Source organism: Deltaproteobacteria bacterium (assembly GCA_003696105.1).
Lineage (GTDB): Bacteria > Myxococcota_A > Polyangia > Haliangiales > J016 > J016.
Map to the genome: position 1 here is coordinate 1 of RFGE01000326.1, position 46620 is coordinate 46620.

35 protein-coding genes and 1 pseudogene are annotated in these 46620 nt (G+C 72.2%); 17 read left to right on the plus strand and 19 right to left on the minus strand.

Annotation, left to right across the window (positions count from 1 at the left end; all coding sequences use genetic code 11):
- From D6689_20230 to D6689_20240, 3 genes are all read left to right on the plus strand, one after another.
- Nucleotides 1-1413: hypothetical protein (locus tag D6689_20230; GenBank protein RMH38005.1), on the plus strand; the 1413-nt coding region annotated here is incomplete at its 5' end.
- Nucleotides 1414-1724: 311 nt separating this feature from the next.
- Nucleotides 1725-2717, plus strand: a complete 993-nt coding sequence (locus D6689_20235) for an NAD-dependent epimerase/dehydratase family protein (GenBank protein RMH38006.1) — start codon at nucleotides 1725-1727, stop codon at nucleotides 2715-2717.
- A 2-nt stretch (nucleotides 2718-2719) separates the two neighbouring features.
- Nucleotides 2720-3652: a hypothetical protein gene (locus tag D6689_20240; protein RMH38007.1), complete on the plus strand. Its 933-nt coding sequence runs from the start codon at nucleotides 2720-2722 to the stop codon at nucleotides 3650-3652.
- A 26-nt stretch (nucleotides 3653-3678) separates the two neighbouring features.
- Here D6689_20240 and D6689_20245 read toward each other — a convergent pair whose 3' ends face one another.
- On the minus strand, nucleotides 3679-4182 hold the full coding sequence (locus D6689_20245; protein ID RMH38008.1) for a PilZ domain-containing protein: 504 nt from the start codon (nucleotides 4180-4182) through the stop codon (nucleotides 3679-3681).
- Between D6689_20245 and rlmN the strand changes: the two genes are divergently transcribed.
- Nucleotides 4176-5225 (plus strand): 23S rRNA (adenine(2503)-C(2))-methyltransferase RlmN, encoded by a 1050-nt coding sequence (rlmN, locus tag D6689_20250; GenBank protein RMH38037.1) that lies wholly within the window; start codon nucleotides 4176-4178, stop codon nucleotides 5223-5225. The two genes, D6689_20245 and rlmN, sit on opposite strands and share 7 nt — an antisense overlap.
- A 7-nt stretch (nucleotides 5226-5232) precedes the next feature.
- On the opposite strand, the gene D6689_20255 is transcribed toward rlmN, so the two are convergent.
- Genes D6689_20255 through icd form a run of 9 tightly spaced genes read right to left on the minus strand, consistent with a single transcriptional unit; the run spans nucleotide 5233 to nucleotide 14544 of the window.
- A complete protein-coding gene (locus D6689_20255) occupies nucleotides 5233-6663 on the minus strand; it encodes an MFS transporter (protein ID RMH38038.1) in 1431 nt (476 codons plus the stop codon).
- Nucleotides 6660-7892 carry a hypothetical protein gene (locus D6689_20260; protein ID RMH38009.1) on the minus strand — a complete coding sequence of 411 codons (1233 nt, stop codon included), beginning with the start codon at nucleotides 7890-7892 and terminating at the stop codon, nucleotides 6660-6662. The genes D6689_20255 and D6689_20260 overlap by 4 nt, the downstream gene beginning before the upstream one ends.
- Nucleotides 7893-7912: 20 nt before the next feature.
- Entirely contained in the window at nucleotides 7913-9295 is a 1383-nt protein-coding gene (locus D6689_20265; protein RMH38010.1) for an NAD(P)(+) transhydrogenase (Re/Si-specific) subunit beta, read from the minus strand.
- Between the two features lie 30 nt (nucleotides 9296-9325).
- Nucleotides 9326-9604 carry an NAD(P) transhydrogenase subunit alpha gene (locus D6689_20270; protein ID RMH38011.1) on the minus strand — a complete coding sequence of 93 codons (279 nt, stop codon included), beginning with the start codon at nucleotides 9602-9604 and terminating at the stop codon, nucleotides 9326-9328.
- A complete protein-coding gene (locus D6689_20275) occupies nucleotides 9605-10726 on the minus strand; it encodes a Re/Si-specific NAD(P)(+) transhydrogenase subunit alpha (GenBank protein ID RMH38012.1) in 1122 nt (373 codons plus the stop codon).
- A gap of 15 nt (nucleotides 10727-10741) precedes the next feature.
- Entirely contained in the window at nucleotides 10742-11179 is a 438-nt protein-coding gene (locus D6689_20280; GenBank protein ID RMH38013.1) for a nucleoside-diphosphate kinase, read from the minus strand.
- A 17-nt stretch (nucleotides 11180-11196) separates the two neighbouring features.
- The gene (gene sucD, locus D6689_20285) at nucleotides 11197-12078 is read right to left on the minus strand and encodes a succinate--CoA ligase subunit alpha (GenBank protein RMH38014.1); all 882 of its coding nucleotides are present in this window, start codon (nucleotides 12076-12078) and stop codon (nucleotides 11197-11199) included.
- Nucleotides 12075-13247, minus strand: coding sequence for an ADP-forming succinate--CoA ligase subunit beta (locus tag D6689_20290; GenBank protein ID RMH38015.1), 1173 nt, complete (start codon nucleotides 13245-13247; stop codon nucleotides 12075-12077). Before D6689_20290 ends, sucD begins: the two co-directional genes overlap by 4 nt.
- Before the next feature lie 31 nt (nucleotides 13248-13278).
- Entirely contained in the window at nucleotides 13279-14544 is a 1266-nt protein-coding gene (gene icd / locus D6689_20295) for an isocitrate dehydrogenase (NADP(+)) (protein RMH38016.1), read from the minus strand.
- A gap of 227 nt (nucleotides 14545-14771) precedes the next feature.
- Here icd and D6689_20300 point away from each other — a divergent pair, with 227 nt between their 5' ends.
- From D6689_20300 to D6689_20315, 4 genes are all read left to right on the plus strand, one after another.
- Nucleotides 14772-15752 carry a malate dehydrogenase gene (locus D6689_20300; GenBank protein ID RMH38017.1) on the plus strand — a complete coding sequence of 327 codons (981 nt, stop codon included), beginning with the start codon at nucleotides 14772-14774 and terminating at the stop codon, nucleotides 15750-15752.
- A gap of 12 nt (nucleotides 15753-15764) precedes the next feature.
- On the plus strand, nucleotides 15765-16319 hold the full coding sequence (locus D6689_20305) for a DUF1232 domain-containing protein (GenBank protein ID RMH38018.1): 555 nt from the start codon (nucleotides 15765-15767) through the stop codon (nucleotides 16317-16319).
- Nucleotides 16316-17374 carry a hypothetical protein gene (locus tag D6689_20310; GenBank protein ID RMH38019.1) on the plus strand — a complete coding sequence of 353 codons (1059 nt, stop codon included), beginning with the start codon at nucleotides 16316-16318 and terminating at the stop codon, nucleotides 17372-17374. Before D6689_20305 ends, D6689_20310 begins: the two co-directional genes overlap by 4 nt.
- A 334-nt stretch (nucleotides 17375-17708) precedes the next feature.
- Complete coding sequence (locus D6689_20315) at nucleotides 17709-19037, plus strand: hypothetical protein (protein RMH38020.1); 1329 nt, start codon at nucleotides 17709-17711, stop codon at nucleotides 19035-19037.
- A gap of 163 nt (nucleotides 19038-19200) precedes the next feature.
- Here D6689_20315 and D6689_20320 read toward each other — a convergent pair whose 3' ends face one another.
- Genes D6689_20320 through D6689_20335 form a run of 4 tightly spaced genes read right to left on the minus strand, consistent with a single transcriptional unit; the run spans nucleotide 19201 to nucleotide 25481 of the window.
- Entirely contained in the window at nucleotides 19201-20652 is a 1452-nt protein-coding gene (locus D6689_20320) for an FHA domain-containing protein (protein ID RMH38021.1), read from the minus strand.
- A complete protein-coding gene (locus D6689_20325; protein RMH38022.1) occupies nucleotides 20559-21830 on the minus strand; it encodes a hypothetical protein in 1272 nt (423 codons plus the stop codon). Before D6689_20325 ends, D6689_20320 begins: the two co-directional genes overlap by 94 nt.
- A gap of 18 nt (nucleotides 21831-21848) precedes the next feature.
- On the minus strand, nucleotides 21849-24029 hold the full coding sequence (locus tag D6689_20330; protein ID RMH38023.1) for a PEGA domain-containing protein: 2181 nt from the start codon (nucleotides 24027-24029) through the stop codon (nucleotides 21849-21851).
- Nucleotides 24030-24086: 57 nt separating this feature from the next.
- Nucleotides 24087-25481, minus strand: coding sequence for a hypothetical protein (locus tag D6689_20335; protein ID RMH38024.1), 1395 nt, complete (start codon nucleotides 25479-25481; stop codon nucleotides 24087-24089).
- 69 nt (nucleotides 25482-25550) lie between these two features.
- Between D6689_20335 and D6689_20340 the strand changes: the two genes are divergently transcribed.
- Both D6689_20340 and D6689_20345 read left to right on the plus strand, forming a co-directional pair.
- On the plus strand, nucleotides 25551-26378 hold the full coding sequence (locus tag D6689_20340; GenBank protein ID RMH38025.1) for a hypothetical protein: 828 nt from the start codon (nucleotides 25551-25553) through the stop codon (nucleotides 26376-26378).
- Nucleotides 26351-28018: a phospholipid carrier-dependent glycosyltransferase gene (locus D6689_20345; GenBank protein ID RMH38026.1), complete on the plus strand. Its 1668-nt coding sequence runs from the start codon at nucleotides 26351-26353 to the stop codon at nucleotides 28016-28018. The genes D6689_20340 and D6689_20345 overlap by 28 nt, the downstream gene beginning before the upstream one ends.
- 21 nt (nucleotides 28019-28039) lie before the next feature.
- Here D6689_20345 and D6689_20350 read toward each other — a convergent pair whose 3' ends face one another.
- The 4 genes from D6689_20350 to D6689_20365 are packed head-to-tail and all read right to left on the minus strand — an operon-like array spanning nucleotide 28040 to nucleotide 35381.
- Nucleotides 28040-30076, minus strand: a complete 2037-nt coding sequence (locus D6689_20350; GenBank protein RMH38027.1) for a hypothetical protein — start codon at nucleotides 30074-30076, stop codon at nucleotides 28040-28042.
- A 35-nt stretch (nucleotides 30077-30111) separates the two neighbouring features.
- On the minus strand, nucleotides 30112-32769 hold the full coding sequence (locus D6689_20355; GenBank protein ID RMH38028.1) for a hypothetical protein: 2658 nt from the start codon (nucleotides 32767-32769) through the stop codon (nucleotides 30112-30114).
- A 57-nt stretch (nucleotides 32770-32826) separates the two neighbouring features.
- A complete protein-coding gene (locus tag D6689_20360) occupies nucleotides 32827-33711 on the minus strand; it encodes a hypothetical protein (GenBank protein ID RMH38029.1) in 885 nt (294 codons plus the stop codon).
- Nucleotides 33708-35381 (minus strand): response regulator, encoded by a 1674-nt coding sequence (locus D6689_20365; GenBank protein ID RMH38030.1) that lies wholly within the window; start codon nucleotides 35379-35381, stop codon nucleotides 33708-33710. The genes D6689_20360 and D6689_20365 overlap by 4 nt, the downstream gene beginning before the upstream one ends.
- Between D6689_20365 and D6689_20370 the strand changes: the two are divergent.
- From D6689_20370 to D6689_20390, 5 genes and pseudogenes are all read left to right on the plus strand, one after another.
- Nucleotides 35155-36408 (plus strand): annotated as a pseudogene (locus D6689_20370) (HAMP domain-containing protein). The gene D6689_20365 and the pseudogene D6689_20370 overlap by 227 nt on opposite strands.
- Nucleotides 36409-36642: 234 nt before the next feature.
- Complete coding sequence (locus D6689_20375; protein ID RMH38039.1) at nucleotides 36643-37194, plus strand: hypothetical protein; 552 nt, start codon at nucleotides 36643-36645, stop codon at nucleotides 37192-37194.
- Nucleotides 37195-37197: 3 nt separating this feature from the next.
- Entirely contained in the window at nucleotides 37198-37911 is a 714-nt protein-coding gene (locus D6689_20380; GenBank protein ID RMH38031.1) for a hypothetical protein, read from the plus strand.
- Nucleotides 37908-38843, plus strand: coding sequence for a hypothetical protein (locus D6689_20385; GenBank protein RMH38032.1), 936 nt, complete (start codon nucleotides 37908-37910; stop codon nucleotides 38841-38843). Before D6689_20380 ends, D6689_20385 begins: the two co-directional genes overlap by 4 nt.
- Entirely contained in the window at nucleotides 38828-41050 is a 2223-nt protein-coding gene (locus D6689_20390) for a hypothetical protein (GenBank protein RMH38033.1), read from the plus strand. Before D6689_20385 ends, D6689_20390 begins: the two co-directional genes overlap by 16 nt.
- On the opposite strand, the gene D6689_20395 is transcribed toward D6689_20390, so the two are convergent.
- A complete protein-coding gene (locus tag D6689_20395; GenBank protein RMH38034.1) occupies nucleotides 41051-42766 on the minus strand; it encodes an EAL domain-containing protein in 1716 nt (571 codons plus the stop codon). It lies immediately after the preceding gene.
- Nucleotides 42767-42891: 125 nt separating this feature from the next.
- On the opposite strand from D6689_20395, the gene D6689_20400 reads away from it, so the two are divergent.
- Nucleotides 42892-44496, plus strand: coding sequence for a hypothetical protein (locus D6689_20400; protein ID RMH38035.1), 1605 nt, complete (start codon nucleotides 42892-42894; stop codon nucleotides 44494-44496).
- A gap of 14 nt (nucleotides 44497-44510) precedes the next feature.
- Nucleotides 44511-46502, plus strand: coding sequence for a phospholipid carrier-dependent glycosyltransferase (locus D6689_20405; GenBank protein ID RMH38036.1), 1992 nt, complete (start codon nucleotides 44511-44513; stop codon nucleotides 46500-46502).
- Nucleotides 46503-46620: the final 118 nt, after the last annotated feature.

Below are 46620 nucleotides of genomic sequence, written 5' to 3' on the forward strand. Positions count from 1 at the left end.
CCCTTTTACCGCGGCAATTTGGTGCACCTGGGCCGGATGCTGCACGCGATGGGCGACATCGCGGTGCCCGGCCACGTGAGCGGACGGCTGCTGCACCCGGAGCATCTGGTCGTGGAGGGCACGGCCCACGCCGCCATGCAGCAGTTTTACACCTACGCCGACGGCGACGAGACGACGTCCGCGACCGGCGCGGTGCAGGCGCGCTACACGACGGTGGGCGACACGTCGTACGAACTCGAGGGGCTGATCGACGTCGAGGCGGCGCAGACCTTGATCGCAGAGCAGGTGACAGACTCCGAGTTCGCGAGCCGGTCGATCGAGGACATCGCGGAGGACGCGGCGAAGCGGGCCAGCACTGTAGCTCAGAATTATCGGAGGGCCGGCGCCTTCGACTCCAACAGCACCGAGTCGGGCATCGTGTCGCCGGCGATCCGCCGCGAGTTCCTGACCTACGCGTTCGCCAACAACGTCGTCGCGCTCACCCGCGCGGTGCAGATGTTCTACCAGGAGAAGTCGTCGCGGCCGTGGAGCGAGATGGTCGCCGAGGTCACGTGGACCGAGCGCGACGCCGAGCTCGCCGAGCAGCCGTCGATCGACCCGGACATGCCGCCGACCCGGCTCTGGTTTTCTCCCAACCTCACCGGGCCCTACGGCTACAACCTCAACGTCGACGCGTTCTACGAGGAGCGCCAGTGGATCGACCGGTGCTTCGTCGACCCGTCGAAGTCGTCGCCGGTGGGGCCGGCGCTGCCCAACTTCGTGCCGACCGACCAACTCGCGGTCGACCTGGTGCTCGCCGGCGCTCTGCCCGAGGAGGGCGGTGACAAGGCGCCGATCGGCGGCGACAGCAACCTGATCCACGTCACCGGCGCGTACTCGGCCGGCAAGATGCACGTCGAGTACTACCGCGGCAGCCTGAAGGACTCGGCCGGCGCGGTCGTGCGCCTGCCGGCCGGCGCGATCGCCGAGGGCGTGGCCGTGTGGTGCTCGGGCCCCGACGTGTGGAACACCGAGCGCCTCGACGAAGAGGGCAAGGCGGCCCCGGCGCTGCCCTGCGGGATCGCGGAGATCCGCCCGGTGAACGCGCGGGAGTGCACGCCGCGCGAGTCGATCCAGTTCCTCGGCGACGACCCGGTGCTGGTGGACGACGGCGGCACCGGCCATCAGCCGCCGCCGATCGGCGGCGTCGGCGTGGTGCCGATCCGAGACGTCGCGGTGTCGCTCGGCGCGCGGCCGGAGGCGGTGAACACGGCGCTCGCGCCGGTGTCCGGCGGGAAGGCGACGCTGGTCTACCCGGCGGCGACCGGGCGCGCGGCGATCGTGTGGAAGCGCAGCGGCGAGACCAACGTGGTGTCGATCGGCGACGACGGCGGCGTGTCGGTCATGCGCACGCGCAAGTTCGCGCCGCGCTGAGCGCGGGCGGCCGGCGGCGGACCGCCCGGTCGGGCCTCGAGGCTCGGCCGGGCGCCCGCCGCGCGGGCCGGCCTCGCGCACCGGGGTCGCGCGCCCCGCCCACCCGCCGGCGGACGCCGGCGGTTCGCGCGTCCGGAGGATGACGCCGCGGCGAGATCCGGCGCGTGGGCCGGCGCGGCGCGGGCGGCCGGCGACGGGGTTCGCGGGCCGGCCGAGGCGGCGAACCCCTCGGCCGAGGACGGCGCCGCGGGCACGGCATCGCCGCGGCAGCGGGCGCGCGAGCCGTCCGCCGCGCCGGGGATCGGGCTACGATGGCCGCCATGCGGGTGCTCGTGACGGGCGCGACCGGGTTCATCGGGCGTCGGCTGGTCGGCCGGCTGCGCGACGAGGGCGTGGACGTCCGCGCCCTCGCGCTGCCGGATGAGCCGGCCGGCGGGCTCGGTCCGGTCGAGGTCGTACGCGGCGACGTGGTGGATGCCGGCAGCGTGCGCGCCGCGGTCCGCGGCGTCGGCTGCGTGTACCATCTCGCGGCCGTCGTGACGGACTGGGGAGACGAGGATGTGTTTCGGCGCGTCAACGTCGACGGCACGCGCAACGTGATCGACGCGGCCGCCGACGCGGGGTGCGGCCGGGTCGTCGTCGCGTCGAGCATCGTGTGTTACGGCACCGGCCTGCTCGGCGACGTGTGCGACGAGGTCGCGACGCCGCGGGAGTACGGCATCGGCCCGTACAGCCGCACCAAGCGGGAGGCCGAAGAAGTGGCGCTCGACGCCCACGCGTTCGGCCGCGTGCCGGTCGCGGTGGTGCGCCCCGGCAACGTGTGGGGGCCGGGGTCGCGGCTGTGGGTCGGCGAGATCGTCTCGGCGCTGCGCCGCGGGCTCGCGCCGTTGATCGACGGCGGCGCCGGCGATGCGGCGCTGGCCTACGTGGACAACGTGGTGGACGTGCTCGTCCGCGCCGGCCGGGCGGACGACGCGCCCGGGCGCATCTACAATGCGGCCGACGGCGAGGGGATCACCTGGCGCCAGTATCTGGACGACCTCGCGCGCGCCGCCGGCGTGCCGCCGCCGCGCCGGTCGATCCCGGCGGCGGCGGCGACGGTGGCCGCGTCCGCGCTCGAGCGGCTGTGGCGGGTGCGCCGGCGCGCCGATCGGCCGCTGCTCACGCGCGAGGCGGCGCTGCTGCTGCGGTCGCGCGCCCGCGTGGCGATTGACCGCGCGCGGCGCGACCTGGGGTACGAACCGTTGGTACGCTACCGCGACGGGATGGCGCGCGTCGCGCGCGCCCTGCAGGACAATCAATGAGGATGCAACGGATTTTGTCGGTGTCTTGGCTGGCCGTCGCGGCGGCCGCGTGCGACCCCGCCGCCACGGCGACGGGACAAGGCGGGCCGCTCGACGAGCAGCAGCGGTCGCAGCTCGGCGAGACGTGCGACACGTCGCTTCACTGCGCGCCGGGGCTGCGATGTCTCGACGGCGTGTGCCGCGCGGCGCAGTCGTCGGTGCTCGGCGAGTTCTACGCGGCGGTGGGGGCGGTCGCGCTCGGCCGCGGCGACACGGCGGCGGCGATCGACGCCTATACCCAGGCGGTCAACCAGTACGAGGCGGATCGCGTCGACCCGCCCGCGGACCTGCTGTGCGCGTTCGGCGGCGCGCTGGTGCGCGATCGCGACGATCGCACCCACGCCGAGATGGCCGCGCGCGTGCTGCACAAGTGCGTGTTGGGGGCGCCGCCGGGCTCGGCGCTGCGCGCGACCGCGATGCGCCACCTGGCGCGGCTGGTCGACGCGGGTCTCGATCCGTTGCTGCTCGCCCGGGCCGAGCCGGCCGACGTCTACTTGACGAAACAGCCCGCGCTGCCGCCGGTCGACGCGGTGAAGGTGACCGCCGCGCCGCAGGGGCGAGCGCCGCGGTCGCGCACGTTCACCGGGTGGATGAATCTGCTGGCGTCGCCAAAGGTCAAGGCGGCGCTCGCGCCGTGCTGGGAGGCGCACGCCAAGGCGACGCGGCAGACGGAACTCAAGGTTCGCCTCGGCCTGCACTACCACTTCCGGCTCGACGAGTACGACGACTTCGATCGGTCGTTGCTCGACATCGTCGACGCGACGCCGGTCGGCGGCGCGACGCCGGACGCGGCGGCGTGCGTCCGCGACGCGCTGGCGCCGGTCGCCGACGAGTTCGCCCGCACGGGCCCCGAGGCGACCTGGCGCGCCGTCGTCGACCTGACGATCGGCGCGTGACGCGGCGAGGCCGCCCGCCGCGGAGGTCAGCGCTCGGCCGCCGCGCGCGCCTGCGCGATCGCGCGGTTGGTGAGCGGCACGATCCAGTCCGCGTAGGCGCGCTTGTCGTCGGCCGGGAGCTGGCCCAACCGCAGCCGCAGGCCGACCTTGTCCGCCGCGGCCCACACGACGCGCGCGGGGATGTCCAGCGGCGTGCCGTCGGCCGAGAACCGCAGCGTCACGATCGTCCCCGGGATGAGGCGGGCGCCGTCGGCCGGGCTCACGACGAGCTCGGCCCCCTGGCACGAGATGTCCTTGAACCGCGCCTCGACGGTCACCGTGCCGGCGCCGGGGTTGGCGTGGCTTCGCGGGACCTCGAGCTGCCCGGGTTCGGTGAAGGGAATGCGCGGGTAGCGTCGCTGTTCGACTCCCATACCGACCTCCTGGCGACACGATAGCAGCCGCGGCCGCCGGGGGTACGAAAATCGGCGCTTGTCGGGCCGCGGCCGGCGTGATAGCCAGACGATTCGTGGACTTGCGCGCGATGACATACGGCGAACTGGCCGCGTTCGTCACGGGGGAACTCGGCGAGCCCGCCTACCGCGCCGAACAGATCTTTCGGTGGCTGCACGGCCGCGGCGTGACGTCGGTCGACGAGATGACGAACGTGCCGAAGCCGCTGCGCGCGCGGCTGGCCGAGCGCGCGCACATCGGCACGCTGCGCGTCGACCGCGTGCAGCGCTCGCGCGACGGGACGCGCAAGTTGCGGCTGGTCGCGCGCGACGGCGCCGCGATCGAGAGCGTGCTCATCCCGGACGGCGACAAGCTCACTCAGTGCATCTCGTCGCAGGTCGGCTGCGCGCTCGACTGCAAATTCTGCGCGACCGCGACCCTCGGGCTGTCGCGCAACCTCGACGCCGGCGAGATCGTCGACCAGGTGTATCGCGCGCGCGCGCTGCTCGCCGTCGAGGAGCCGGGCCGGCGGATCACGAACCTGGTGTACATGGGCATGGGCGAGCCGCTGCACAACTACGACCAGGTCGTCCGGTCGCTGCGCATCCTCACCCACGAACTCGGTGCGAACCTGTCGCACCGGCGCATCACGGTGTCGACCGTGGGGCTCGTGCCCGGCATCGACAAGCTCGGCCGGGAGGATTTTCAGGTCAACCTCGCCGTTTCGCTCAACGCGGCCGACGACGCGACGCGCGCGCGCATCATGCCGGTCAACAAGAAGTACCCGATCGCCGCGCTGCTCGCGGCGGTGGCGCGCTACCCGCTCGACCGGCGCCGCCGGGTGACGTTCGAGTACGTGTTGATCGAAGGGGTCAACGACTCGGTCGCCGACGCGGCGAAACTCGCGCGCCTGCTGTCCGGCATGCGTTGCAAGGTCAACTTGATTCCGTGGAACCCGCACCCGGCGGCGCCGTTTCGCCGGCCGAGCGACGCGGCGATCGCGGCGTTTCAAAACGAGGTCAAGCGGCGCGGGTTGCCCGCCTACCTGCGCGCGCCGCGCGGCGACGACATCGACGCGGCGTGCGGCCAGCTCGCGCTGCGCGGCGGCGATGCGGTCGTGCCGCTGTCGGTGCGCGCGTAACGGAGGCTCACGGGACGTCGTCGGGGTCGACGGGCTCGTCGGCCGGCGCGGCGCGCAGCACGTTGCCGAAGTACGCGAACGCCGCGAGCCCCAGGCCGAACAGCAGGGCCGGGCTGGCGTGGCCCCAGTCGCGCGCGGCGAGCCGCAGGCCGCCGTAGGCGAGCAGCGCCGCCGCGGCGAGGCCCGCGAACCCGCGGGCGAGAGCGCCGATGGACGGGCGGTCGGTCTTCGGGGGCGCCGCGGCGACCGCGTGCGGCAACCGGCGCCACAGCAGCAACGCCGGGGCGGCGAGCGCGATCGTGGTGGAAAAGAACCCGACCCAGCCGACCAGGTCGATCACGTAGCCGGAGGTCGCGTTCAGCACTCGGCCGAGGACCGACGACGCGCTCGACAGCAGCGCATATTGGGTCGCGCTGTAGCGACGGTTGCAGATCGACATGAGGTAGGCGACGAACGCCGCCGTGCCGAGCGCGTTGCAGAAGTTGTCGACGGCGACGGCGGCGATCAGCCCCGCGTGGCTGCGGCCGGTGACCGCGAGCAGCGCGTAGCCCGCGTTGGTGAGGGCCTGCGCGGCGCCGAAGTACAGCAGGCCGCGGCGCGTGCCGACGCGGTCGATCACGGCGCCGCCGGCGGCGACGCCCACGATCGTGGCGCCGGAGCCGACCAGCTTCTGGATCCAGGCGATGTCGGCGAGCGAAAACCCCTGCTCGCGCAGCAAGAACGGGACGACCATCTGGCCGGCCACCGCGTCGCCGAGCTTGTAGAGCATGACGAACGCGAGCGCGACGACGGCGCCGCGGCGGGAAAAGAAGTCGGCCAGCGGATCGACGATGGCGGCGCGCAGCGATGCCGGGGGGCGGATCGCCGGCGGGGCAGGGGCCGCGAGCGACGCCGCGACGCCGACGGTCATCAGCGCCGCGAGGATCCAGTAGACGTTGCGCCAGCCGATGGTGCTGGCCATCAACAGGGCAGCGAACCCGGACGCGAGCATGCCGATGCGGTAGCCGCCGACGTACGCGCCGGTGCCGCGGCCGCGCTCGTCGTCGGGGAGCACCTCGGTGCGGTACGCATCGACCACGACGTCCTGGCTGGCGGACAGGAACGCGACGGCGAACGCGAGCAGGGCGACCACGCCGGTCGACGCGGCCACGTCCATCGCGCCGAGCGCCGCGATCGCGATCGCGAGCAGCGCCTGCGTGACGATCATCCAGCCGCGCCGGCGGCCGAGCAGCGGCGGCGCCCACCGGTCCATCGCCGGAGCCCACAGCCACTTGAAGTTGTACGGCAGGCTCACGAGCGCGAACGCGCCGATCGTCTTGTAGCTGAGCCCCTCTTGCGTGAGCCAGGCCGCCAGCGTGCTGCCGGTGAGATACAGCGGCAGACCGGACGAAAACCCGAGCGGCGCCTGGATGCCGATGCGGCGCGCGCGCGAGGTCATGACGACTTGCGCGCGCGGATGATGCGCGCGAATGCGTCGCCGGCGGCCGCGCACACGTCCGCGAGACGGTGGCCGGCGGGCAGCGGGCCGCCGTCGGCCGCGTGGGCGTACACCAGGTTGACGACGCGCGTGCCGATGACCACGGGGACGACGATGACCTCGGCCGGGGGCGGACAGCGAAGCAGCTTCCACAGCCGCCGCTGCACGTCGTCGCCGTCGGCGGGCGGCCGGCCGGCGAACGGAGCGCGCGCCGCGTACGCGCGCTGAAATGCGGACGGCGCAGACAGCGGGATCGCGATCGATTCGATCAGGTCGGCATCGACCTCGGGGAAGCTGCCCAGCCAGCCGAGCGCCGCGTCCTGTTTGCAGATGAGGACCGCACCGCAGCCGAACGTCATGCGCAGATAGCCGACGATCGCGGCGCCGACCGCGTCGCGGTCGTCGGCGGTCGCGAGGACGGCGAGCGCGTCGTCGGCCGACAGCAGCGATGGCGCGGCGCGCGGTGGCGCGATCGCGGCGGCGGGCGGTGCCGGCGGCGGCAGGTCGACGGGCAGATCGTCCCAGCCGGCGTCGACGGTGGACAGGCGGCCGGATGCGGGCGCAGGGCCCGGGCTGGCGTCGCCCGGCGGGGTGGGGGGCGGCGCGGCGAGGACCGGCTCGAGCGGAGGCAGGCGCGGCGCGGCCGCGGGCGTCGCCGGCGGCGCGGCCGGCCGTGCGGCGGTTCGGCCTCCGGCGTCCGCGGGGTCGAGCGCCGCGTCGAGCGCCGCGACCTGGGGCGATCGCAGGAACCGCCGCGGCGGGATGCCGTACAGGCGGTCGAGGTACTGGATGATGTAGTACTCGGGGGCGACCGACGGCCGCACGGGCATCCCGGCCGCGAAGCCGACCTCGTCGACCGCCGCGATGTCGTCGGGGTCGAGGAAGGCGACGACCAGCTCGCGCCCGTACCGGGTGGCGATGCCGATGGGAATGGCGCTGTGGCGCTCGGCGATGTGGCGCGGCACCAGGCGGAGCAGCGACCGGTCCACCGCGTCGAGGTGCTTGCGCCGGGCGGCCGGGACGCCCTTTTGCTGGGCGAGTGCGTTGGCCACCTGGTCGCCGGTGACGGCGCCCAGCTCGATCAGGTTGGTGCCGATCCGGCCGCCGAGCGCTGCCTGCGAGCGCAGCGCGCTGGCGATCGCGGCGTCGCTCGCGAGCCCGTCGGCGTGCAGTATCTCGCCGAGGCGCACGAGCGCACGATATCACGTCCTCAGTTTTCCTTGACCGCCTGAGCCAGCTCGACCAGCGCCTGTTTGGCGTCGCCGAACAGCATGAGCGTATTGTCGGCGGCAAACAGGGGGTTGGGAATGCCGGCGAATCCGGGGCTGAGGCTGCGCTTGATCACCACGCACGTGCGCGCCTTGTCCACGTCGATGATCGGCATCCCGGCGATCGGGCTGTTCGGGTCGGTCTTGGCCGCCGGATTGACCACGTCGTTGGCGCCGACGACGATCGCGACGTCACACGTGTCCATCGTCGGGTTGATCTGCTCCATCTCGACGAGTTCCTCGTACGGCACGTCCGCCTCGGCCAGCAACACGTTCATGTGGCCCGGCATCCGGCCGGCCACCGGGTGGATCGCGTACTGGACCTCCACGCCGCGCTCCTTGAGCGCGTTGGCGAGATCGCGCAGCGCGTGTTGCGCCTGCGCGACGGCGAGGCCGTAGCCGGGGACGAACACGACGCGGCTGGCGCCGTCGAGCAGCATCGCGACCTCTTCGGCGGAGGTCTTCTTGATGCGGCCGCCGTAGACCTCGTCGGCGGATGGGCCGCCGTCGCCGGCCTCCAGCGTGCCGAACAACACGCTCAGCAGCGACCGGTTCATCGCCTTGCACATGATCGACGTGAGGATGATGCCGGACGCGCCGACGAGCGAGCCGGCGATGATGAGCACGTTGTTGCCGAGCACGAAACCGGTGGCCGCGGCCGCCAGGCCCGAGTAGCTGTTGAGCAGCGCGATCACGACCGGCATGTCGGCACCGCCGATCGGCAGCACGAGCGTGAATCCGAGGATCGAGCCGATGCCGACGAGCACCCAGAACCCGGTCATCGTCGGCTCGGCGATCAACCACGCGGTGACGGCGAGCGCGCCGAGGCCGAGCAGGGCGTTGACCGGGGTCAGGCCGCGGACGCTGCGCTTGATCAGCTCCTGCAGCTTGGCGAACGCGATCAGGCTGCCCCAGAACGTCACCGCACCGATGAGGGCGGTCGCGGCGACCGGCACCGTCTTCATCGCCTCGGGGGACAGGTGCTGTTCGACGAGCGCGGCGTGCAGTTCGGCGGCCGCGACCAGGACCGACGCGCCGCCGCCGAAGCCGTTGAACAGCGCCACGAGCTGCGGCATGGCGGTCATCTGGATCTTGACCGCCAGTACGGCGCCGATCAGGCTGCCCACGGCGACACCGGCGAGGATCTCGCCCCAGTCCACGATGCCGCGCGACAGCAGGACCGCCGCGACGGCGACGAACATGCCGAGTGCGCCGATGAGGTTGCCGCGCACGGCGGTGCGCGGATGGGTGAGGCCCTTGAGGCCGAGGATGAACAGCACCGAGGCCAGCAGGTAGGCCAGGTTGATGATGGATGTGCGATCCATGGTGGAACCCCCGCGCGAGCCGTGACGGCGTTACTTCTTGCGGAACATGCCGAGCATGCGGTGGGTGACCAGGAAGCCGCCGACCACGTTGATCGTCGCCATCGCCACCGCCGTGACGCCGAAGATCGTCGCCAGCGTGTCGTGTTGCTGGCCGGCCGACAGCACCGCGCCGACGAGCGTGATGCCCGAGATGGCGTTCGACCCCGACATCAGCGGCGTGTGCAGCGTCGGCGGGATCTTCGTGATGATCTCGAAGCCGACGAAGATCGCCAGCACGAATACGGTGAGGTAGACGATGAGCAGGTCCATTTAGCCCCCAAGCAGCGCCTTGATTCGCTCGTGGACGACCTGGCCGTCGCGGCACAGTAGGGTCCCGGCGGTGATCTCGTCGTTCGTATCCAGCACGAGCTGGCCGTCTTTGATCAGGTGCGACAGCAACGTCTGAACGTTCTTCGCGTACATCTGGCTCGCGTGGTACGGCACGGTGGCCGGCAGGTTGAGCGGCCCGAGGATCGTCACGCCGTGCGCGACCACCCGCTCGCCGGCCTTCGTCAGCTCGCAGTTGCCGCCGCGCTCGGCGGCCAGGTCGACGATCACCGAGCCGGGTTCCATCGCCTTGACCATGTCCTCTGTCACCAGCACGGGCGACCGCTTGCCGGGGATCGCGGCGGTGGTGATCACGACGTCGTTGCGGGCGACCACCTGGCCCATCTGTTCGCGCTGGCGCCGGAGGAACTCCTCGCTCTGCTCTTTCGCGTAGCCGCCCTTGTCCTCGGCGTCGCCGGTGTCGAGGTCGAACTCGACGAACTTGGCGCCGACGGACACGACCTGGTCCTTGACCGCCGGCCGGACGTCGTAGCCTTCGGTCTTGGCGCCGAGCCGTTTGGCGGTCGCCAGCGCCTGCAGGCCCGCGACTCCGGCGCCGACGACGAACACCTTGGCCGGCGAGATCGTGCCGGCGGCGGTCATCATCATCGGGAACATCCGCGGCAACTCCGACGCGGCCAGCAGCACCGCCTTGTAGCCGGCGATGGTGGCCATCGACGACAGCGCGTCCATCGACTGGGCCCGCGTGATGCGCGGGATCGTCTCCATCGCCAGCGCCACCAGCCCGGCTTGCGCCATCTGCTGGACGCGCTGCGGGTTGCCCAGCGGGTCCATGAAGCCGATCAGCGTGGCGCCGGAGCGCAGCGACGCCGCCAACTCGCCGGCGTTGACCGCGACGACGATGTCGGCGGCGAGGACCGCGTCGCGGTCGGCGATCTCCGCGCCCTTTTCGCGGTACGCCTCGTCGGTGTAGCCGGCGTCGGCGCCCGCGCCGGCCTCGACGCGCACCGTCAGCCCGGCCTTGGTCAGCGGCGGAATGACCGCGGGGACGAGCGCGACGCGGCGCTCGCCCGGGACGACCTCCTTCGGGACGCCGACGATCATGGTGCGGACCTCCGGTTACGCGGGCCGCGCGGTCGAGGTGAGATCGGCCTGCGAGAAGAAGAACGCGATCTCGGTGCGCGCGGTGTCGGGGCCGTCGGAGCCGTGGACCGCGTTGCGCTCGATGTCCGTGCCGAACTCGGCGCGGATGGTGCCCGGCGCCGCCTCTTTCGAGTTCGTCGCCCCCATGATCTCGCGGTTGCGCGCGATCGCGTTTTCGCCTTCGAGCACCTGGACGACGACGGGGCCCTCGGTCATGAACTTGACCAGGTCGTTGAAGAACGGGCGCTCGGCGTGCACCGCGTAAAAGCCCCGCGCCTGCGCCTCGGTGAGCCGGATCATGCGCTGCGCCACGACGCGCAGGCCGCCGGCCTCGAGCTTCGCGATGATCGCGCCGATCGCGTTTTTCGCGACGGCGTCCGGTTTGATGATGCTCAACGTCCTCTCGATCGCCATGGTACGTCTCCTGTGGGTTACAGCAGCGCCGCGAGCGTCTTGCCCATTTCGGCGGGAGTCGGTGCGACGGCGATGCCCGCCGCTTGCAGCGCCGCGATCTTTTCGTCCGCGGTGCCCTTGCCGCCGGCGATGATCGCGCCGGCGTGGCCCATGCGCTTGCCCGGCGGCGCGGTGCGACCGGCGATGAACGCCGCGACGGGCTTTTTGACGTGCTCTTTGATGTAGGCCGCGGCCGCTTCCTCCGACGAGCCGCCGATCTCGCCGATCATGAAGATGGCCTCCGTCTCGGGGTCGGCGTTGAACAGCGCGAGGCAGTCGATGAAGTCCAGCCCCTTGACCGGATCGCCGCCGATGCCGATCGCCGTGCTCTGGCCGAGGCCCAGCGCGGTGAGCTGGTGGACGATCTCGTAGGTGAGCGTGCCGGACCGCGACACGACGCCGACCTTGCCGGGCGTGTGGATGTAGCCCGGCATGATGCCGATCTTGCACTGGCCGGGGGTGATGATGCCCGGGCAGTTCGGCCCGATGAGCACCGTGTCGGGATAGTCGGCGGCCAGGGCGGCGCGCACCCGGACCATGTCGGCCACCGGGATGCCCTCGGTGATGGCGACGACGACGCGCACGCCGGCGGCGGCCGCCTCGAGGATCGCGTCGGCCGCGAACGGCGGCGGCACGTAGATCACGCTCGCGTTGGCGCCGGTCGCGGCCACCGCCTCGCTACACGTGTCGAACACGGGAATGTGCTCGAGGCCGTCGACCTTCGCGCCGGCCTTGCCGGGCGTGACGCCGGCGACCACGTTGGTGCCGTACTCGACCGCCTGGCGCGTGTGGAACGCGCCGGTCGAGCCGGTCATGCCCTGGACGATCAGCTTGGTTTCGGTTCCGACGAGTACGCTCATTTCGCCAGCTCCACGGCCTTTTTCGCGCCGTCTGCCATGTCCTCGGCCGCGACGACGGCGAGCCCGCTGTCGCGGAGGATCTGTTTGCCCAGATCGACGTTGGTGCCCTCGAGGCGCACGACGAGCGGCACCTTCAGGCCGACCTCTTTGACCGCCGCGACGACGCCGTTGGCGATCGTGTCGCACTTCATGATGCCGCCGAAGATGTTGACGAAGATCGCCTTGACGTTCGGGTCGCGCGTGATGATCTTGAACGCGGCGGTGACCTTTTCGGTCGTGGCGCCGCCGCCGACGTCGAGGAAGTTGGCCGGCTCGCCCCCGTAGTGCTTGATGATGTCCATCGTCGCCATCGCGAGGCCCGCGCCGTTGACCATGCAGCCGATGTTGCCGTCGAGGTTGACGTAGCTCAGGTCGTACTTTTTCGCCTCGACCTCGGCCGGGTCTTCCTCGGACAGATCGCGCCACTGTTCGAGTTCGGGGTGGCGGAACAGCGCGTTGTCGTCGAAGTTGACCTTCGCGTCGAGCGCGAGCACGCGACCGTCGGTCGTGGTCACCAGCGGGTTGATCTCGAGCAGCGAGCAGTCCATCTCCTCGTAGCAGCGCACGAGCTTGCTCACGAACGACATGAACTCCTTGAGGTGGCTGCCGCGCAGCCCGAGCCGGAAGCCGAGGTCGCGACCCTGGTAGGGCTGCCAGCCCACGACCGGCGACACCTGCTGCTTGAGGATCTTTTCCGGCGTCTTGGCGGCGACCTCCTCGATCTCCATGCCGCCCTCGGTCGACGCCATCACCGTGACGCGGCCGACGGAGCGGTCGAGCGTCATGCCGAGGTAGTACTCGTGGTCGATGTCGAGGCCCTGTTCGATCAGCAGCCGCTGGACCTTTTTGCCCTCGGGCCCGGTCTGATGGGTGACGAGCTGCATCCCGTACAGATCGCGCACCGCCTGCCGCGCCTCGTCGGCGGTCTTGCACACGCGGACGCCACCGCCCTTGCCGCGACCGCCGGCGTGGATCTGCGCCTTGACGACGACCACCGACTGGCCGGTCTCCTTCTGCACCCGCTCGATCGCGGCGAAGCCCTCGTCGACCGACATGGCGGGCACGCCGACCGGCACCGGGATGCCGTACTTCCGAAACAGGTCCTTGCCCTGGTACTCGTGAATCTTCATGGGCGCTCCTTGGCCGCGTCGCTTTGCGGCGTCACATGTGGTCGATGATCGCCTCACCGAACGCCGAGCAGGACAGCAGCTTGGCGCCGTCCATCTGGCGCTCGAGGTCGTAGGTGACGGTCTTGGCGCCGATCGCGCCGCCGAGCCCCTTGATGATGAGGTCGTGCGCCTCGTCCCAGCCGATGTGCTCGAGCATCATCGCGGCCGACAGGATCAGCGAGCCCGGGTTGACCTTGTCCTGGCCGGCGTACTTCGGCGCGGTGCCGTGGGTCGCCTCGAACACCGCGGCCGCGTCGCCGATGTTCGCGCCGGGCGCCATGCCGAGGCCGCCGACCTGCGCGGCGCACGCATCGGACAGGTAGTCGCCGTTGAGGTTGGTCGTGGCGATCACCGAGTACTCGTCGGGGCGCAGCAGCAACTGCTGGAACATCGCGTCCGCGATGCGGTCCTTGACCACCAGCTTGCCCTCGGCCGGCTTCCAGTCGGGCCGCGCGCTCACCGGCCACTCGGGCGCGGTGTCGGCGCCGAACTCGTCCGCGGCCAGCTCGTAGCCCCAGTCGCGGAAGGCGCCCTCGGTGAACTTCATGATGTTGCCCTTGTGCACCAGCGTCACCGACGGCAGGCCTTTGCGCAGCGCGTAGCGGATGGCCCGGCGGATCAGCCGCTGCGAGCCAAACCGCGACACCGGCTTGATGCCGATGCCGACGTGGTCGGCGCCGATCGTGATCTTGCGGCCCTCGGGCGCGAGCTGGTTGACGAAGTCGACGACCTTCTTGGCGCCCTCGCTGCCGGCCTTCCACTCGATGCCCGCGTAGATGTCCTCGGTGTTTTCGCGGAAGATGACGACGTTGAGCTTGTGCGGCTCGCGCATCGGCGACGGCGTGCCGTCGAAGTAGCGAACCGGGCGCACGCACGCATAGAGATCGAGGATCTGGCGCAGCGCGACGTTCAACGATCGAATGCCGCCACCGACCGGCGTGGTGAGCGGCCCCTTGATCGCGATGCCGTAGTCGCGGATGGCGGCGATCGTGTCCTCGGGCAGCCACTGGTCGTCGCCGTACTCGCGGACGGCCTTTTCGCCGGCGAAGATCTCGAACCAGACGATCTTGCGCTTGCCGCGGTAGGCCTTGAGCACCGCGGCGTCCACCACGGCGCGCATCGCCGGGGTGATGTCGACGCCGATGCCGTCGCCCTCGATGAACGGAATGATCGGCTGGTCGGGCACCGTCAGGCTGCCGTCGGGGCCGATGTGAATCTTCGCGCCTTCGGTCGGTGGGGTGAGCTTGTCGTACGCCATGGCAAATCCTCGTGTTTTCTTGCGATCGGTCGCGGCGCCCTTGTAACGCGGTCCGCCGCCGGCTTCAAGCGCCCGGCCGCGCGTAAAGATTGCGTGTCGCCGGCCCTGCGGACCCGCGCGCGGCCGGCGATCGGTTCGAGCGGCGTCTCGCCGGGACCCGCGTGCGGCGAGACGTCGTCCGGGCTGGATGGTTTGGCAGCGACCGGGGTTTGTGGTTGACTGCGGCCATGAAAACGCCCGTTCGCGTCGCAGTGACCGGCGCCGCCGGTCAAATCGGTTACTCGTTGCTGTTCCGCATCGCCGCCGGCGAGATGCTCGGCCGCGATCAACCGGTGATCCTGCAACTGGTCGAGATCCCGCCGGCGATGAAGGCGCTCGACGGCGTGGTGATGGAACTCGAGGACTGCGCGTTTCCGCTGCTGGCGGGCGTCGAGACGGCCGACGATCCCCGCGTCGGGTTCAAGGACGCCAACATCGCGCTGCTCGTCGGCGCCAAGCCGCGCGGCAAGGGGATGGAGCGCAAGGATCTCATCCGCGACAACGGACCGATCTTCGTCGGCCAGGGCAAGGCGATCAACGACGTCGCGGCCGACGACGTGCGCGTCCTCGTCGTCGGCAATCCGGCCAACACCAACTGCTACATCGCGATGAAGCACGCGCCGGACCGGCCGCCAGAGCGGTTCACCGCGATGGTCCGCCTCGATCAGAACCGGGCGATGTCGCAGATCGCCAAGAAGCTCGGCGTGCCGGTGTCGTCGGTCAAGAAGATGACGATCTGGGGCAACCATTCGGCGACTCAGTATCCCGACGCCTACACGGCCGAGGTCGACGGTGTGTCCGCGGCCGAGCGCATTGGCGACGACACGTGGATCGCCGAGACGTTCATCCCGACCGTGCAGCAGCGCGGCAAGGCGATCATCGAGGCGCGCGGGTTGTCGTCGGCGGCGTCGGCGGCCAACGCGGCCATCGACCACGTGCGCGACTGGTTCCTCGGCACGGCCGAGGGCGACTGGGCGTCGATGGCGGTGCCGTCCGACGGCAGCTACGGGGTGCCGGAGGGGCTCGTGTGCGGCTTCCCGTGCCGGGCCGGCCGCGGTAGCTACGAGATCGTACAGGGCATCGAACTCAACGCATTCGGCAAGGCCAAGTTCGAGGCGAGCGTGGCCGAACTCAAGGAAGAGGCGGCGGCGATCGCCGACCTGGTGTAGCGGGGGACCGAGGTGGCGGCGAACGCGGAGGCACTGGTCGACACGATCAAGGAGTGGGTCGGGTCGCTGCGCGAGGACGTGGCGACCTGCAAGGCCGTGGTGGAAGCGGAGGCCGCGGATCCGGCGGCGCGCCGATTCGCCGCCACGGCGCTCAACTACCTGGTGACGCGGCTGGACCTGATCCCGGACCACGAGCCGGCGATCGGCGCGATCGACGACGCGATGGCGATCCGCGTGTGTATGCGGCTGGCGTCGGACCACGACCTCGACAAGGGGTTGGGCGCCGACGTCCTGGTCGAGGCGATGCGCCTCGCCAACGAGGCCGAGCGTCTCGACGAGCTGCTCGGCGAGGAGCTGGCGGCGGCGTTTCGCAAGCACGTCGAGCGAATGTCCGACGACGCCGTGCGCGGGCGCACGCCGGAGCAGATCGTCGAGGACGCGGGCGCGCGGGCGCGGCTGTTCGAGGAAGTCGAGGCCGACCTGTTGCGCATGCCACCGGCGGCGTTCGGCGACGCGGCGGACGTCGCGCGCCAGCTCACGAGCTACTTGAAGATGAAGCTGTCATGACCGGGGAGCGGATCGTCGAGTTCGTGAAGTGGACGGCCATCGCGGCGGTGGCGGCCGCCGCGCCGGCGGCGCGCGCGGAGCCCGCGTTCGAGGACGCGGCGGCGCGGGCCGAGCCGGTGGAGGGGGCCGAGGGGTTGGCGGCGCTGGTGTGGTTTCGCGTCGCCGACTGCGCGCGCGAGGCCGACGACCTGGCGCGGCGCCAGTGCGAGGCGGTTCGGGCGGCGCGCGCCCGGCAGCGCGGCCAGCGCACGTTCCTGTTCGACATGCCCGGCGCGGGCGTGGTGACGGTCGGCGACTGGGATCCGAAGAAGAAATCGGCGCCGGTGACGCTGTCGCCGTGTCTGGCGTGTGGCGACGGCGTCGACGTCGACGGGCGCCGGTTCCAGGTGGTCGGCGGCAAGGCCGGCGTCGACGGCGGCCGCGCGGTCGCCGCGCCGCTGGCGACGACGGCGAGGGTGTTCGCGGACGAGGCGGCGTATCGCGCGTGGCGCGACGGCCCGGCTGGCCGGCTGCGGGTGCAGTGGATCGTGCGGGTGGACGGCGCCGAGGTGTGGACGCGCGGCGGCGTCGACGGCGTGTCGGTGCGCGTGGTCGGCTACCGCGCGTACGACCCGTGCACCGGCGAGGTCGTGGTGTCCGACCCGGCGAGCCGAGTGCCGGCGCCGGTGGATCGGGCGGCGTGCGGCGGCGACGCCGGCGACCGCGGCGGCGAGCCTGCGCCGCCGGACGATGGCGGTGGCGATGCGGCTCCGGCCGCAGGCGCGAAGCCCGCGCCGCCGCTGCCGCGGAGGTTGAGCCCGATGCAGATCAACGCGGCGATGGCCCCCGTGCGCAAGCGCGCGATCGAGTGCTTCGACGCCTACGGCGTCGCCGGACGCGCGTCGTTCCACATCACGGTGCGCGGGGCCGACGGCAAGGTGGTCGAGGTCGAGCAGTCGGGCGACTTCGTCGGCACGCCGACCGGAACGTGTCTCGAGGACGCCGTCCGCGCGGTCACGTTCCGTCCGTTCCGGAAGGCGACCATCACGTTCGACTTCCCGGTGATCTTGCAGTAGGCGGGGCGGCGGCCGCGCGCGGTTCGGCTTCCGGCGCAGCCGGCCGTCGCCAGCGCAGGTGCTCGCGTGCGGCTCGCGCCCCGGCGCGCGGCCGGCGCACGAGCCGTGGGGACATCGAGCCCCGGCAACGGGGGCAACTCGAGTTGCCGATGGCCGCGGGCTGGAGGGGAGCGTTGACCCCCCTGGAGGGGCGCCGTGACGCGCCAAGTCATCGCGATCGTTGCGATGTGGTCGCGGGTGGGACATGTGGCACGACGGCTGCACAACGGCCGGGCGCACACCGAGAAAGGGGACCACGATGAAGACCACTCGCTCCTACGCCCGTTTGACCGCGATGCTGGCTGCGCTCGCGCTGGCGCCTGCGTGCGCCGCGACGGACACCGGCGGCGACGACGACGACGACGTCCTGCCGGACACGGCCTATCTCACGATCGTGGGGGACCGCGACGTGTTCCTCGAAAACGGCTGGACGTACCGGCTGTCGGTTCGCTACCACGACGCGGCGGGCGAGCCCCTCGCCGGTCGGGTCGACTTCCGCATCGTCGGCCCGGCGGCCGGTGCTTCGCTGCTGGACGACGGCGGCGTCACCAACGGGGACGGCCTGGTCGCGGTCGACCTGGTCGCCGGCGCGCAGGGCGAGGCGGTCTTCACCGTCGAGGCGACCGCGGCCAACGCGGAGCCGGCGATTTGGAACATCGCGGTGAGCGAGGGCGTGCCGCCGCTGCCGCCGCTCGACGTCACCGGCACCTACGACGTAGATAACCACTTCGATATCGTGTCGGGGCTGCCCGGGACCGCCGGCGACATCGTCAACACGTTCATCGAACTCACCGACGATCCCTACGACCCGGCCACGTTCCTGCTCGACAAGCTGCAAGACGAGATCGACAGCGGCGTGATCAACGACCTGGTCGATGCCGCCCGCCCGGCGCTCGACGGGTTCCTCAACGATCTGATCCGGTCCTACTCGCCCGACTTCGTGTCCACGCTGCTCGACATCGGCGACAAGCTCGGCCAAGTGACGCGCAACCTCGGCCTCGAGTCCACGCTCAAGATCGAGATCGTCGGTGGCGTCGAGGGCGACGATCTGTCCGCGACGCACACGGTGCGCGGCGTGACGTTCCGCATCGACGGCGTCGAGTACGCTTACTCGATGGCGGACCTGTCGATGGACGACATCACGGTCGAGGGCGTCGGCGTCAGGATGGATGGCGAGACGAAGGTCTACATCGACGAACACAGCTTCCCGGTGTCGTACGGCGCGATCGCCATGCTCGCGCTCGACGAAGTCATCATCCCGCTGGTCGATTCGTCGGCGACCAACCTGCAGGAACTGCTCAGCCACCTGGTCGACTGCTACACCGTCGGCGTCGAGATCGCGAACTACATCGGCGTCGGATCGCCCGGCCTGTACGAGGGCGCGTGCGAGTTGGGTATCGCGGCGGCGGCCAGCGAGATCGAAAACCAGATTCGGTCGATCGACGACGCCGGGATCGTGCTCACGATTCACGGCGACGCGAAGCCGCAGGACACGAACACCGACCGCAAGGTGGATGTGTTGCTCAACGGCCGCTGGGAGGGCACGATCAGCTACGCCGGCACCGACGCGGCGCTGTCGCGCGACGACAACACCTTCCGGGGGGAGCGGATGCCCGTTCCGTAGCGCGCAACGGTCCTCTGTTGCGCAGGCGGCCCGCGCCAGCGGGCCGCCTCAGTTTGTGCGCCGGCGCCGCATCCCGGCGCGGCAGTCGCCACACGACATGCCATGCCCCTGCAACCGCATGCTGCATCGCCCGCCGGTTCCTCGGGCCAGCGAGCGCCTTGTCCTAGCCGCGGTCGACGCGCATGCCGTATTTCTTGACGAGCCGGTGGATGTAGTTGCGATCGATGCCGGCGTCGGCCGCGGCCCGCGAGATGTTGCCGCGGTGTTTGGCGAGCAGGTGTTCGAGATAGGCGCGCTCGAAGCGCTCGATCAGCTCGCTCTTGGCGTCTTTGAACGGCCGGTCGAGGATCGCCGGGTCGTGCGCCGGGTCGGTGGGCACGGGGTCCGGCGGACCGGCCGGCGCGTGCGCCGCCGCGGCCAACCCCGACGTGCCGAGTGACAGGGCGCGCTCGACCACGTTGCGCAGTTCCCGGACGTTGCCGGGCCAGTCGTGAGCGCGCAGCTCGTCGAGCAGCGCCGGAGGCAAGGCGATGTCCCCGCGGCCGAAGTGGCGCGCAAAGTGCAGCGCCAGCATCGGTACGTCCTCGATTCGCTCGCGCAGCGGTGGGACGACCGCGCGCACGACCGCGAGCCGGAAATAGAGATCCTCGCGGAACGTGCCCTCCCGGACCATCGCGCGCAGGTCGCGGTGGGTGGCGGCGATGATGCGAATGTCGACGCGCTGGCCGCGCGTGTCGCCGACGCGCCGCACCTCGCGCTTTTCCAGCACGCGCAACAGCTGAGGCTGCAGCTCGAGCGACAGCTCGCCGATCTCGTCGAGAAACAGGGTGCCGCCGTCGGCCGCGGCGACCAGGCCGGTCTTGTCGGCCGCGGCGCCGGTGAACGAGCCCTTGACGTGCCCGAACAGTTCCGACGCGATCAACTCGCGCGGGATGGCCCCGCAGTCGACGACGACGAACGGGCCGCCGGCGCGGGCGCTGTGGCGGTGGACGGCCTCGGCGATCGCCTCCTTGCCGGTCCCGGTCTCGCCTTCGATGAGCAACGTGGCGTCGGTCGGTGCGGTCCGCGCCAGCAGGCCGAACAGGCGCCGCATCGCGACCGACGCGCCGAGCACGTCGCCGAAGCGGTCGCCCTGGAACTCGGGCAGGTCGACGGTCTCGTCGACGGGCTCGAGATCGACGAACGTGTGCTTGCCCAGGCGCAGTCGCGCCGCGCCCGTGATCACGATCGACCCGACGCGCGTGCCGCCGTGCAGCGTGCCGTTGGTCGTATCGAGATCGCGGATCTGCAGCCCGTCGGCGCGCAGTTGCAGTTCGAGGTGGTAGCGCGACACGGTCTTGTCGGACAGGACGACCTCGTTGTTGGGATGGGTGCCCACGAGGGTCGTGCCGGCGGTGAGGATCTGCTCGAGCCCTCGGTCAGGCCCCTCCGCGACGACCAACCGGTAGGTGCGCTCGCGGAGCATCCCGGTGTCGGCGTCGGTGTACAGCTGGGCGGTGGGCGGAAAGCTGGACGGATCGCTCATCGTCGCCTGCGCTCGCGCGGAGCCACTGCGAGCAGGAGGGCGCAGACTACCAGCGCCGCGGCCGGCGCGCCAGCGCCGCCGCTGGTGCATCCGCAGCCGCCCTCCGGCGCGACGTCGCCGCCGCCGTCCGGCGTCGGCCCGGCGTCCGGATCCGAGCCGGCGTCCGGCGTCGCGGTCGCGTCCGGCTCCGGTCCGGCGTCGGGTAGCGGACCGGCGTCCGGCGTCGGGCAACCGGTGACCGGCGCCAGGCCGATCGAGTTGAACGTCACCACCGACGGCTGGACCTGGCGGCACTGGGTCTTGGTGACGTAGCCCGGCTTCGACGCCGTGACGCACGCGAGCCGCGGCGTGAGGTTCGGAAACGAGTAGCGGCCGTCGGGGCCGGTCACCTGGCGCTGGCCGTCGTCGAGTTCGACCGCGACGCCGTCGAGTTCGGCGCCTTCGTTGAGGATGTCGCACTCGCGCACGATGCCGAACAGTTCGCCGGGGGGCAGGCTGCCGAATCGGATCGCGAGGTGGTTCGCGACCGGCCGCTCGACGCCGTCCGACGGCGACGACACCAGGCCGCCCTCGGCGTCGATGACCAGCGCCGACGATGCGCCGCCGTCGAGCAACAGCGCGTCGTGCGCGCCCAGGCCCTCGAGGAACGCGCCGAGTTCGGCTGCGGTCATCCCCGCGGATCCGGTCTGCCAGCCGTCGACGACCGCGAGCCACATCCGCTTGCGGTCGACCGACAGGGCTACGGCGGTCCGCGGCGCGCGAATGCACGGCATCGCGATCAGGTCGTCGCAGTCGAACGAGCTTTGCTGGATGCCGGCGCGCACGATCATCGGCCGGCCGCTCACCACGCCGATCGTGCCCACCGGCAGCGCCATCGCGTCGACGACCTCCTCCGGGGGCGAGATGGACGCGCCGTTTTCGTCTGCGTTGCGGTCGAAGCGAAAGAACCCGCTGCGCGCGTCGTCCGCCGTGCCGGTCCACACGGTGCCGCCCCCCATCGCGAGTCCGGCCGGCTGGAAATCGACCGGGGAGAACGCGTCGCCGTTGACGACGATCTGCAGGTCGTTGGCGACGGCGAAGTCGCTCGGTCGGGCGCCGCGCTGGCCCGGTTCGGTGGCCACGAGGTGGAGTTCCTTGGAGGACAGGTCGATCGCGACCACGTGGACGCGCGCGCCGGCGACGTCGTCGAAATACACCGAGTAGTCCACGCCCGGGTACGGCGCGCTCGATGACACGAGCGCGGCGGCGAGCACGGCCGGGTACAACACGACTTGATTGTACCGGAATCAGGGAACGGTCACGGGTTGGTCGGCCGTGACCTGGACGGTCGCCTTGGCGCGCTCCGTGCCGTCGCCACACAATACCTCGACGGACCGCGTTCCGGGCAGCAGCGCCACCTTGTCGACCGATCGCCCGCGCCGCGTCTGGATGCGGCAGCCGTCGGCCGCCTGGACGATGCCGAAGTCGACGTGGCGGACGACATGGTCGCCCTGGACCCGGACGGGGATGTCCACCGACGCGTACGGGCGGGGCGACTCGATGCGGACCTTGTACTTGCCGTTGCGCACGGGGCAGTTGCGCAGCGGCAGCGGGACCCGGGTGCAGGCGCGAACGCCCAGAACCGTCGCGCGGCCGTCGATGTTCGCCGTGACGGTAATCGAGCCGCCCGCCGCGAGCTTTGCGTGGACCGGTTTGCGGCGCTCGCCCGGCGCCACCTCGACGCCGACGGTGGCCGGCATCCGCCCGGGCAGCCGAAGCGTGAACGTATACCGCTTGCCGGCTTGCACCAGCAGCTCGTCGACCGGCGTCGTGACGCCGGCGAGCAGCTCGCCGTTTTGCAACACCTGGGCCCCCGGCGGATCGCTCGTGATCGACACGGAGCCGAAATCGGGGGACATCGCAAGGCTCACCGCGACCACCGACGATCCTCCGGGCGGCGGTACGGTGACGCGACGTACGACCTCGCGGTAGCCGGTTTTGCGGAACGTGAGGTCGACCGTCTGTCCGGCCGGCAGGGACGTCACCGTCAACGGTGTCGTCCCCAGTTCCTCGGCCCCGTGCAGCACGGTCGCGCCGGGAGGATCCGACTCGATCGTCACGGTCGACGCCAGGGGTTCGAGCGACAGGGCGATCGCGACGACGTGGTCCGCCGACGGCTCGGCGATCGCCGTCGCCGGCGCATAGCCGTCCTTCGACGCCGTGACCTTGTACGCGCGGCCGACGTCCAGATCGTCGACGACCAGCGCGCCGCCGTCGGTCGTGCCGCGGACGCGGCCGTCGATCTCGACGCGCGCTCCGGCCGGCTCGGTGACGACGCGAATCGACGCCTTGGCGGGCGCCGCGAACCGCGGGTAGGCGACGAGGGCGATGAGCGCGAGCAACAGTGCGATGGCGCCGGCGAGCCCCCACACGACCGCGGGCGACGCGGGCGGCGGCCGGTCGCGACGGCGCTCGACCGGCGACCCGGTTGGCCCCGGGCCCGTGCCGACGAGCTGCGATCGGCCGCCGACGAGCCGCCCGGCCGCGTCGATCTTCTCGGGGAAGAAGCCGAACTCCTTGAGCATCACCTTGGGCGCCGTGAGGTCGAACGTGCAGATGACCTCCGTCGCCACGCCCGGCAGCGAGTTGAACACCAGCCGGGTGGATGCGTTCGCCATGATGTACAGCCCGAGCCCGGCGCCGCCCGCCTTGCGGTCGATCTGCTGGTCGGCGTACAGGCACTTGTGTAGATACTTGATGACGGTGCCGCGGTCGAGCGTGCCGAAGCTGTCGCGCACCGAGATGGCGAACGTCGTGCCGTCGCAGGCGTACTGGACGACGGCCTTTTGCTCCATCCGCAGTGAGATGCGCGTCTTGGTCGGCACGTCCGCGAACATCGGCTTGCCCGCGCGGTCGACCGGCGCGTCGTACAGCGCGTTCATCAGCAGCTCGTCGGCGACCTGCTCGATCGCTTCGCGGTACTTGCGCCGGACGCCCATCGACGCGGCGAACTCCGACAGCTCCGCGATGCAGATCGATTTTTCCTGGTAGTCGCCGACGAGGGCCGAGTAGACGCGCGTGCCCCAGGGCACGACTTTTTCGAGGCCGAACACGTCGCCGTGCAACGCACGGGTCACCATCGCCGCGACGCTGTGGACGTTCAGGTCGTCCTCGACCAGCACGCCCGCGAGCCGGTCGCTCGCCTGCAGCGCCGCGACGGCGAGCTTCAGGTCGCTGCGCGGCAGGACGACGAGGATCCACGCGTCCTTGCGCAGGCGGGCGGCGCACTCCTCGACCGCCGCGCGGACTGCGTCGACGTCGCCGTCCGCGATGTGCAGGACGACGAGCGCCGCCTGGATCTCGCCTTTGGCCAGATCGTCGAGCGACGCCGCCGTCTCGGCGGTGCAACCCGCCGCCATCAGACCGGACGCGATTCGCTTCGCGATCCCTTTGTCCGCGGACACGGCAATGGCCCGGCGCGCCAACATCTCGGTCGATCCTACCCTACCGCGCGCTAGCGCCCAAATGACAAGTTGGCAGACGGGCTACTTCTTTATGCGCTTGTGTAACGGTGCATGTGGAACGACTACGTCGTAGTGGTCGTAGTCGTAGTAGGTCGGCGACGGAAACGTGACCGCGCCGAACAGGTTGACCGCGATGCCGAACGCGACGAGCCCGCGGGCCGCGCGTCCGAGTGGGCGCATCCCGATCGCGAGCAGCAAGAACAACAGCGGCATGTAGTCGAGGCTGAACCGGTAGCCGAACTGAAGCCAGCCCGAGTTCATGTAAAGCAGGGTAGGCGCCGCGACCAGCGCGGTCGTGATCCACAACGGGCGGTGCAGCGGCCCGCGCTGCCGCGGCCACAATACGAGTACGAGTATCGGCGTCGTGAACCACAGCGCGAGGCCGTGGCCGTTGATGAACACGTAGGGCGGTTCGGACTGTACGTTCGGCAGCAGCGCCAGGGCGACGGCGAGGTTGCGACTGAGATAGGCGTAGTGGAACTTGCCGTAGGTCTCCATGTTCGCCTGTTGGCGCACGTCGAGATACGAGTGGCCGAACTCGAACGGGTCGGCGAAACGCGCGTAGTTGTGCGCCATGGCGGCGACCGCCAGGATCGCCACGGGCACCGCGAATCGCACGAGGGCGCGGGCGAGCGCGGCGCGGTCGCCGCGGTGGACGCGCCACGCCTCGCACGCGAACAGCGGGAACAAAAACGCCAGCGGGACGCGCGACAGGGCCGCGCAGCCGAGCAGCACCCCGGCCCACGCCGGCCTCCGCGCCTCGATCGCACACAGCAGGTAGCCGAGCGCCAGCGCGGTGCCGACGACGTGCGCCGTGTACCACACGCGGCCCTGCACCGCGCTGAAGTACAGCACCGTCCCGAACGCAAACGCGATCGACAGCCACACCGCGTCGCGATCGGTTCGCTCGCACAGGCCGGCGTCGCGTACCCGGCGGATGACGAGAAACAGCAGCGGCGCACACAGTGCGGCGACGATGAAGGTCGGCCACACGTCGTTGGCGATGCGGCCGTGGATCAGCACCTGCGGAATCATGAGCACCGCGGGAAACGGCGGGAACGACACGTAGTGCTCGGTGGACACCGCAAAGTGGCCGTACCGGTCCCTGGTGCCCTCGGGTCGGATCGCCGACACGGGGATCTCGTCGCCGTCGACCGTGTGGAACGCGCTTCGCGTCCGCAGGTAGCGGCCGCGGACGAGGCGGCCGTCCGCGAGCCGGACGGTGGCGACCTTGGCCCAATCGTCGCCCTTGGCGGGGGGCGGGTCGGCGATCGCGAGCCGGCCGTGCAGCCACGCGTCGGCCAGGTAGACGAAGTGCGGGTCGGACGACTGGCGCCGCAGCCGCCGGCCGGCGGTCGCTCCGAACACGACGAGGCTCACGCCGAACAGGATCAGCGGTATGCGCCAGCGCTGCATCGGGCGGCCGAGGGTAGCATTTCGCCGGGCGGTGGCGGCGGCCGGGCGACGTGTGCGAGGATGCCAGCCGTGCGGCGTTCGGTGATCGCCGTCGCTCCGGCGGCGCTGCTCGTGGCCATCAGCGGGTGGGAGATCGCGACGATCGCGCGCGCGGGGCGGGACACCGGGACGGACGCCGAGTGGCGCGCCGCCGCGGGTGCGGTTCGCCAGCGCTACCGGCGCGGCGACCTGATCGTGTTCGCCCCGCGCTGGACCGATCCGATCGGCCGCATGGTGCTAGGCGACCTGATCCCGGTCGAGACGGCCGCGCGCATGGATGCGGCGCGTTACGGCCGCATCTGGGAGCTGTCCGTCCGGGGTGCGCGCGCGCCGGAGGGCCGCGGGGCACGCGTCGCGTGGCACGCCGCGTTCGGCGCGGTCACGGTTCGGCTGCTCGAGCGCGAGCCGGTCGAGGTGGTGACCGACTTCGTCGACGCGTTTTCGCGCGCCGCCGTGGCCGGCGCATACGCGACGCGCAGTCGCGATCGCGACGTCGCGCCGGCGGTCGACATCGAGGAGGTCGGTTTCGAGCCGCACCGGTGCGTCCGCGTCGTGCCGCGGCCGGACCAGACCGTCCGCGTGACCTACTCACCGGTCGCGCTCGGCCGGTCGCTGGTCGGCTACGTCGGCCTCGCGGACGTGTTCACGCGCCGCGACCGGCGCGAGCCGGCCCGGCTGCAGGTGGAGGTCGACGGCCGGCCGGTGGCGGACGTGACCGTGGGCGTCGACGACGGCTGGGTGCGGTTCGAGGCGGACACCGAGCCGTCGCCGCGGGCGACGGTCACGTTCGCGGCGACCGCGCTCGGCGGACGCGCGACCGATCGCCTGGTGTGCTTCGCCGCGGAGGCGCGCCGGTGACCGAGCGGGGCGCGCGCCGCGTCGCGGCGGCGACGGTCGCGGCGGCCGCGCTGGTGTGGGTCGTGGCGGCCCAGCGTTCCCAGGGCGTCGCACGCGACGAGGTGGTCTACATGCGCGCGGGCTCGAACTACGCCGCCTGGTGGATCGATGCGGTTCGCGGCGTCCCCGGCGCGCGGACGGCGCGCCGCATCGAGGCGGTGTTCGGCGGGCGGCCCGGCGGTTCCGCCAACCCGGAGCACCCGCCCCTGATGAAGACCCTGTTCGGGTTCAGCGAGCGGCTGTTCCACGACCGGCTCGGCTGGATGTCGGAGCTGACGGCCTACCGGTTCCCGACGGCGGTGATGGCGGCTCTGCTCGTCGCGCTGATCGTGTCGTTCGCCGGACGGGTATGGGGTTGGACGACTGGCGCGGTGGCCGGGGCGCTCGCGCTGCTGATGCCGCGGACGTTGTTTCACGCCGGGCTGGCCGCGTTCGACCTGCCGGTGATGACCTTGTGGGTGGCCACGCTGTACTGCTACTGGCGGGCGCTGGCCGCCCGCCGGTGGTGCGTCGCGCTCGCGGTCGCGTTCGGTTGCGCGCTCGCCACGAAACACAACGCGCTGATGCTCCCCGCCGTGGTGGCCCCGCACTACGCGTACGTCGCGTGGCGGCGTCACCGGCACATCCGCGGCTTGTGGCGGCTGCGGCCGTCGATCTGGGGGGCGTTGGCGGTAGGCGGCCCGCTCGTGCTGTTCGCGTCGTGGCCGCACTTGTGGGTCGATCCGATCGGCCATGCCGCCGAGTGGATCGGCTTTCACCTGCGCCACGTCCACTACAACTACGAGTATCTCGGCCGCAACTGGAACGCGCCGCCGTTTCCGTGGCACGTGCCGTTGGTCACCACGGCGCTGGTCGTTCCGGTGGCGACCCTCGCGGCGGCGGTGATCGGCGCGGTCGCGCTGGCCGCCCGCGCGCGCGCCGGCAATGCGGCGGACGCCGACCGGGCGCCGGCGCTGCTGCTGTCGTTGTCGGCGGCGGTGGCGATCGGCCCGTTCGTGCTGCGCACGACGCCGATCTTCGGCGCGGAGAAGCACTGGATGCCCGCGTTCGCGACGCTCGCCGTGTTCGCGGCGGTCGGCGTGCGGGCGGCGGCGCTCGCGGCGGCGCGCGCCGCGTGGCCGGCGGCGACGCGGCGGCACGGCGCGGCCGTCGCGGCCGTCGCGATTGCGGTCGTCGCGGCCGCGGCGGTCGAGACGGTCGACGCGCATCCCTACGCGCTGTCGCACTACAACGCGCTCGCGGGGGGCGCCCCCGGCGGGGCAGACCTGGGCATGAACCGCCAGTTCTGGGGCTATGCGGCCCGCGGAGTGCTCTCCGTTCTGGCCGAGCGGGCCGCGGCGCGCAACCGCTGGCGCGTCTACACCCACGATGCGCAACCGGCGTGGCCGGTGTATGCGCGCGCCGGGCTGATTCCGCCGAAGCTGCGCGACTCCGGCCGCGAGCTGCCGGGCATTCGCGCGTCCGACTTCGCGCTCGTCATCCACGAGCTGCACTTCAATCGCCACGACTACATGGTGTGGAAGACCTACGGCACGGTGCAGCCCATCTACGTGCTGCGCACCGACGGCGTACCGATCGTGTCGGTCTACGAGCGGCCGTGATCGGGCGCGCGCGGCCGGCACTCACGGCTCGCCGTCGTGCTCCCAGAACTCATCCGCGTTCAGATGCCCCCACGGACCGCGCGCGCGGTCGACCAGCACGATTTTCGCGCGCCGACCGCGCAGGTGTGCGACGTTCCAACCGGCGACGGTCATGCGCTCGCTGTCGGCGCTGCTGGTCGCCTGGTCGACGAGCTTGCCGTCGACCCACAGCTCCGCGCGCAGCCGCGATGCGTCGCTCCCTCCGCTGATGCGAAACGTAATGCGCGCCCCGCGGATGGTGAACTCCGGAGACGTGAGCGTACCGACGGCCGCGTCGCCGCCGTGCATGCTGCTCACGTAGTAGCGGCCGAGATAGTTGCGTACGGTGCCTTTCTGGCCCGGCAGGCGCCTCGACGTCGGCCCGCGCCCCCACGCCGTTCCGGTCGCCGTCCAGCCACCGAAGGTGCCGTCTTCGAAGTTCCACAGCACCCGCGCTCCCGGCGGCGGCGCGACCGGTCGCGCCGGCACCCACACCGTGAGCGGCACGACGCGTGCGCCGGTGAACGTCCGCGGCCTCGCGTGTCGGGGCACGTCGTCGGCGGGGCGGTACCACCGCGTCCAGTCGGGGAAGTAACGGCGGTCGCGGTTGTCCCACACGATCGCCGCGAACCGCGTGTCGCGCAGCGCCCGTTCGAGGCCGGCGATCGGCCACGGTGGCGGGTTGCGCGGTGTCCGGCCTCGAGCCCACACGCATCGGGTGTTGGGCGGGGAGTGGTTGACGTGCGAGACGTCCATCACGCCCATTCGATGCACATACACTGGTTTGCCCGCCAAGTGCGCGTACCAGGGATGAAATGGGATGAGCACATCGCCGTCGATGGAACGCAGCCAGGCGATCAGCGCGTCGCCCGCCCGGCGATCCGCCTCGGTCGGTACGAACGCGGACGGCGACCAGCGCGCGGCGTATAGCTGACCGGCGAGCGCGAATCCGGCGGCGAGCGCGGCGGCGCACGCCCACCGGCGCGCGCCCGCGAGCGCCGACAGCGCACCGGCCATGGCGGGCAGCGCGGCCCCCGCCGCGGCGGCGCCGGCGATGAAAGCGGGTGCGTAGGCGTTCTTTTCCGCCCACTGGGTCGCGAAGCCGACGGCGCCGACCGCGCACGACACGGCGTACAGCCACGCCCATACCAACAGCGGCCCCGCCGACGGCGGCCGCTGGCGGCGCGCGATCCACGCGGCGGCCACCGCGGCGAGTCCGACCGCGATGACCGCGGTGGCGATCGGGAACGCCGCGAGGATTGCGCCGAACGAGTCGACGAAGCGCCGGTGGTTGCAATCGTGCGCCTGATGGACCTCGAACACGTAGGTCCAGAACCAGCCGCCGGTCGCGCGGTCGAGCAGCCACGTGCCGCCCAGGCCGATTGCGCCGGCGGTGGCGACGTAGGTCGGCAGCCGCCGCCACGCGGTCGCGGCCACGATGGCGCCGCCCGCGGCGACGTACAGCACGCCGGTCTGCTTGCAGAAGAACGACAGGGCGAGCAGGGCGGCGGCTCCGGCGACGCGCGCGTGCCCGCGCCAGCCGCTGCCCGCGGCCGACCACCGCCACAGGGCGATCGCCCCGCCGAGCGCCATCACCAGGAACAGCGAGTCGGCGCGGGCGATGTCGTACCACCCGTCGACCACGGGGTAGGCGGCGGCGATCAGGCCGCCGGCCGCGAGCGCGCCCGCGACCGCCGGCCACCGGTGGCGTCGCTCGCTGCCGCGCACGATCGACGTCGCGACAACCGCGAGCACGCCGGCGATCGACGCGATGGATACGGCGCGTGCGACGGCGTACGAGATGCCGACCGCGCCGGACAGCGCGGCGAGCACGCCGGGGTACAGCGGCGTGTACAGAAACGGGATGAAGTCGACCGACGGCCGCTGGTAGATGCCGGCGCCCGCGGCGATGCGGGCGGCGTGCGCCAGCGTGCCGCCCTCCATCCACTCCAGGTCGTACGGGTACAGCCATCGCCGCAGCATCGCGGACCACAGCACCGCCAGCTGCGCGGCGCCGGCGACCGCCACGACGGCCCACACCAGTCGTTGCCAGCGAGGCGTGGGTGCCGAGGTTGTCATTGTACGTGCAACACGCCGACCGCGGCGCGGCGGTCGCGGATTCGGATGCGCGGGTTGGCCGCGCCGAGTTCGGCGCGTTCGCCGCCGCGGAACACCCCGACCCACAGGACGTAGTCGCCGCGCGGCGCGTGGTCCGGCACGGTGACGGCGATCGTGTAGCGGATGTACTGGCCGGGGCGCCACCACGCAAACGGCCGCACCGGCGCGTGGTCGCCGAGGAACCGGCCGCCGCCGGGACGCTCGAAGTGGGCGAACACCTTCCACTTCGCGTCCGGTACGGCGGTGACCTGCCACGTATACGTGACGTCGATGGTCGCGCCGGGCCGCACCGGATCGGCCGGCAGGTCGACCGCCAACAGCCGCGCGAAGTCGCCGACGCGCACGTCGAGCGGGTCGGCAATATTCGGCGGGCCGGGCAGCAGGGCGTCGGCGGCCGCCGGCGGGATCTCCGACCAGTCGTACCAGGCTTCCAGCGTCGCGCGCGCGTCGCGGCATGGCCCCGGCGATGCGATCGCGTCGCGCGTCTCGCCCGGATCCTCGTCGATGCGGTACAGCTCCCATGCGTTTTGCGGGCTCACGTAATAGATGACGTGGCAGCGCTGGTTGGCGGCAGCGCGCTGCTCGTTGTGATTTTCGAACGACAGTTGCTGGAACACCCACCGATCCGCGTCGGGATCGGCCGCACCGGACAAGACGTCGACCAACGACCGTCCCTGCAAGTCGACCGACGGCTGGCCGCCCGCGAGGTTGACGAGGGTCGGCGCGATGTCGATGTGGCCGGCCGGCATACGGATGGTGCGCGGCGCCAGGCCCGGCACGCGGACGATCAGCGGCACGCGCGTCTGCGCGGCGTACAGGTGGTAGCCGTGCTTGTCGACGCCGTGTTCGCCGAAGCCTTCGCCGTGATCGCCGGTGACCACGACGATCGTCTTGTCGTACAGGCCGGTCGCTTTCAGTTCGTCGAGCAAGCGGCCGATGTGTGTATCGGTGTAGCGGATCTCGTGATCGTACAGGTCGATCGGCCGGTTTCCGAACGACGGCGTGCCGGGATGGCGCTCGTACGTGTAGTGCGGGTCGTAGTAGTGCACCCACAGGAAGAACTGGCGAAACCGATTGCGGTTGATGAACGCGATGGCCTTGTCGGTCTGTTCGCGCGACGACGACCCGGTCGTCTTCGCCGGGTCGCGGCCCGAATGAAGGCGCGCGTTCTCATTGTCGTACTCGGCGAAGCCCTGGTCCATCCGCCGCTTGCGGTCGAAGTAGCGGTAATTGAGGATCGCCCCGGTGTGGAAGCCGAGCGCGGCGAGGCGCTCGGCGATCGTCGTCGCGCGGGGCGACAGCGCCGGCCACCACACCGAGTAGTCGTAGTCGACGGCGAGGGGATAACGGCCGGTCAGGATCGCCGGAACCGAGTAGCGCGTCGACGGCGCGTGGGCCCATGCGTTGCGAAACAGCGCACCGTCCGCGGCGAGGGCGTCGAGCGCGGGCGTCGTGGGGCGCGGGTAGCCGTACGCGCCGACGTGGTCGGCGCGCAACGTGTCGATCGTGATGAGCACGATGTTCGGCCGATCGGGCAGGCCGGCCGGGCGCGGGGCAAACGCGAGGTCGTCAGGACTGCGGCGGATGGACGCGTCGCCGCCGACACAGTTTTGGTCGACGCTGTCGTCGGGGATCTCCGTGGCTCCCGGGTGGACGTGCGGGTCGCCGTCGTCGCAGTCGCCGCCGCCGAGAATGCGGCTGTATCCGTCGCGATCCCAGTCGCCGAGGCGGCGCAGCGCGCGGATGCACGGCCCGCCGAGGCCGGTGTAGCGGTCCACCGCCTTGCGCGGGCCGTCGGCGTCGCCCGCCGCCGCGGCGACCACGCCCAACACCGCGACGGCCACCGGCGACGCGGCGAGCCATCGCACCGGCAGCCGAGCGACGATGCGCGCGGCGGCGCGCCCGGCCGGCCAGCCGAGCAGCGCCGTGCCGGCGACGGCGACGACCGGTCGCAGATGCAACAGTTTGACCGTATCCCACGCGGCGTAGGCCGCGACCGCGGCGGCCGTCGCGGTCAGCGCGATGGCCGCGATCGCGGGCGCGGCCGGAGCCGACAGGGCCCGCGCGACGCGCTCGGCGCGCGCGAGCCGGCGCAGCGCCGCCTCGACCGCGCCGGCGACCGCGAGCGCGACGAGGACGGCCACGACCAGCGCGGCGACCGCGGCGGCCATCGCGACGGCGACGATCAGGCCGCGGTGTTGTCGCAGCGCGAGCGCCCGCGCCGTTGCGACATACGTGCCGCCGAGGCTGGCGGCCGCCGACGGGACCAGCGCGATCGCGGTCGCAAGCGGTGCGAGCGCCGCGCGCGGGTCCCGCTGTCGTCGCGCGCGGTGCGCCTCCGCGGCGCGGCGCCACAGCGTGCCGACGTAGCTTTTGCGCCACAGCGCCCAGCCGGCGGCCCCGAGTGCGGCGCCGACGACCGCGGCCGCCACCGCGTACAGCGCCGCGGCCAGGGCGACCGCCCGCGCGCGGTCGGCCCACGCCGGCACGAACTGCGCGAGTGCGGCGCCGCTCCACAGGGCGTCGATCGCGCCCGCGCCCGCTCCCGCGATGGCGCCCGCGACCAGGCCCCCGGCGGTCGCGCGCGCTGCCGCGTGTCGGGTCGTGCCGGCCATGTGGCTCGTAGCGTACCGAAAACTGAGGGCTCGGGCAGTCGGCCGGCCGCCGGTCGATCACGTGTCGGCGGGCGCGCGCGCCAGCGCGGCCGCCAGGTCGCCGAGCGTCTCGTTCGGCGCACCGATCAGCTCGGCCGGGCGCACGTCCTCGAGCCCCCACTTGCACACGCGGCCGCGCGTCACCGCGAACCCTCCGCCGTCGATGCGGCCGACGATTCCGTAGCCGCCTGCCAGCTCGGCCACCTCGTGTGCCACGACGTCCTCGGGCGCGCCGCTGATGTCCAGTTCCACGATGCCGCGCTCGCAACTGAGCGCGAGCCGGTAGCCGAGGACGCGGCGCTCGACCAGCAGCACGTTACCGAGCGGGCTTTCGTAGATCGGCTCCCACGCATCGAGCGCGCCGCGTTGGGCGAGGTTCTTCCACGACAGGTAGTACAGGTACGGTTCGTCGATGCGCCGGGCCATCAAGCCGACGTGACTGACCGTGGCGTCGACGAAACCGCGCAGGTGCAGGGCGGTGACCGCCGAGCGATCGTCCGGGCACCACCACGCGCCCGGCTGATGGGGCGTGCAGCCGAGAAACAGGCTCTTGGCGCTCGACCCCCATAGCCACTCGGACACGGACATGGCGACCTCCTGGGCGCTGCCGGCGTCCGCGAGCCGCCGGTCGCCGGTCCACAGCAGCGTGTTGCCCGGAAGCCGGTGGATGGAGTCGAAGTGAAAGTAGCGCCCCTCCCACGGTGGCTTCAGAGTGAGTTTGGCCCCGACCTTCATCTGGGTGACCGCGTCGAGGTCGTCGGGCACCGCGATGTGGGTCTCGCCTCGGGGGTCGAGCGCAATGAACAGAATCCCGCGCGGCGTGAGGCCGCGTTTGCGCAGGTCTTCGAGCCCGAGGAACACGGCGGCGGGGTTGTGAAAGCGATAGACGCGGGCCGGGATCACGAGTCGAGCACCTCGCGGAGAACGCCGAGCAGACGCTCTTCGGTAAACGGTTTGGCGATGAATGCGATGTCCCGGTCGCCGATGCGACCGGGCACGGTGGCCGTTGCATACCCGCTCATGAGCACCGCGTGCAACCCCGGCCGCCGCGCGATCGCGCGTTCGATCACGTCGATCCCGGATGCATCCGGCAGCATCAGGTCCGACAATACGAGCTGAATGTCGCCGGCGTCGCGGTCGAGGGCCGACAGCGCATCCTCTGCGCTGCCCACGGCGATCGCGCGGTAGCCGGCGCGGTCGAGCACGTGGGCGATGACCGCGCGCACGCGCGCGTCGTCCTCGACCAGCAAGACGGTCTCGCCGGCACCTTGCAGGCGGACGGCCGGGATCGTGCGGCTGCGGCGCTCCGGTTCTTCCGTGGCCGGCAGGTAGATCGAAAACTGCGTGCCGCGTCCGATCTCGGATGCGACCTGGATCGCGCCGCCGGCCTGATCGACGATGGCGCGCACCGTCGCGAGTCCGAGGCCGGTGCCCTTGCCCTCGGGTTTCGTGGTGAAAAACGGCTCGAACGCCTGCGCCACGACCTCGGGCGCCATGCCGACGCCGGTGTCCTCCACGGACAGGCGCACGCACCGCGAGGGTTCGATTCCGAGCGAGCGCGCGTCGTCGGGCGACAGGGGGGCGTTGGCCGCGGTCACGCGGATCTCCCCGCCGTCCGGCAGCGCGTCGCGCGCGTTGACGACGAGGTTGACGACGAGTTGTTCGAGCTGCCCGCGGTCCATCTTGACAGGCCACAGGTCGTCGGCGGCCGACACGGACAGCACGACGTTGTCCGGTAGGGTGCGGGCGAGCAGTCGCTGGACCGCCGCGAGGACGTCTCCAACCGACAGCACCTCGGGGGCCACTACCTGCTTGCGGCTGAACGCCAACAGCTGGCGGGTGAGCGCGGCCGCGCTGCGGCCGGCGTCGACCACGTTGGCGAGGTACGCGCGCAGGTCCGCCGGCGCATCGACGTCCTCGGCTACCTGCGCGGCGAGTTGCGCGTAGTTGAGAATGACGACCAGCAAGTTGTTGAAGTCGTGAGCGATGCCGCCGGCCAGCCGGCCGACCGCCTCCATCTTTTGCGCCTGCACGAGCTGGCGCTGGGTCTCGTCCAGCTCCTGGGACAGCGCGGTCGTCGCCGCGCGCAGGCGCCGCTTGTCAGCCGCGTTGCGCAGCTTGACCCGCAGGTCGTTGACGTCGTCGAACGGCTTGAGCACGTAGTCGTAGGCGCCGACGTGCAGCGCTTCGATCGCCGAGTCGAGCGAGGCGTAGCCCGTCATCAGGATCGTCTCGCAGTCGGGTTGGTCCGCCTTGATCGCCCGCATGACGTCGAGGCCGGAGCCGTCCGGCAGGTTCTTGTCGACCAGAGCGACGTCGATCGGTGCGTACGCGCGCGCGCAGGAGATGGCGGTGGCGACCGTGTCCGCGAGGACGACTTCGCACCCGTCTTGCGCGAGCACGGTCTCGAGCAACATCTGGACGACCTTCTCGTCGTCGACGACGAGCACGCGGACGGGATCGGCCGTCGGTTGCAACGGGGTCGTCATGGTCGTGCGCCAACCGGTACGACAGCGTACCATAGGGTCACGGAGAGCCTGCCGTTTGGGGGTGCGCCCAAAACTCGTCGTCATCGTCCTGTTCGTCGCGCTCGTGCCATTGGCCGTGTCCGCGTTCACGGCGCTGCGCGTCCATCGCGCGGCGTTCGACCGCGAGGTGGCGGCGCGCCAGCGGGATGCGGCGCGCTACGGCGCGGCCCTCGCGAGCGCGGCCCTCGACGACGCGCGCCGCACGTTCGCGGCGGCGGCGCGCCCGATCCCGTGGGGCGAGCTGTCGGCAGACGAACTCGCCGGAGCGGTGTCCCTCGTGTACCAGCAACGTGACGACGTGGTCGTGGCTCAACTGCTCGACGAGGCTGGCGACGGCGTGGGGCCGGCCGCATACGTGGACGCGCGAGCAGCGGCCGGCGGGGCGCACGCCGCGCACCCCGCGGCGACCGGTGCATTGCTCGAGCGCGTCGCGGCCGCCATCCCGGTCGGCGCGCGCCAGCGCGACGAGGTGGCCGTCGGCGCTCCGTTTGCCGGGCCGCACGGGCGCACGTACGTCGCGTTGGCCGTGCCGGTCGCCGGGCCGGCGGGCCGGCCGTGGACGCTCGCGGTGGCGATCGACCTGGCGCCGCTTTGTGCTGCGCTGCAGGGCGCGCCGTCGGACGGCCTGCAGATGGTGCTGGCCGACCGCGACGGCCGCGCGGTGTGCCACGCGCCCGGCGCGCCGCCGCTGGCGCCCGTGGCCGACGTGGTGCGGCGTGCCGCCGGCGGGCAGTTGGTTTCGTTCGACGGTCCGACCGGCGAGCGGCTGGTCGCCGCGGTTGCCCCCGCGGCGTTGGGCTGGTCGGTGATCGCGCAGCAGCCCGCCGCGCGCGTGAGCGCGCCCGCGCGCACGATGCGCGCGCGCACCTGGTACTGGCTCGCCGTCAGCGCCGTCGTGGCGGTGGTCGCGGGGCTGGTGCTCGCGCAGGGGATCGTCGGCCCGGTGCGCGCGCTGCGCGCGGGCGCGGGCGCGCTGGCGAGCGGCGATCTGTCGCACCGCATCGCCGTGACCGGGCGCGACGAGTTGGCCGAACTGGCCCGGGCGTTCAACGACATGGCCGCGCAGATCCAGGCGCGCGACGACGAGATTCGCCGGTGGAACCGCGAGCTGCAGCAGCGCGTCGACGAGCGCACGCGCGAGCTGCGCGAAGCGCAACGGCAACTGTTGCAGTCGCAGAAGATTGCGGCGGTGTCGTCGTTGGCGGCCGGCATCGCTCACGAGATCAACAACCCGCTCACCGGCGTGCTCGGGCTCACGCAGGTGCTCCGGGCCCAGGCGCCAGAGGCGCAGCGCCCCACGTTCGACATGATCGAGCGCGAGGCCCGTCGCATCCGCGACATCGTGCAGACGCTCCAGGGCTTTTCGCAGGAGTTCGCAGGCGAAGGTATGGCGGCCGTCGACGTGCGGGGCGTGGTCGACGCGGCGGTGGAGATGGTGGCGGCCCGGGTCGACCGCGGCGAGATCGAACTCGTGTGCGACCATGCCGCGGATCTGCCGCCGATCCGCGGCAACGCGGGGCAGCTGCGCCAGGCGGTCCTGCACGTCCTCACGAACGCGATCGCTGCGACCCCGCCGGGCGGTCGCGTGACCGCGTCGACGCGATCGGTGGAGGGCGGCGCGGTGAGGGTCGCCGTGTCCGACACCGGCGCCGGGATCGCTCCAGAGATTCTTGATAGAATCTTCGAGCCCTTCTTCACCACCAAGCAGGAGTGGGAGGGGCGGGGGCTCGGTTTGACGGTCGTCTACCGCATCGTCGAGGAACACGGCGGCTCGATTCACGTCGACAGCGAGGTCGGGCGAGGTACCACCGTGGCGATCGTGCTGCCCGCCGCGCGTGGCGGCGCTCATCTGGTGTAGCGAGTGGCGGACGACGACAACGATCGCGCGCAGGTCAACCGGCTCGCCGCCATGGGCGAACTGGCGGCCGGCATCGTCCACGAGGTGCGCAACCTGCTGACGTCGGTCCGAGGGTTCGCTCAGGTCGGCCGCCGCGAGGCGGACATCGACCGGGCTCACGAGCTGTTCGCGGCGATCGACCGCGAGTCCGCTCGCTGCGTCGATACGCTGCAGAGCTTTTTGCGGTTCGCGCGCAAGCGCGCCGTGGCGCGGTCGCGCGTCGACCTCAACGACCTGGTCGACGCGGCGGCGGGCCTGGTTCGCCACCAGTTGTCGGCGCACGATGTTCGCCTCACGATCGAACGGGCGGACCGGCCGCTGTTCGTCTGTGCGTCGGCGGACGCCATCGTCGAGGTGATCGTGAACCTCGCGCTCAATGCGCAGCAGGCGATGCCGCACGGCGGCGAGGTGTCGGTTCGGACGTGCGCCCGCGGCGGCGGCCGCGTCGCCGCGATCGTGGAGGACGACGGCCCCGGCGTGCCGCCGGAGCTCGCCGATCGCGTGTTCGAGCCGTTCTTTACGACCAAACCCGAGGGCCAGGGCACCGGGCTGGGCCTCGCGATCGGCGCGGCGGTGGCGGCGGACCACGGCGGCAGCTTGCGGCTCGAGTCGACCGCGCGCGGGGCGCGGTTCGTGCTGGAGTTGCCGGCGGCGCCGGAGGAGGCCGGCGTGGCGTGAGCAGGCGGCTGGCGGCGGCGTGTGCGCTCGCGGCGGCGGTGGTCGCGCTCGCGGTGGCGGTGTCGCGCACCCTGTTCGAGGACGCGCCGGTCGTCCCCGCGGACGCCGCGCCCGCACGGGCCGCCGCCGCACCGCCGAGGCCGCCGGACGCCGCACCGGCCGGCGGCGTCGCGTGGGTCGTCGACGTCACCGGTGTCGTCGAACGCGCGACGTCGGGCGGCCGATGGACGCCGGTCGCTGCCGGCGACACCCTGTCGGTCGACGACGTGTTGCGCACCGGAACCCTGGGGCGCGTCACGATCGCCGTCGGCGACGCCGAGGTTCGACTCGACCCGGACACGGTGTTCGCCGTGAGCGCGCTTACCGACGCGGTCACGCGGGTCCAACTCGGCGAGGGTCGCATCGCGGCCACCGTGCGCGACGGCGGCCGCCGCTTCGGCGTCGCCGTGCGCGGCAGCGACGCCGTCGCCGAGACGGCGGCGGGCGCGTTTTCCGTGCTGTCGGCCGGGCACGGGGATGCGACGGTCGCGGCGACGCGGGGCGAGGTGACGCTGTCGGCCAACCGGCGGACCGTCACCGTTCGCGCCGGCCAGCAGTCGGTCGTCGCGCCGGGATCGGCCCCGACCGCGCCGGCGCCGATTCCGCCGTCGCTGTTTTTGAAGGTCAAGGCCCCGGGGCGCGTCGCGCGCTCCCGCGAGGTCACGCTGCGCGGTCGGACCGCGCCCGGAGCCGTCATTCGCATCAACGGCGAGCGCGTGGCCGTCGATCCGTCCGGCGCCTTCGAGCACTCGGTGGCCCTGCGAGAGGGGAGAAACCGCGTCGACGTCGAGACGCGCGACGCCACCGGCCGTGCGCGCACATCGCAGGTCGACGTCGAGGTCGACACGACCGGTCCGGCGGTGGGAGGGGACGTGGTATGGGGCGCGCCGTAGCGGCGACCGCCGCGGTCGCGGTGGCGCTCGCCGCGCCGTCCGCGGGTGCGGATGCAGGCCGCTCGCGGGCCCCCGCGCTGGCGATCGACGCGCCGGCGGTCGCGATCGGAGACGGCAGCCGCGAGCTGGAGGTCGTCGTGCGCGCGACGCCGCCGGCCGCGGCCGCGGCCGTCGCGCTCGTCGCCAGCGCCGGGACGGTGGGGCCGCGTCGCCCGGCGGGGGAGGGTGCCGTCGCGTTCGCGCTGCGCGTGCCGCGCGTCGCCGCCGAACTGCGCCTCGCGCTCACCGCGCGCGCGCGGTTCGGTCGCCGGTCGCTCGCGGCCACGGCGTCGATCGCCATCCAGCCGCCGCCGGCGGAGTCCGTCGGCCGGCGCAGCACCGCGGGGCCCTTCGACCTGCGCGTCCCCGAGCGCGTCCGGCTCGGCCGCGATCGCGCCGTCGATCTGTCGATCGCCGCGGCGGGCGGCGAGCCGCCGGACGTGCACGCGAGCACCGGCAGCGTGTCGGCGTGGCGCGCGGGAGCGGACGGCCGGCTGCACGCCACGTTCACGCCGCCGGACGCGCTCGCCCCGCAACTTGCGCTGATCGCGGTCGCGTCGGCCGACCGGTCTCGGGTCGACTGGGCGGCGATTCCGCTCGTCGGCATCGGCTCGGTGCGCTTGCGCAGCGAGCCGCGGGCGTCGGTCGTCGTGCGCGTCGGCGGCGTCGACTTCGGTCCGGTGCGGACCGACGGGCGCGGCCGCGCGACGCTCGCGATCGAAGCGCCGCCCGGCGTGACTGCCGCGCAGACCGTCGCGACGGACGCGGCAGGCAATACGCGGGCCGGCACGCTGCCGCTCCAGCCGCCGCCGTTCGCCCGCGCGCTCGTGCTGTGCCCCGCGCGCGGGCGGGACGTCGTGTGGGTCGTCGTCGACGGCGCCGGGGCTCCGGCCGCGCGGGCCGACATCCGTGCGACGGCGTCCGTCGGCACGCTGTCGCCGCCGCGGAACGAGGCGCCCGGGTTGTGGCGTGCGCAGCTGTCGCTGCCGTCCGGCGTCGCGCCCGGTGCGCGTGTCGCGATCCGCGGCCAACTCGCGGGCGATCCGCACTCTGCGTTCTCGTGCGACGCGCCGGTACCCGTCGCATCGCCTACCGCGATCCGAGTCGCCGCCCGCGCGCCGCGCTACGTCGCGGGATCGGGGCGCCAACTGGCGGTCGACGTGCGGCTCGACTATCCGACAGCGCTGCCGCCGGCCGACGTCGCCGTCGACGTCCGAGCCGAGGTGGGCGACGTCGAGGGAGTTCGCCAGGTCGCGCCCGGGCATTTCGTTGCGACCTGGCGGCTGCCCGATCGGTTCGCCGGCCGGCGGCGCGCGCGCGTCGTCGCCACGGCACCGGGGCTCGCTCCGGCCGAGGCGGTGGTCGACCTCGTGCCGGGCGCACCGGCGCACGTCGTCGCGCGCGTGACGCGACGCCGGCTGCGGGGCGACGGAGTCGCCGTCGCGCAGGTGGACGTGACGGTAACCGACGCCTACGGCAATCCGGTGGACGGGCCGCTGCCGGTGGCGACCGCACGCGGCGCCGTCGGGCCGTTCGTGAGACGGGCTCCGGGGCGGTTCGCCGCCCGTTACCGGGCACCGGTCGCGACGCGCGCGGCGGTGGACGCCGTGCACATCGCGGTGGGCGCCGCGGAGACCGAGGTGTCGATACAACTCCTCCCCGTCCGCCGCCGCTGGTCGATCGCCGCGGGTGCCGGTTACGTCGCCAACTTCGGCAAGGTCGCCGGACCGGCCGCGTGGCTCGGCGCGCGCGCGCGTCTGCCGGTGTGGCGGCGGCGCATTGCCGTCGGGGTGGCCGCCGCGGCGTACGCGAGCGACGACGTGCGCGCGGCGGCCGACGGCGGCGACGACGTGCGCACCCGCGTGACCGGACTGCCGGTGATGGTGCGGGCGATGGTCGAGGCCGGCGGCGGGCGCATGGCCGGTTACGGCGGCGTCGGCGCCGGCGCGCTGTGGACGCGCCGCGAGCTGGCGTCGGCGCGCGCCGGTACGGTCGTCCGCACCGGCGCGCACCTGGCAGCCTCGGCGTTCGCCGGCGGCGAGGTCGGAGTCGGTCCGGGCCGCGCGTTCGTCGAACTCGGCTACTGGCTCGCGCACGTCGACGACGGCGTCACGGCAGGCAACCCGGCGGGGTTGCGCGCCGTCGCCGGCTATCGGCTCGATCTGTGATCAATCGCCGATGATCGCCGACAGCGGTTGCGGGCGGGCAAACAGGTAGCCCTGTAGCAGCGGGCACCCGAGCGACACCAGCGCGTCGCGCTGCTCTTCGGTTTCGACGCCCTCGCCGATCACGGTCATGCGCTCGTCGGCGGCGAACTCGATGATGTGCTTGACCAAACGGCGCGCGCTGGTGTCGCGCTGCATGCTGTGGACGAGCTTCATGTCGAGCTTGACGAAGTCCGGCTGCAGGATCGCCAACGAGTTGAGTCCCGAGTACCCGGCGCCGAGGTCGTCGAGCGCCACGCGGTAGCCGATGCGCTTGAGCTGTTGGACGACCGCCTTGACGCGGTCGTAGTCGGTGATGCCGGCGACCTCGGTGATCTCGAACACGATCCGGTCGGTCCACGGCGCCAGGTACGGCTGCGGCTCGACGATCTCGGGATCGTTGACCTCGTGCGGGTGCAGGTTGATGAACAGCAGCGTGCCAGCCGGCAGGTTTTCGATCGCCGGAATGCTGCCTTCCCGCAGAGACCGGCCCAGCTCGCGCAGCCGGCCGGCCCGCTCGGCGGCGCGAATCAGCACCAGCGGGTTCTTGAACTGTTTGTCGCGCGGGCGGACGAGCGCTTCGAAGCCGAACACCTCGCCCGTCCCCGCGTACACGATCGGCTGATAGACGAAGTCGAAGTCGCACTTGACGATGGCGGCGTCGAGCGCTTCGAGCCGCCGTGCTTCGGTCGCCGACGTTCGCGTGCCGCCCGCCTTGTCCGGCAGCGACGCCTCGTAGGCGATCGCGCGATTGCGGCCGCTGCGTTTTGCGTTGTACAGGGCGACGTCGGCGCGCTCGATCAGCAGGAGCCGATCGGCGGCGTCGTCGGGCACCGATGCGATGCCGATCGACAGGGTCGGCCGCGGAAGGTCACGCGACGCGAAGTCGAACGCGGCGACGCGCTGCCGGAGCAGTTCCGCCCGCTCGAGCGCCGTCTTCTTGTCTGTGTCGGTGAGCACGACGGCAAACCGGTCGGCGCCGAACCGGGCGACGATGTCGTGCGGGCGCACGCGCAGGCCACCCTGCGATCCGATCCCGGCGAGGATTTCGGCGATCGCGACCAGCAGTTCGTCGCCGACCGCGTGGCCCAGCGCGTCGTTGATCTGGCGGAAGTTGTCTATGTCGATCAGCAGCAGCGACAGCTGGCCTTCGGTCGCCTCGGCGCGGCCGATCTCGCGCTCGAGCGCCTCCTGAAACAGCGCGTGATTGTACAGGCGGGTGAGCGGGTCGCGCACCGCCAGCTCTTCGAGCAGCCGGTTCTTCTCCTGCAACTCGGCGAGCAGGCGGCGGTTCTCCTGTTTGATCGCGTGCAGGCGGATGACCCGCTCCAGGCACGCATACACGCTGTCTACGTCCGAGAACGGCTTTTCCAGGTACTCCGCGACGCCGGCGCGGAGCGCGTCGATGGCCGACTGGAGGTTGCCGTACGCCGTGACGATGACCGTCTCACACGTCAGGTCCTGGTCGCGCACGTAGCGCGCGACGTCGAGCCCCGACGCGTCCGGCAAGTTCTTGTCGATGAGGGCGATGTCGAACGCGCCGACGCGCAACAGCTCCATCGCCCGCGCCGCGGTGTCGACCAGCTCGACCGAAAACCCCTGCGGTTCGAGGATCATCCGCAAAAACTCGCGCACCGAGGGCTCGTCGTCGACGACCAGGACCGACAGGCCCGTGCCCATGTACTCGCGTGGACCCCCCAACACGCGCCAGTGTAACGCACCGCGGGTGCGCGCGAAAAGGCCGCGCCCGGCCGCAGTGGCGGCTTCGTGCGCCCGTCACCGAAATCCGATAGAAACGCGGGGCAGTGCCATCGATCCGCGCCCGCCGTGTCCTCGTTCGCTACGCGCCGCTGGCGGTGTGCGCCGTGTTCCTCGTGTGGCACAGCCTGCAGTACGCGTTCATCACGGACGATGCGTACATTTCGTTCGTCTACGCCCGCAACCTGGCCGAGCACGGCCAGCCCGTGTTCAACCTCGGGCTCGATCCGGTCGAGGGCTACACCAACTTCTTGTGGGTCGTGCTGCTGGCGGCGCTGATGCGCGCCGGCGTGGCGCCCGAGATCGGTGCGCCGGTGTGCGCCGCGGCGTTCGCGATCGGCACGCTCGCTCTCACGTTCCGCTGGATGGAGCGGGTGCGCGACGATCGGGACGATCGGATGTGGTCGTACGTGCCGGCCGCGCTGCTCGCCGCGTCGGCCGGCTACGCGTGCTGGACGTCGGGCGGGCTCGAGACCCAGATGTTCACGTTCTTCACGGTCTGGGCGCTGGTCGTCTACGCCCGCGGCGACGATCGGCCGGGCGCGTTCCGGCAACTCGGCGTCGTCCTGGCGCTTGCCGCGCTCACCCGTCCCGAGGGCTTGTTGGTGGCGGCCGTACTCGCCGGCCACCGCGCCGCCGTTGCCGTCGCACGGCGCCGCCTGCGGCCGAGTCGCGACGAGCTGTGGTGCGTCGGCGCGTTTTTCGCGATCTGGGTGCCGTATTTCGCGTGGCGCTGGTGGTACTACGGCTACCCGCTGCCGAACACGGCGTACGTCAAGGCGGGCGACGCGCCGCCCGACTATCTGGCCAAACTTCGCGCCGCCGGCTGGCACTACGTGTGGGTGTGGGCGCGCCAGACCGGCATGGTCTACGCCGCGCCGGTCGCGCTCGCCGGGGCGGTGGCGGCTCGCCTCGGTTCTCGCGGGCTCGTCGCCGGGACCGCGGTGCTCGCGGTGGCGTGCGCCTACCTCGCGTACACGGTGCGCGTCGGTGGCGACTTCATGGGCCTGCACCGATTCATCATGCCGGTGTTCGCGTGCAGCGCCCTGCTGGTCGCGCGCGGGGCTGCCTGGTCGTCGCGGCTCGACCGGCGGGTCGGCTGGGCGGTCGCCGCCGCGCTCGTGGCCGGCTTTGCCGTCCAGCAGCAGGCGCTCACGCGCGAGTCGATGCGGTGGGGCAACTGGGCCAGCGACCGCGGCATCGACACGCCGGCGTTCCTGAAGGTGTACACCGCGGATCGCGCGCGCATCGGCCGCCACATGCGGCCGTGCATGCGCGAGGACGATTTTTCCATTTTCGGCGGCGCCGGCGCCAAGCCCTACTATGGCCGCATGCGCGGGGTGGACGTGTTCGGTCTGGTGTCGGAGGAGATCGCGCATCAGATCCCGCCGACGCGCCCGCGACCCGGCCACAACAAGTGGGCGCCCGATTCGTTTCTATACGACACGTACCAGCCGACGTTCGCGTTCCACTGCTATTCGATCCACACCCGGCCGGACAATCCGCGCTTCAACTGCAATCCGGCGTTCTGGCTGCGGCGCGGGTACGAGCGGGTGACGTTACACATTCCGGGGCTGCGCCAGCAGGGCGAGTACTACTCGTTCTTCAAGCGCGCCGATCGGGAGTTCACGTGCCCGGGGCGCGTGCCATGAGAGCGCCCGCGGCGGTGGCGTGCGCGATCGCCGCCACGGGCGCTCTCGTCGCCGCCCGCAACGCCGTGGTGCCCGATCCGCTCGAGCGGCTGCGCGAGGTCGAGCCGGGCGTCTACGAAGGCAGCTGGTTGTTTCCCCGCGGCGGCCCGTACGTCCTCGGCTTCGAGCGCGGTCGAGCGCTGTGGATCGATGGCGTGCGCCTGCCGGTGCGCCCGCATCCGCGCGATGCGGCGTTCTTGCACGCGTGGCGCGTGTACGAACCGGGCGTCTACCGCGTGCGGTTCGACGCGGGACCGAGCGGACGGTTGCTGTGGCACCCGCCGGGGCGGCGTGGCCCGCCGGAGTACGTGCCGCCGTCGTCGCTGTCGCCGGAGCCGCCCGCCGCGGCGCGGTTCGGTTCCGGCGCCGGCGCGTCGCTGCCCGACGGGCTGTTCGCGCTGGCGATCGCGGGAGTGTGGGCCGCGTTCGCGGCGTTCGTCCTGCGCGGCCGGCTGCGCGCGATCGATCGGCGCGTCGCGGCGGCGTTCGCGGCGGCGTTCGCGCTGGCGCTGGCGGTGCGGCTGTACGACCTCGGCGGCGCCGGCCAGACGTGGGACGAGGACGTGAACTGGTCGGCGGGCCGCAACTACGTCACCAACCTGCTGTCGCTGGACTTTTCGCAGGCGTCGTGGCGCTTCAACTACGAGCACCCGCCTGTGATGAAGTACATCGCCGGCATCGGCGCGCAGTTCGCGGACGGCTACGGGCCGGCCCGCGCGCTTTCTGCCGCGATGATGGCGCTCGCGTGCGCGCTGTTGGTGCCGATCGGACGTCGTCTGTGGTCGCTGCGCGTCGGCGTCGTCGCGGCCATGATCGCCGCGCTCACACCGCATCTGATCGCGCACGGCAAGGTCGTCGGCCACGAGGCGCCGTCGGTGCTGTGGTGGACGCTCGCCGTGTGGCTGTGCCTGTGGGCGCAGGACGGGCCGCCGCGTTCCGCGCGCGCGATGGCGCCGCGGTTCGCGGCGGTCGGCGTCGTACTCGGCGTCGCGGTGTGGTCGCGCTTCGCCAACGGGCTTTTGGCTCCGCTCGTCGGCGCGCTGTTGGTGTTGTGGGCGCCGCGCGGCCGCGCGCGGGCCACTGTCGGCGTGGGACTCGCGGTCATCCCGGCGGTTGCGATCGCGGTCGGCGTTGCGATCTGGCCGCGGCTGTGGGCGTCCCCGGTGGCGCACTTGCGGGAGGCGTGGGCCGTGTTGCGCCAGCTTCACGGGCCGGAGCCCTATCTCGGCGACGTGGTGGGCACGGCCGCGCACCCGGCGCCGTGGCACTACTTCTTCGTGTACTTCGCGGCGACCGCGCCCGTGGGCGTGCTCGCCGCGGCCGGCGCCGCCGCGCTGCGCTGGCGGGCGGCCCGCCCGCTCGCGACCGTGGCCGCGTGGATGCTCGCGCCGATGCTCGTGCTGGTGTCGCCGGTCAAGCAGGACGGCGTGCGCTACATCTTGCCGGCGTTGTCCGCGCTCGCGTTGGCCGCCGCCGTCGGGCTGGACGCGATCGCGGCTCGCGCGCGCAGGCGATGGGCGCTCCCGGCGCTGGGCGCGGCGATGGCGGCGTACCTCGCGGCGGCCGACGCGCGTATCCATCCGTACTACCTCGACTACTACAACGAGGTCGTCGGCGGTCCTCGCGGCGCGTTCGACGCCCGCGCGTTCGAGGTGGGCTGGTGGGGCGAGGGGATCGACCGGGCGATCGCATGCCTCAACGCGCGCGCCGCGCCGGGCGCGGTGGTCGACAAGCGGCGGCTGCAGCCCGGCCACGTCGCATGGATGCGCGCCGACCTGTGGCCCCGGCGCGTGCAGTCCGGCCCGTTCCCGCACCCGTCGGCGGACTGGGTTCTCGTCAACGGGTTGGCGCTGCATCCGTTTCATCCGCCGCCGTGGCTGGAGTTGACGTGCGAGGTGGACGCGGACGGCGCGCCGCTCGCGCGGGTGTACCGGCGTCGCGGCGGCGCGCCCGTCGCGCCGCGGTGACGCCGATCAGCGAGCGCGGCGTTCGGCCGGCCGGTGGCGGGCGGCGCGGCGCTTGGCGGCGGCGCGGCGCTTGGCGGCGGCGCGGCGCTTGGCGGCGGCGCGGCGCTTGGCGGCGGCG

What these genes read in the sequence shown, in the direction of transcription:
- D6689_20365 (RMH38030.1), bottom strand. Translation starts at nt 35,381, where the DNA reads ATGACGACGAGTTTTGGGCGCACCCCCAAACGGCAGGCTCTCCGTGAC.
- D6689_20265 (RMH38010.1), bottom strand. Translation starts at nt 9,295, where the DNA reads ATGGATCGCACATCCATCATCAACCTGGCCTACCTGCTGGCCTCGGTG.
- D6689_20320 (RMH38021.1), bottom strand. Translation starts at nt 20,652, where the DNA reads ATGCACCAGCGGCGGCGCTGGCGCGCCGGCCGCGGCGCTGGTAGTCTG.
- D6689_20330 (RMH38023.1), bottom strand. Translation starts at nt 24,029, where the DNA reads ATGTTGGCGCGCCGGGCCATTGCCGTGTCCGCGGACAAAGGGATCGCG.
- D6689_20235 (RMH38006.1), top strand. Translation starts at nt 1,725, where the DNA reads ATGGCCGCCATGCGGGTGCTCGTGACGGGCGCGACCGGGTTCATCGGG.
- D6689_20355 (RMH38028.1), bottom strand. Translation starts at nt 32,769, where the DNA reads ATGGCCGGCACGACCCGACACGCGGCAGCGCGCGCGACCGCCGGGGGC.
- D6689_20240 (RMH38007.1), top strand. Translation starts at nt 2,720, where the DNA reads ATGCAACGGATTTTGTCGGTGTCTTGGCTGGCCGTCGCGGCGGCCGCG.
- D6689_20390 (RMH38033.1), top strand. Translation starts at nt 38,828, where the DNA reads ATGGGGCGCGCCGTAGCGGCGACCGCCGCGGTCGCGGTGGCGCTCGCC.
- D6689_20375 (RMH38039.1), top strand. Translation starts at nt 36,643, where the DNA reads ATGATCGAGCGCGAGGCCCGTCGCATCCGCGACATCGTGCAGACGCTC.
- D6689_20280 (RMH38013.1), bottom strand. Translation starts at nt 11,179, where the DNA reads ATGGCGATCGAGAGGACGTTGAGCATCATCAAACCGGACGCCGTCGCG.
- D6689_20270 (RMH38011.1), bottom strand. Translation starts at nt 9,604, where the DNA reads ATGGACCTGCTCATCGTCTACCTCACCGTATTCGTGCTGGCGATCTTC.
- rlmN (RMH38037.1), top strand. Translation starts at nt 4,176, where the DNA reads ATGACATACGGCGAACTGGCCGCGTTCGTCACGGGGGAACTCGGCGAG.
- sucD (RMH38014.1), bottom strand. Translation starts at nt 12,078, where the DNA reads ATGAGCGTACTCGTCGGAACCGAAACCAAGCTGATCGTCCAGGGCATG.
- D6689_20315 (RMH38020.1), top strand. Translation starts at nt 17,709, where the DNA reads ATGCTGGCTGCGCTCGCGCTGGCGCCTGCGTGCGCCGCGACGGACACC.
- D6689_20290 (RMH38015.1), bottom strand. Translation starts at nt 13,247, where the DNA reads ATGAAGATTCACGAGTACCAGGGCAAGGACCTGTTTCGGAAGTACGGC.
- D6689_20255 (RMH38038.1), bottom strand. Translation starts at nt 6,663, where the DNA reads ATGACCTCGCGCGCGCGCCGCATCGGCATCCAGGCGCCGCTCGGGTTT.
- D6689_20245 (RMH38008.1), bottom strand. Translation starts at nt 4,182, where the DNA reads ATGTCATCGCGCGCAAGTCCACGAATCGTCTGGCTATCACGCCGGCCG.
- D6689_20275 (RMH38012.1), bottom strand. Translation starts at nt 10,726, where the DNA reads ATGATCGTCGGCGTCCCGAAGGAGGTCGTCCCGGGCGAGCGCCGCGTC.
- D6689_20395 (RMH38034.1), bottom strand. Translation starts at nt 42,766, where the DNA reads ATGGGCACGGGCCTGTCGGTCCTGGTCGTCGACGACGAGCCCTCGGTG.
- D6689_20310 (RMH38019.1), top strand. Translation starts at nt 16,316, where the DNA reads ATGACCGGGGAGCGGATCGTCGAGTTCGTGAAGTGGACGGCCATCGCG.
- icd (RMH38016.1), bottom strand. Translation starts at nt 14,544, where the DNA reads ATGGCGTACGACAAGCTCACCCCACCGACCGAAGGCGCGAAGATTCAC.
- D6689_20300 (RMH38017.1), top strand. Translation starts at nt 14,772, where the DNA reads ATGAAAACGCCCGTTCGCGTCGCAGTGACCGGCGCCGCCGGTCAAATC.
- D6689_20335 (RMH38024.1), bottom strand. Translation starts at nt 25,481, where the DNA reads ATGCAGCGCTGGCGCATACCGCTGATCCTGTTCGGCGTGAGCCTCGTC.